Below are 57,671 nucleotides of genomic sequence, written 5' to 3'. Positions count from 1 at the left end.
AATTGTGGGGTTGTACCGCTTGATAAGGATCGTGGCTTTTGAGATATTCAATCGTTAAGTTTTGGATACTGTCACTAGTTTGTTTAACTAGTTTATCATTACCAAACATCGAATAATCTCCACCACCAATCCCGCGATAGTTATTCATTGCAACTAACAAACTTTGGTCGTCGCTAACGGGTTGGTCGTGATAATTGAGTTTCGTGACTCGCTGACCAACTGGTTTGGTTAAATCAAATTCATAGTCAATTCCGCTATAAAAATCGTAATTGAACATTTGCAACTTGGGTTTCTTAAATTCAGAACTAATCTCAATTTCACCGTTTTTTAAGGTAAAAAAACTAGCACAACGTTCTAAGGCTGCTCTTAAATCTTTTCCACTGACTTTTTCTAAGAAAGCTAGATTGGGGTAAGGATAGTTATTGATAATTTCCCGCATGGAAACGTTTCGGCCGTAGCCATTCAAATCATCGTTGAAGAGAGCGGTACTAGCAATGTCAGTGCTTAAAGCATCCATTTGGACCTGATTGATTAATTCCAAATAAGGATGGCCATGTAAACGTGCTTCCATCGGATTAGTAATCCGCATATCAGCGCCAGTAACGGTTCCCATGGGTTGATCAAGCCAGTTTTGAACGGTTGCTTCTAATTCAGGGTTAGGGATTAAATCAGGATCAATTTCGATGGGAGCAGTTTTAATTAATTGACTAGCACTAGCCATGACGTGATTTTCGTCATCAAGTTGGAGGGTAATTTCACCAACGTTGGTGCCGTGCAAGCCAGGTTGGGTAAGTGGTACCCCGTTAATTTTGGTTGCTAATTCCCGATGTTGGTGTCCAGTGACGAGGGCATCAATGCCAGGAACTTCGTTTAATAAACGAGCTCCTTCATTTTCGACCGTATATTTTTCCGTTGGTTCACCTGTCTTAGGATCAGCTTCAATTCCCCCGTGATAACTTACAATGACCACATCCGCTTGTTTACGGAGTTCTGGGATTAATCTTTTAGCCACTGGCAAAATTGAGTTAAACGTTAAACCAGGGATGTTTTTTGCGAGTTCCCAATTCGGAATAAAAGCCGTCGTTAAACCAAGAATTGCAATTTTAACTCCCTTTTTTTCAATGATTTGATATGGTTGATCAGCAATTCCAGCTTCGATGGCACCGTCAAGATTGGCAGCTAAAATTGGATAATTGCGGTTTGCTTCACTATTTTTAATGTAATCAAAGCCATAGTTAAATTCATGATTACCTAAGATTCCAGCATCATAACCGATTTTCCGCGTAATTGAGCTTAAAAAATCTTGATGATCAGCATGATCAGCTAAGTAGCTGGTAAGTGGGGAACCTTGAATCAAGTCACCATTTTCAATGGCCACGACAATTTCGTCGTCTTTAGCATGTGCTTTCGTTTGTTTAATATAACTCCCAGCTTTGAGTAAACCCAATTCGGTCTGATTATTCCGACTACTAAAATCAGTGGGATAAACAAAACCGTGGACATCACTGGTTGATAAAATTTTAATTGTCTTCGACATAACGTGGATGATCCTTCTTTAATTGTTTAATTGACATCATAACGCCAAAACTAATGAGGTAACAGATACTCATAAAGATTACCACAGTTGTGACCGTTGAAACATCCATTATGTATCCGACTAAGACGGGCGAGAATGTTCCAATCGTTTTGGCAACTGACATAATCGTGTTATTAGCAGTAGCACGATCTTTGCTAGGATAAAGGTTGCTGACGATGGCTCCATAGCCACTGTACATTCCATCAGTTAAGAATCCGACAATGGTTCCTGCTAAAATAAATTCTAGTGAATTAGTTGCCATAATTAAGAAGAATACTGAAATAGCTGATCCAATTAGAAAAATTCCATAAGCAAGCCGACTACCATATTTATCTTGTAAGTAACCAAAGACGGTCATTCCGAGAGCCATTCCAAAAATTGTAAATACCATCCAAAGTGAAGAATGTGCCACATTAACGTGCATTCGTTCTTGAGCAATCGTTGGAAGCCAGTTCATTACGGTTCCATAACCAGCAATATGAATTAAGAACATGATTACGATTCTAATTGAAAGAAACGCTTCGGCAGGAGTGGCAAATAATGACCAAACGTCTCCTAGTTTTACTTTTTCGCCATTTTCGGCAGCTTGTTTGTTTTCTGTAAAATCTTTACTTTCTGGAAGTCGGAAACGAATATAAGCTGCTAAAATGACTGGAATAATTCCAATGAAGAAGAGCATGTGCCAATCTGGCAAAATCACGGCCGCCAATAGTGAAGCAATCACAGCACCGACTTGACCAGCTACTCCAGCTGCTGACGAAATTCGACCCATGTATTTTTTTTGAAAGGCTTCGCTAAGCATTGTTAAAGCAATTCCGTATTCACCGCTAGTTCCTAATCCAATAATTACTCGACAGAGCAAAAGGAGTGGAAATGAATTAGTGAAACCCATCCCAGCTGTTCCAATCGCATAAATAAAGATTGACCAACTTAGCGTTTTAACTCGACCAAATTTATCGGCTAAAATTCCAAATCCTACTCCTCCGACTAATGAACCCACTGCTGTAATTGCTGGAATTAACCCACCTTCTGCTTTTGAAATATGTAAAGTTGCAATGATAGAAGCTAAAGCTAAACCCATAAAAGCTGAATCCATCCGCTCTAAAATAAATCCTAATCCAGTTGAAATGGAAACGCCTTTTTGATACTTTGTAAACTTCGAAAAATTCATTAAAAATTCCCCCAAATAAAAAAGTGATTTTGTAATGGCCGGTTCAGGTCACACAAAATCACTCTGGGTGTTTGTCTAGTTTAGGTACAATCCTCGGGGTAAGCTTGTGGTTTCTCTGAACCAGTTAAAGCTAATTTCTTTAAGATTTATCATACCACTCTGACATGAAATTTCAATTTTTATTTAGGAAAAATTTAAGAAATACGGGTTGATATAGCCAAGTTAATCAAAGATTGGTCAAAAAAATAACTGTCTTAGCTTGACATAGTTAACGGTTATTTAACCAAATTAGAAATTTGCTGGAGTCTCTGTTATACCTCAGGAAGTGCACTACTAACAAAATCTTATCAACCTGTAGAACGCCAATCTGCTCGGGGAAAAGGTGAATTATTTCCCGTATTAGGTTTGGCAATTGGTGGGTTATTAGCGGGACCTTTCAGCAAATGGTTGGCTTGGACTGATCAAATGATGATTATCTTAGTTTTAATTTTAATTAGCTTAGCAATGGTGTTGTTTGATTGGAAAAAATTATCATAAATTAGGTTCGTCATAGTTGGCGAACTTTTTTATTGCCTTAAATTAGAGCCAAACAAAAAAGAGCACCCGTTAAGCGGGTACCCTTAAATGTGTGGAAAAGCTTTCCAAAAAAGAGATAAAAATTTGCTTTTGTTTTTATTTGTAGTAATTAATTTCATTTTCGTCATTTGTGCAAGCAAGTACGAAAATAAGGAGTAATTACGTTGAAAGGGGTCATTCATTTGAATGGCCTTTTTTTATTAGTTTTATTGAGCAGTGTAGCCACCGTCTACTACCATTTCAGTACCGGTAGTAAATGCTGATTCGTCCGATGCAAGATAAACACAGGCATAGGCGATATCATCTGGTTTTCCAAGATGACCCATAGGGGTTTTACTTCTTTGTGACATATATTGATCAAGTTCTGCAGGAATCATTGGAGTTTTAATGTATCCAGGATTAACACAATTAACTCGAATTCCATAGTCTTTTAACGCACAATCAAGGGAAGCTGATTTTGACATCATTTTCACTCCACCTTTAGAAGCATTATAAGCACCTAAGATAGGATCACCAACGATTCCTTCAATCGATGAGATATTAATGATTGAAGCACCATTATTTTTATTTTTCATGTGATGAATTCCTTCACGAATCCCATAAAAAGTTCCGGTTAAATCGATTCCAATTACTTTTTCCCATTCTTCGTCGGTTGTATCTTCAATGGATTTACCAATTCCAATTCCCGCGTTATTTACTAGCGTAGTAACAGGTCCAAAATCGGCTTCGGTTTCTTCAAAAATTTCTGTCCAACGTGCTGAATTAGAAACATCTTGTTTTTTGAATTTGGTACTGTTAGGAAATTCTCGATTTATTTCTTCAGCAGCTTTCTTTCCTTCAGTTTCATTTCGAGCAGTAATTACAACTGATGCACCTGCTTGAGCAAAACGGCGAGCGGTTGCAAAACCAATTCCCTTAGAACCTCCGGTAATAATGGCAACCTTTCCTGATAATCTTTGATTCATCTTTAACGATCCTTTCTATTTTTAAAAAGTATATACATTTCTATTGTAGACGCTTCAACGAAAAATGGTATTTTAAAGCTTATAATGCCAATTAAAAACACTTTCGATTTTAATTAATTATCTCAAGAATAATTATCGAAAGTGCTCTTTGTTTTTCAATTCAGTATTATGATTTCAATGCTATTTATTAAATGGTTCAATCACAACCTTGGTGCCCACTTTATCGGGTTGTGAGAAAGTGTTGTAGAAGTAAACGTTATCAGGCAAACTCATTTGGATACAACCATGTGAATTAGGGTGACCAAGTCGACCTTGACGACTCATAATTGGTTGGTTATCTTTGTTCATTACGACTGAGTGGAAGAGGTAAACTCCGTGATCCTTAAAACTGACGAAGTTTCGTGCCCCTTCAGCAACATCTGGGTTGGCATTGTAGAACCAATCTCCATGTTCTGGTTCAATTGCAAAGGTTCCAACTGGAGTAGATGTTTCTTTGGTACGTTTTCCAGTTGAACAAAGGAACTGTTCAATTAATTTATTATTTTTATAAACGTTCACCGTTTGGTGTTTTTGATTAACCACAATTTTTAAATCTTTGGCTGGAACGTTAGTTAAATCAACGTATTTCTTGGCAGTTGGTTTCTTCCAATCAACTACTTTTTTGCCATTCAGTTCCGTATAACTAGGTTTTAATAAGTTAGCTTTTTGACTAGAAAAAAAGAATAATGAAGTTACTGAAATCAGTAACCCAATTAATAAGACAATTTTTGTCTTTTTTATCATGTATAAACTTCTTTTCTTATTTTATTAGTTTACTATAATGTGAAATGTTTTTAATGATTTGTGCAATTCGATTTCGATAGTAAATTTTTTCTGATTCCGCTAATTCTGGAATAAAGTTTCCATCTTCTGCAAAGACTTTTTGGATATTAGCAAGTTGTAAATTGTGGTTTAAGGTAATCATATTGAGAACTTGGAAAACGGGTAATAAAGCCATCATGCCTAGTAATCCACCGACTTTTCCCATTGAATAGCTAATGACTTGAACGGGTTTGCCATCCATGCCTTTGGCTAAATAATCCAAGGACGTTTTTAAAGCACCTGGAATGGAATAGTCATATTCGGGCGCTAAAATTAAAATTCCGTCTGCATCAGAGACATCGTTGACCCATTGCTTGGCATTTTCTGGCAAGTTATTGGGATAATCGGGTGTGGCTAATGGGGGTAGTGGCTGATTATAAGGTTTTAATTGATAATCTCCCACCTTGATAAAGTTTAATTGAATTCCATTTTCAGCTTCCAATTCCAGTTGGTTATTTTTTAAATAAGTAAACAAGCGATTTCCCATAGAAGGTTCACGCACGCTACCTAGAATTACGTTAATTTTAGTCATTATCATGCCATCCTTTAATTAATCTACTTCTAGGATAACACTTTCTTTTAGTAAGCTATTTAAAATTAGTTTAAACTTTTGACCCAAGCTTGATAATGGTTTTCTTCATCAGTTGGTTGATAAGTTCCTGCGGCAAAATGATAGTCAAATAAATCTTTAGCATCAATTGTAAAAGTTCCTAATTCAGTGGCGTTTGCAATTAATTGAAGGTGGAAATCATCTCCCGTTTTTTGGACGTGTACTTTAACCATCCCGCCCGGATTATATACAGTGATTATGCGATCAAAATCACCCTCATAATGATTAAGAGCATAGGCTAAACTGGTTGAAGTCATTCCGGTTCCACATGCGTTTGTGAAACCCACTCCTCGTTCAAAGGTGCGCACAAAGAGCGTATCAGGCGCTAGAATGTTTGCAAAGTTAACGTTAACTCCATCCGTAAAGTAGGGATTTTCTCCATTTAAGTAAGTTCCTAATTTTTCTAGCTTATCGGTCTTTAAAACGGCATCAGGAACAAAACTAATTAAATGCGGATTAGGCACAGCAATGGCAGTGAATTTTAATTGATCATCTAATTGAGGTAACATTTGATCATGAATTTCGTCGGTCCCTAAGTTTTCAAAGGGAAAATCTTTATGGTCAAATCGTACTGGGGAAATTTGGACTCCATAAGCAGGGACATGCCCTGCTAAATCAGGTTCCTTTTCAACATCCAAATCGGCATCTTGCGTTTCCACTTTGAACTTTGTTTTGCCAAATTTTTCGGCTAAATAACGAGTGATGGTTCGTAAACCATTACCACACATTGATGCTAAACTACCATCTGCATTAACAACGGTCATTTTTCCTAAACAATCAGGATGAGCAGATTCCTCAACGACTAAAATCCCATCAATATTGTTTAAGTTGGTGTTATTACTAGCTTTCATTGCGACTGCTAATTTTGAAATTTCCGTATAGTTAGGTTGTTTTTCAAATTGAGTAAGATCAAGAATGTAAAAAGTGTTTTCTGATCCATGGACCTTGAGTAATTTTGTCATAAGATTAGCCTTTCTAATCAAAAATTCGATTATTATCAAAAAAGTGTTGGTAAACTAATTTTACCGCTTGTTCGGCATCAGATTCATTCGTTCCTAACATAATTGCAATTTTGGAAGCTCCTTGATTGATCATGTGAATTTTAATTTTATGATCACTGAGAGGACGAATGATATCTTCAATGGTATGGGGACTTTTTTGCATTCCTTCACCAACAATCATAATAATGGCATAATCATCAATCCATTCCAATTGATCAGGCTCTAAAACGGTTTGAATTTCAGCACAGATTTGGTTGATTAGCTCAGGCGTAAATTGACGTTTATCAAAAATGATAGTTAAATCATCAATTCCAGAAGGCATGTGTTCGTAAGAGATATTGTATTTGTATAAAATTTTCAATAATTTGAGGGTAAAGCCAGTTTCCTTATTTAGCAAGTAACGGTGTAAATAAAGAGCTGCAAAGCGATTTGAACTAGCAACTCCTGTTACTAAGCCGCTGGGTGTGAAGTTTCGTTCAGGGACAATCATTGTTCCTGGTAAATTAGGATGGTTCGTATTGCGGACATTGATGGGGATTTCAGCATCAATTGCTGGTAAAATCGCTTCGTCATGAAAAACGGAAAAGCCAGCATATGATAATTCACGCATTTCACGATATGTCATTACTTTAATACTCTTTGGATTTTTAACCATTTGTGGATCAACGGAATAAATTGCATCAACATCGGTAAAATTTTCGTAGACATCGGCAGCTAATCCTTTCGCCACAATTGATCCAGTAATATCAGAACCACCACGGGAAAAAGTTGCAATTTTACCATTTTTTGTAAAGCCAAAGAAGCCAGGAAAAACTAAGTGTTGTTCGGAATTACGAAACTTAGTTAAGTTTTTATAAGTCTCAGCCAAAACGCTAGCGTCTTGTGCATTATCACTCACCAAAAAACCTACTTTTTGGGGGTCCATAAACTGGGTAGGAATGCCAATTTTGTTTAAAATTGCAGCTAACAAGAAGGCATTTAAATATTCCCCTTGAGCTTTAAAGGCAGCCATTAAGAATTCGTCATCCGCATAAGTTTGGGTTGGGAGCGCTTGGATTGTGGTTGCAATTCGTTCCATTACGTTTTCTGGTAGCTCAAAGTGGTCAGCAATGGCTTGGTAACGTTTAATAATTTCAGTTTGGGTCTTTTCCGAAGGTTCGTGACTTAGTACTTGATCCGCATACCTGATTAATAAATCAGTTACTTTAATATCACCCTTAAACCGAGTTCCAGGAGCAGAGACAACAACGGCTTTTCGTTCGGGGTCACTTTTAATAATTTTAATAATTTGTTCAAAATGGTCTGCATCAGCTAATGAGCTACCACCAAATTTTACAACTTTCATTTTTTCCACCTCGCAAATTTGTTAAACCGAAATTATCACTATTTTAACAGGTCGGCAACCCTTTTAGGGATAAAATACGACAATTATCCGGTTTAATATTATAGAAATAAATAAATTTACGAATGATACATTAAATCGAGGAAAAGTATTGACGAAAGTTGCTGAATTCGTTATGATTTAGTAAATCAAATAGAGGTCGCAAATAATAAGACTAGTTTGGGGAGTTCCCATTGGACTATGAAACAAACGAAAGGGTTATTTGCCGAAGCACTAAGTGAAATGGAGCTTAGTAAGCTGGGACATAGTTGAATAAACTATGGACTGTCGGATTTAATTCCGGGGAGCTATGTATAATCGATTCTGAAAGTGTTTTAAAGGAGTCTATTTTTGCGGAGCTGCCGCAAAATAGACTCTTTTTTTATAATTTCAATTTAATCGAAAAAAATTGGAGGATCCATACATGTTGGATAGCAACGAAGTTCAAGATAATCAATTAATAATCGGTGGAATTCCAGCGACTGATTTAGCCGCACAATATGGGACGGCGCTACAAGTTTATGATATTAGTAAAATCAGAAGTCAGATTCACGCGTTTCAACGCGTTTTTAAGGAAAATGACATTGATTATGCGGTTAGTTATGCCAGCAAAGCTTTTGCTTGTATCGCAATGTATCAAGTTTTAGCCCAAGAGGATGCTCATGCTGATGTGGTGTCTGGAGGCGAACTTTATACTGCGATTAAAGCTGGTTTCCCAATGGATCATGTTAGTTTTCATGGTAATAACAAGTCTCGCGAAGAACTGGAAATGGCCGTTGACCACCACGTCGGAGTGATTATCTTAGATAATTTTTATGAAATTCAATTATTAAGTGATGTGTTAGCTGAAAAAAACGCCACGACGGATGTTATGTTACGGGTTTCACCTGCTGTTTCGGCTCATACGCATGAATTTATTCAAACTGGTCAGCAAGATAGCAAGTTTGGCTTTGATATCTTAACTGGGCAAGCTGATGAAGCTTTACAACAAGTTTTAAAGGAGCCAAACATGAATTTAGTGGGGGTGCATTCTCACATTGGTTCCCAAATCTTTGAAACGGACGGTTTCAAGATTGAAACCGAAAAATTAGTTAAATTAATGCAACATTGGCATGATGATTTTGGTTACATGCCAAAAATTATCAACGTTGGTGGTGGTTTTGGAATTAAGTATACAGATGCTGATCATCCCATTCGTCCCGAAGATTTTGTACAACAAATTTTAACCACCTTACGGTGCGAAACCGAAAACCGAGGGTTACCACTTCCCGCTGTGTGGATTGAGCCAGGTCGTTCGATTGCCGGACCAGCGGGAACGACCCTTTACACGGTTGGATCAAGTAAAGCTATTCCAGAAATTAGAAAGTACGTCGCCGTTGATGGAGGAATGGGAGATAACATTCGTCCCGCTTTATATGGCGCTGATTATGATGCCGTGGTGGCAAATGATGTCCACGATGACAATGTTGAATTAGTAACGGTTGCTGGAAAGTACTGTGAATCTGGTGATATTTTAATCAAAGACATTGAACTTCCCGTTTTACATCCAGGGGATGTGATTGCAGTACTTGCAACCGGTGCGTACGGTTATTCGATGGCTTCCAACTATAACCTCAATCCACGGCCCGCTGTCGTCTTTGTAGAAAATAGTAAATCACAAATTGTAATTGAACGAGAAACTTATGCTGACCTAATTCATTTAGACAAAAACTTAGATATTTAAGAGGAGAAAAACATGACTGAACTAAACGCTCACGAAATTATTCAATACATCGCAAACGCTAAAAAGAAAACCCCGGTTAAAGTTTACTTAAAGGGTGATTTAGCGAAAATTGATTTTCCTGATACCATTACCACTTTTATCAATGGCAACACGGGGGTAATTTTTGGTGATTGGGCCGCAGTTGAACCGATATTAACTAATCACGCTGCACAAATCGAAGCTTCTGAAGTTGAAAGCGACGGCCGGAACTCAGCTGTCCCATTATTGAATACCAAAGACATTGATGCCCGAATTGAACCAGGTGCTGTGATTCGTGATCAAGTTAAGATTGGTAAGGATGCCGTGATTATGATGGGGGCTTTAATTAACATTGGTGCTGAAATTGGTGAAGCATCAATGATTGATATGGGTGCCGTGCTTGGTGGTCGAGCCTTAGTTGGAAAACACTGTCACATTGGGGCTGGAGCTGTGTTAGCGGGAGTAATTGAACCAGCTAGTGCCGAACCGGTTCGGATTGACGATGATGTTTTAGTGGGGGCTAATGCCGTTGTGATTGAAGGGGTTCACGTTGGAAAAGGTGCCGTTGTTGCTGCCGGTGCCGTGGTTACTGAAGATGTTGCTCCTTACACGGTGGTTGCTGGAATGCCCGCTAAAAAAATTAAGGATGTTAACCAACAAACCATCGATAAGACTAAATTAGAAGACGATTTAAGAGGTTAGACACTATGGTAGAGCTTGATCAAGATTTACGTAAAATTTATCAAGATTTACATCAAATTCCCGAATTAGCTTTACACGAATTTGAAACTCATGACTATTTAATGAAACAAATTAAACAGTTTACGGCCAACACTGATTTTACTGAAATTAAAGTACCCGAAAAGTTACCTACAGCAATTCTCGTGTTATTGCATGGCACCAATCCCAAACGTACAATCGGTTATCGGACTGACATTGATGCACTCCCTACTAATGAAGAAACAGGCTTAAGTTTTGCTTCCAAACATGCTGGTAAAATGCATGCCTGTGGGCATGACATTCACATGACAGTCGCATTAGGCACGTTACGTTACTTTGCTGAACATCAACCGCAAGACAATCTCTTGTTTTTCTTCCAACCAGCTGAAGAAAGTGAAAACGGGGGTAAGTTAGCTTACGAAGATGGGGTCTTTACTAATCAATGGCGGCCTGATGAGTTTTATGGGTTACATGATAACCCCCAATTAGCTACTGGAACAATTGGTTGTCGAATGGGAACCTTATTTGCTGGAACGACCGAAGTTGATGTTGATTTTACAGGAGTTCAAGGGCATGCGGCTTATCCTCAGTTTGCCAATGATATGATTGTCGCTGCCAGTCAATTTGTTAATCAAGTACAAACGATTATTTCTCGAAGTGTTGACCCAATCGAAGGCGGCGTTATCACTTTTGGTCAGTTTGAAGCGGGAACAATTCGAAACGTGATTTCTGGATCTGCTCATTTAAAAGGTACGATTCGGGGGTTAACCCAAACCATGATTAAACACATTGATGAGCGGCTGCAATCAGTTGCCAATGGGATTGCCACTAGTTACGATTGCCAAGTTGATTTGAAATTGAATCAAGGCGGCTACTTACCTGTTGAAAACAATCCGAAATTAACCGCTGATTTCATTAACTACATGGAAGAAAATCCTGAGATTAGTTATCAAGAAACTGAGCCAGCCATGACTGGGGAAGACTTTGGTTATTTATTATCAAAGATTCCGGGAACCATGTTTTGGTTAGGAATTGGTGATTCAAATCATCAACTTCATTCTAGTCAATTAGTTCCTAATGTAAATGCTGTTCAACCTGGAATCACAGCCATTACTGGCTTTCTAACTCATCGAATGAACGAAAAGGAGTAAATCATGTTTAATAATGCTGATATTATTACCGCACTTGTCACCCCATTTGATTGTCATGATCAAATTAACTTTGCTGCATTAGCAAAATTAACGGATCGTTTGCTTCAAGAAGGGGGGACTGGTTTCTTAATCGGAGGAACTACTGGGGAAACACCAACTCTTTCTCACGATGAAAAAATCGAGCTTTATCAAAAATTTGTTAAGATTGTTGACGGTCGCGCTCCAATTATTGCGGGCACGGGAAGTAACAGTACGCAAGCTACAATTGATTTCACCAAGGAAGTGGCACAAATTCCTGGAATTGCTGCTGCTTTAGTGGTGGTCCCTTATTACAACAAACCCAATCAAATTGGAATGAAAGCTCATTTTAAAGCCGTGGCAGATGCTTCTGATTTGCCAATTATTATGTACAACATTCCGGGTAGAACTGGCGTTACGATGGACGTTGATACGATTATTGAATTAAGCCATTATCCGAATATTATTGGAGTTAAGCAATGTGGTTCAATGGAAGACTTTGAACGAATTGTAGAAAATACGCCTGCAGAATTTCTTACTTACACGGGAGAAGACCCTCAAGCTTTGTTTGCTAAAACAGTCGGTGGTCAAGGTGTTATCTCAGTGGCCGCGCATCTTTATATGTCAGACTTACGACGCATGTATCAATTAATGAATAGTGATATTCAATTATCTGGACAAGTACAACGAGAATTAACTCCTAAGATGCAAGCTTTATTCATGTTCCCATCACCTTCTCCAGTGAAATTTTTGTTAAACCATGACTGGTTAAACGTGGGAGGGTGTCGGTTACCAATCGTTGATTTAAATGAAGATCAACAAACTGAATTATTAATTGCAGTTGGTGAAAAGGAGGCCGAAAATGATTAAAGTATTAGTAGCAGGCTTTAGAGGTTCTATGGGAACTCAAGCTTGTAAGATGATTGAAGCAGATCCGGAATTGAAATTAGTGGCCGTTTACAGTCCTAATTTAAAAACAACGGATGCGGCTGACTATGGGTTGCTAAATGACTGTCAAGTGTTTAACCGACTAGCTGATATTCAAACGGATGCTGATGTGTGGGTTGATTTTTCCACTCCTACTGGGGCCTTTGAAAATGCTAAATTTGCGTTAGAACACAAGATGGTCCCTGTGATTGGAACGAGTGGAATGACCGAAGCTCAAGTTGCTGAATTAGAAAAGCTTGCTGAACAAACGAATGCCAAAGGCTTAATTGTGCCTAACTTTGGTTTATCAGCTGTGCTCTTAATGCAATTTGCTAAACAAGCAGCAAAGTATTTCCCGGATGCTGAAATTATCGAAATGCACCATGCTGATAAAAAGGATGCACCTTCTGGAACTGCCATTAATACTGCCAAAATGATTGTGGCCGGTCGCGAAACTAAGGGACCTGAATACCCAACGGTTGAAACGCTTCCAGGAGCTCGTGGGGCCGACTACGAAGGCGTTCACATTCACGCCGTTCGTTTACCAGGCTATGTGGCTCATGAAGAAGTGCTTTTTGGCGGACAGGGAGAGGCTTTAACGATTCGTCAAGATTCTTTTGATCGGGCTTCATTTATGCATGGGTTGAATATTGCCATTAAAAACATTCAAAAATTGAATGGCTTTGAAATTGGTTTAGAAAACGTTTTATAAAAAAGAGGATAATTAACTATGAGAGAATATAATGTCGCAATTTTAGGTGCTACTGGGGCTGTTGGAACCCGAATGATTGACCAACTAGAAAAATCATCAATTCCAGTTAAAAATGTTAAATTTTTAGCTTCTAGTCGTTCTGCTGGGAAAGTTTTACAATTTAAAGGACAAAATGTTGTAGTTGAAGAAACTACTCCTGAAGTTTTTGATGATGTTGACATTGTATTGGCCTCTGCTGGTGGTGCTTCTTCAAAGCAATTCTTACCAGAAGCTGTGAAACGTGGAGCGGTAGCGGTTGATAATACTAGCGCTTTTAGAATGGATCCTGAAGTTCCATTAGTAGTTCCCGAAGTAAATGAGCAAGCGATTTACGATCACAAGGGAATCATTGCGAATCCCAACTGTTCTACGATTCAAATGGTAGTTGCTTTGCAACCAATTAAAGAAGTTGCTGGTTTGAAACAAGTGGTTGTTTCTACTTATCAAGCCGGCTCTGGTGCAGGACAAACCGCCATTAACGAGCTTGATCATGAAGCCCAACAGCATTTAGATGGTGAAAAAATGACTGCTGAAATTTTCCCTGTGAAGGGTGAAAAGAAACATTATCCATTAGCTTTTAACCTTCTTCCTCAAATTGATGTTTTTGAAGAAGATGGTTCAACTCATGAAGAATGGAAAATGGTTCATGAAACTAAGAAAATTATGGCTGGCGACATGAATTCTGCCGAAATCAAAGTTAATGCAACTTGTGTTCGGGTTCCGGTTGTGATTGGTCATGGTGAATCAGTCTTTTTTGAAGTTGAAGATCCAAGTAAATTGGATACCAAGAAGGTCCAAGAATTAATCAAAAACGGGGATGGCTTAGTGCTTCAAGACGATCCAGCTAACCAAATTTATCCTCAACCAATTGACGCTGAGGGGCATACAGAAACTTTTGTTGGTCGAGTACGTAAAGATCCTGAAAATCCAGGTAGTTATAACATGTGGGTGGTGGCTGATAACTTGTTAAAAGGTGCAGCTGCTAATACAGTACAAATTGCCGAAAAATTAGTTGAGCATGACTTGGTACATGTTCCTGATGAGTACTACGGAAAATAATTTATAAAGTAGCTTAAATCCCATCATATCAACCAAACAATTGGTTGTAGTGATGGGATTTTTGTTTTCGTAATTATTCAGATAAGTATATAATTAAAAAGGATTTACAATAAAGTTAATTAATCAAATAATATGGGAATGTAGTCTAAATTATGGAAAATAAAAAAGTTAAACATCGATTTGTTACCGGATTTACTGGGTTGAGAGCCTTGGCAGTAATTGGAGTGATTTTGTATCATTTTAACCCACAATTATTTAGTGGAGGTTATTTAGGTGTTCCCATTTTTCTAACTTTGTCAGGATATCTAGTAACTGATCACTTAGTTAGTGAATATCGTTTGACGAACACGTTTGATTACGGTAACTTTTGGTATAAACGAGTCAAGAAACTGTACCCAACTTTGATTGTGATGCTTTTTGCGACGGCTGCTTACATTACTTTCTTCCAACGTAATTTATTAGCCAACTTGTGGCAAAGTATCATTACTAATTTAACTTATACTTATAATTGGTATGAAATTTTAAATGGACAATCTTATTTCCAAAACTTTGCTGGATCCCAGTCGCCCTTTACTCATTTATGGACACTGGCAGTGGAAGGGCAATTTTATTTAATTTGGCCGTTGATAGTATTTTTAATTTTACGACTTTTTAATCGAAATCGATCCGTTACTGATAAATTACAACAAAAGCCAGTTTTATATGCTGCTTTGGGGTTAGCACTGTTATCTATTATTGAAATGGCTTTGTTATATCGCCATGGGATTGATCCTAGTCGGGTTTATTATGGTACTGATACCCGTATGTTTTCGATTTTATTTGGAGCTGCTTTAGCAGTGATATGGCCAAGTGATCGGTTAATGCATAAAGTTGGTAAAGAACAAAATGTTTTTTTTAATTTAATTGGTGGAACTGGCTTAATCGGAATGGCTATTTTAGTTTTTACCGTTGGAGCACAATCGACTTTTCTTTATCATGGAGGAATGGCACTCTTTTCCTTTGCCACGGTTTTAACAATGTGGGCTGTATTAGCAAATGCTGGAAGCTGGAATAAGTGGTTAACGAATCCGATTTTTAATTGGATTGGTTCACGGAGTTATGAAATTTACGTTTATCAACTACCTGTGTTTGTCTTTTTTGGAGATAAATTCAAAGATATTGCTGATCATCAATTTGTGTATGGTGTAATTGAACTGTTATTAATTGGAGTGTTTTCTGAATTATCATATCGATTTATTCAAATACCATTTGGTCGCTACGATTATAAGTCGTTGACACATAAAATTATGCAACAACTTAAAAAATTATCTAAATTACAAATTGTTTTACTAATTGTCTTAGCTTTGGGGATTGTGGGGATGATTCAATCTACATTGGTTAACCCACATCAAGCTAACCATACTCAGTTGGCCAAACGGATTCAGCATAATTCGAAGCAGGAAAAACAGCAAAATAAAAATTTAGCTAAAAAAATTAAAAATAAACAAGCGATTAAACGACCTAAAGCTGATGTTAGAGAATTTGAGAAAGAAGGCTTAACTGGTAGCCAGTTAAATAAAGCTGAGAAATTCTCCGGTTGTGCAATTGGTGATTCAGTGATGTTGGCAGGACGGGATGATTTACAAAAAATCTTTCCACGACTTTACATTGATGCTGCTGTTTCTCGGCAAACTAATGATGGCGTTGCCCGTTTACAAAGTATTGCTAATCAAGGATTAATGGGTAAAAATGTCATAATTGGATTAGGAACTAATGGTGAAATTAAAGATGAAACAATTCAACAAATTATGAAAATTGCCGGATCAAAACGACATGTTTATTGGATAAACGTTCATGTTCCAACTCAATCTTGGCAAAATTCTAATAATGAAGTTTTGAATAATGCTCAAAAGCAATATCATAATTTGTCGGTTATTAATTGGAATGATTACGTTAAAGATCATTCTGATTGGTTGTACAGTGATGCTACTCATCCCAATAAAGAAGGATCAATTAAATATGCTAGCTTTGTTGCGAAGGAAATTTTGAATAGGTAATGTTAAAAAATATCGCATGTGTAACAAAAAAACAACTAAATTCTGATAAAATTCAGAATTTAGTTGTTTTTTATTTTTAATTTTATTACCAGTATAAGTGTTAATAGTTGCTAAATATAGAAATGTTAGTAAACCGCGCCACACTGTAATTTATTACAATAATAAATTTTTTAAATTCCATTTACATCAAGATTATAAATGTTAGAATAAGTGAGAGATTATTACTAAATACCCTTAAAAATTAAATAGTGGGATTAAAACTAAACTTACTAAAATAATTGCTAAGATACTAATCACCACTTTTACCATTATGTCATGTTTATTTAGTTGCTCAGGCTCTGGATGCCCTTTTTCTAATTGGTCAAAGCGTTTTTCCAGATCGCTTTCAAGTAAACTTTTATTATTTTTCATAGTGGGGTCATTATATAATTTATAAAATCTAAAAGCAATCACGTTAAAGAAAGGTGGTGGTAATCATTAGCTTAATGCAAAAGCAAAAGTATCAACAGACTGTTAAGAAAATTCAAACCTTAGCTCCACACTATCAACAGATGAGCGATGAAGATTTACAACAGCAGACACAAGTACTACGGCAGGAAGTTCAAGATAATTCAAAAAAAATGAAACATGTTTTGCCGCAAGCTTATGCGATTGTTTGCGAAGCCTGTGAGCGAGTCTTAGGGATTCGTCCTTTTCCGGTGCAAATATTGGGAGCGGTGGCCATGGAAGACGGTAACATCATCGAAATGAAAACCGGTGAAGGAAAAACGTTGACAGCTACGATGCCAATGTATCTTCATGGATTGTTGGGGTCCGGCAACTTTTTGATTACAGCTAATGAATACTTAGCTGCTCGAGATGCCAAAGAAATGGGTAATTTGTATCGTTGGCTTGGTTTAACGGTTGAAAGTGCAGTTCCAGAAATGGGTCAAAAACCAGAGGATCGGGATTTAGATAAAATTTATGCTGCTGATATCGTGTATACTACGAACAGTACATTGGGTTTTGATTACTTATTTGATAATTTAGCTAAGTCAATTAGTGACCAACATTTGCGAGAATTAAATTTTGCTTTAATTGATGAGGCAGACTCGGTTTTATTAGATACAGCGCAGACTCCGTTAGTGATTTCAGGAGTTCCACGAGTTCAATCAAATTACTATCAAACGGCTGATCAAGTGGTTAAATTACTTTCTGAAGATATTGATTACAAGATTAGTGATGATTTAAAAAATGCTTGGTTTACACCTGAAGGTATTGTTAAAATGGAACAATATTTGGATGTCAATAACTTACTCGCCAAAGAATGGCAAGATTTGTATCGACATTTAGTATTGGCTTTACGAGCAAATTACGTTCAAAGACGAAACCAAAATTACATTGTTAAAGATGGCGAAGTGGTTTTGATTGATGCGGAAAACGGTCGTGAATTACAAGGAATGAAGATGCAAGCCGGGATGCATCAGGCTTTGGAAGCTAAAGAACAAGTTGAGATTTCTGTGGAACAACGAACGATGGCTACAATTACTTATCAAAGTTTATTTCGAATGTTCCATCAATTAGCGGGAATGACTGGAACGGCAGCGACTGACAAAAGGGAATTTCTGGAAGTTTATAATTTGTCCGTCTTTAAAGTTCCCACCAATAAGCCTAACATCCGTAAAGATTTGCCTGATCATCTTTTTATTGGGAATCGAGCTAAATTAATGGCTACTCTAAATGTTGTAAAAAGTGCTCATCAAAAGGGGCGTCCGGTTTTAATTGAAACTGGCTCTTTAGAGCTATCAATCCTTTACTCTAACTTACTATTAAAAGAGCGTATTCCACATAGTTTGTTGAATGCACGGAGCGAGGTTAAAGAAGCAGACATTATTAAACATGCTGGCGAAGTTGGAGCTGTTACCGTTGCCACTTCAATGGCTGGACGTGGAACTGATATTCGGATTGACAAGGAAGTTGAAACTTTAGGCGGATTATTAGTGCTTGGAACTGAACGGATGCAAAACCGTCGAATTGATAACCAGTTGCGGGGACGAGCAGGACGTCAAGGAGCGCCAGGCGAAAGTGTCTTCTACGTTTCTTTAGAGGATAAAGTTGTTACCGAAAACGCGCCTAAACGCGTACGGAAGTTTGCATATCGCAATGCTAAACGAGCAAAACAAACTTTGAGCAATAAGGGAAGATACCGAACCGTAATTAATGCGGCTCAACGGACTTTGACTAACCAAGAACGAAACGCGCGATTTGATACCTTACAATATGGAGAAGTTTCGCGAATTCAACGAGATAGTGTCTACCGAGAACGAAATTTGATTATGCAGTCTGATAATTTACAGCCAGTTATTGATTTCTGTTTTAAGCAAGTCGCTCATCAATTTGTTAATGATAAAGAAAAAATGTATAATCCTGAGAGTTCGCTATTGGAGTTTATTTATCAAAATCTTGATTCTACCTTTCACACGGAACAAAATCTAAATGATTTATCTGATAAGGAACAGGAACAGCTTCTTCTACAGGTAATGCAAAATCGCTTGAAAATAATGCAGCAAAAGTTGCCGCATACTGATCAATGGCGATACTTTGCTCGATTAGCAATTTTAAAGGCGGTTGATCAAGGATGGGTAGAACAAGTTGATCAGCTGGATACGTTAATGCGAGTTACTAAGAGTCGTTCAATTGCTCAAGTTAATCCCATTTTTGAATTTCAAAAAGAGGCGCAAAAAGCTTATCAAAATATGCGGAATACCATTAACTTGCAAGTAGTGAAAAATATTACTAATTCTGATGTAATTCCTCAAGCTGATGGAACCGTTGATATTGAATTTCCATAAAGAAAGGAATTTCCATAAAGAAAGGGAAGTTACTAATTAAAATGAAATTTTTACGAAAACATGATTTGCTAACGCGAACTCTTTGGATGTTTTTTTTCTTAATTGTTCTGTTAATTGGACAAGACATAACCTTACCGGGAATCGATACTGCAGTTGCACAGGCAGCCTTAGAAAAGGAAACTTATTTACAATTCTTTGGAGTGGCAGTGGGGGGACAATTTAGTATTCCCACGCTTTTCTCCCTTGGATTAGGACCTTATATGACCGGATTAATCATTTGGCAAGCAGTTGTTGCTTTAGATTTAGATTCAGTTAAGCGACTTTCAATTAGCCAAGCAGGTTATATTCAAAAGCTAATCACTTTGGGCTTGGCTTTCTTGCAAGCTTATCCGTTACTACAGTACGTTAAGCCAGCGTTGAGACCAGTTTATCTAGATGGCACTCAACTTTCAGCAGATACGATTAATTTCGGGGCAGTTTTTGTGTTAGTTGCCGGAGCGATGTTTACCGTTTTTCTAGGAAATATGAATGATCAAAAAGGTCTAGGTGGAATCTCAATTATGATTTTGCCAGGAATTTTGATGGGAGTTTCCAAAACCTTGCAAGATGGTTGGGGAATTTTAGACTACAAATTAACTACTTCTCATTTGATTGTTGCAGCGATTGTTACGCTAGTAGTAATTATTATTTTAGTTATGCTTCTTCAAATTGAACTTCGAATTCCCCTTCAAAAGCCACTAATGGAAGGAAGCGGCAGTAAATCATACTTACCTTTCAAGCTATTAATTGCCGGAGCCATGCCTTTCATGTTTTCATCAACGTTATTTATGCTCCCACGTGAATTAGTTCAAGATAATTATGATATCAGTCAAAGTAGTTTTGGAAAGTTTGTTTTATTATTAACCAATCATCACTCTATTTTGGGAATCGCTAATTATGGAATTATTATCATGCTCTTGACCTATGCGTTCGGGTTTATTACGGTACAGCCGCTAAGACTTACTGACCAAATGGAAGAAAGTAATGAATATATTTTCCAAGTTTTTCCAGGTCATGAGACGAGTAAGTACTTGTTGAAACGTTTCTTCATAATGGCAACTTTTGGGGGACTATGCTTAGTGATTATGGCTGTAATTCCGTTAATAATTGGATTGCATGATACTAGCATTGCTAATTACACTCCTTATATTGGAGTTATTGCGATTCTAGTCACTTTGATAAAGGTACTGTGGGATCAAATTCGAGCCTTATACAGTAAGAATCGTTATCGTATTTTCTAAGGAGAGTTGTAATTGAGCTTAATTATTCCAAATTTTAAAGACCATCATTATCAAACACTAGCTAATTTACCAGAAGTGGTTTTGGCTAAAATGTTACATCATGCTGAAGAGCCTGTTCAACTAGCTTTTTTACAACAGTCTTACACCTTGAATCGTGATCTACAAACTACCGGGTTACAAGATGTTCCTTATTGGAATGCGTTTGATGATTTGCAGCAAGTCCAAGAACGGTCTGGATTGCCACTTACTATTTATGATTTTTCACTTACTGATGGACTTGAACCATTTTTTAATAATAGTGGAAATCAAGTCTTACTATATCAAGACGATGAATTAAAAATGGAAGTTCGCGTTCATAATCAAGTTGAAATTGAACAAGTTATTCACTTTTTGGCAGACGGTGGTCAACAAATTGATGATTATGATGATCGAGGTTTTCTTAGTACATCGCGATGGCTTACAGCAAATCAAGAATTACAAAAAATGGAATGGTTTACTCCCTTTCACGAAGTAGTTGCTGAAATGGATGTCAATCACCAAGTAGCTATTGCATCACCATTTCGGACAATCTTTTGGCAAAAACAATATCAAAACTTAAACCAGTTAGTTGGCGAGCTTTATAAACGACATTTTAAATTTCCATTGCTGGTGATTGCGGCTTTTCGTTCTGGAGTCGCCCAACAAAATCGCTTTTATCTCGAATTACCAGCTGTACGTAAGATTGCCTTGCTAGACCAAGATGTTTCGGTACCTAAAGTTAGTTATACATCAACCGCTGAGCAAGAAGTTAAATGGGTTTTCCCGAGTCAAATTTTAGAAAAACAGTTTCATACTCAGGAAAGTTCGAAATCAAGCCTTGATACAATTGCGATTGAACCATATCCGACTGCTTTTAACTTAGGGTCTAGTAATGAATTTGAAGCGCAAATGGTTTATTGGCAATTTCAGGAACAAGATAATGACACTATTTCTGCTAGTTTACAACAAGTTTTTCCACTATTATTTAAGCATGAAAAACTAGTTTTATTACTTGATGGAACAAGGGAACAACGGGGACTATTTAATGAATTAGGGAAAAACTGGTTTCAAGGTATCACAAAAACTGATACAAACGTCAATAGTTATCAATATCAACGTTACTTTGAAGTGGGGAAACCTGAGGAATTTAGTACTGAAGCTGAGTGGATTGATTATTTAGATGAGCAAATTGATGATGAGGAAATTAACTTTAATCAAGAACAGCTGCACCAGCTTTATCAAATGGGTAATTTTCTTGCTCGAATTCAAGTTGTTGATGATGAGGCTGACTTACATGAGGTTTTTGCAAAGGCACGCCTGTTTATTGACCAAAGCTGCCAAGCTGATTTACGTAAACAAATTTCAGCAATTTCAGCTGGAGTGCCAATTATTAGCTTTGCACCGACTGATTTGGTAATTCCTAAAGGGAACGGATTTCAGGATACGAAGATTGATAAATTGTCTGAACAAATTAACTATTTTCTTACTGACTTGCATCATTGGAACCAAAGCTTAATTGATAGCGTTGAGCTTATAGAAAAATATGAGTCAGATCAATTATTGCAACGCTGGAAGGAGGTGATGACGGATCGCTAAACCAAAGATTGTAACTCCTGTGCTTCATTTTGGTAAACAAGATTGGTCAAAAGATGCTGAGTATTTAACAGATGATTATCAGTACTATCATTCAGAAGGTGCTGATTTACACCAAGTATTTATTCCCCAAAAGCCATTGTTTAAAACTGGCGGTCAGCTAAATGCAGCTTATCGTAATGCTATTTTCATTTTGGATGGTGAGTTTCCTTGGCTTGATAATTTAGATGTGATCAAACAATTACCTGCCAATGAGCTATTAGTTAAGGAAGGTCTTCCGTTAGACAAAGAAGTTAAACAGATTTTGGAACTCAAAGGGGCTTTCTTCTTTGATGAAAAGACTACGTCTCACCAACTTATGAGTGATATCCAACATTACTTTTATTACGATCCTGATGGTTATCGACTTGATCCACGAAGCTGGCACATTAATCATAAGTCAGTTCAATCCATTTCTCGTTATGGTGAAATTTATCAAAAACTTGAATTACAGCCAAGCAATGATTGGCAATTGTTGATGACGCCTAATGAATCTACTTATTTACCTGCTAAAATGGCCAATAAAGTTTCGCTTGATTATCAAAGTGGTTCTGATAATGAATTGGCAATTAAAATTAGGCAAATTGATGCCCAGACTCATGAGGTAATTCAGACAGTTTTTTTACAGAGTAACCAACTTAATGAAAGTTTTTCTATCTCAAGTGATGAAAAAGCCACTTTTTTCCAAGCTCTAATTTATGGAAAAGGTAAAGGAGCAGTTAAAGTTGGGACTTTGCATATCAGACGATCTCGTGGTCAATATGGAGAAATGATGCCAAATGATATCGTGCTTAGCGATAAAGCTTTACATAGTAATGTAGGAATTTATTTTGATGCAGGTGACTTAAAACCACCACTTAATGTCTACTTTGCTGGGTATCGGACCAAAGAGGGTTACGAAGGTCGTCGAATGATGCAAAATTTCGGAGCACCTTTTTTATTAATTTCGGATTGGAGATTGGAAGGAGGAGCATTTTATCTTGGTGATGAAGCATTTGAAAACCAAATTGTAAAAATTATTCAATCAACTTTGAAAAAGCTTCATTTCAAAGAAAGTGATTTGATTTTAGCTGGAATGTCAATGGGAACATTTGGGGCTATGTACTATGGGGCTAAGTTAAATCCTAAAGGAATTGTGGTTGGAAAGCCGCTAGCTGAAGTTGGGACAATTGCTCAAAATGGTCGAGTTAAACGACCAGATGATTTTAGAACTAGTGAAGATATGCAACTTTACTTTGAAGATGATTTGTCTAAAGCTTCTAGTCATAAATTAAATCAGCGTTTTTGGCATAATTTTGAAAATGGTTCTTTAAGTGATACCACGATGGCAGTTGCTTATATGATGCAAGATGATTATAATCGCGATGCTTATAAGGGGTTACGGCAACGTTTTCCTACTTTGAATCCAACGGGAAAATTATTAGCTAAGGGATTTGAGGGTCGACATAATGATCAAACGGGACCAATTGTAGCATGGTTTCAGCGTAATTATTGGCACTTATTAGAACAATTTGGCCGTAAACGGCCCTTTAAGCTTAAGAAGAAGAGGGGGAAGAAAAAGTAATGGAAACCATCTATATTTTAAAATGGGATTCTGATGATACTAATACTGATACTTATGGATCGCAAATTAGTTATCAAAATGATGGTAGTGTCTACTATCAAAATGAACTGCAACCAGCGGGGAAAAGAATTCACTGGTGGCAAAGTAATTATTTTGGCGATCCTGATCCATTGCAAAATTCACGCTATGGAAGTAAACGGCTTCCCCAACTTCCTAGGAATCAAGCTTTTTCATTAATTTTTGATGGTGATGTAACTCCTAAAGCATCAGTTGGATTAACCATTCGAAGTTTTGATGAAGCTGGGCAATTAATTAACCAAAAAATGACTTTAGCAGATACATTGAGCTTTCAATTAACCAATGAAGAACCAGCTTATGAAGTGGCATTGGTTAAGTTCAATAACAGGAAACTTGATTTTCAAAACTTGCTTATCATTCCAGAGACATTGAAAGAAAAGTATCAAGTTCAACTACACTTAAAGCAAGGCTTCATTGACTTTATCCCACGAAAATCAATGAAACCGGGCAATGGAAATCTTATGGTTCGTCAAGCCCATCGAATAGTTGATGCAATGTCAATTTCTGATCAAATTTCTAACGGTCCACTGAGAGCGATATTTATCAATGATCATTGGAATACCCAATATTTGCAACAACTTGAAGATGATTTCAAAACCCAATTTAAAGTACAGCAGGTTCATTGGTCAGCTAGCGATTTAAAGGCACAAGCATTATTGAATAGAAAGTAGGAATTTTTATGAATTTTTTCATTAATCAAGCAATGGGAATGGGTAATTCAGGGGTTGAACATGCTGAATTTTATCGAGCTCATCGTTTTAAGCAAGCTAAACTTCCATATCGTTTTATCTTTTTAAATCTGGTTCCTGAATTACATCGAGCAATGGATTGTTGGAATCTTAAGGATAACGAAGTGCTAAACCTTTGGGAATATTTTGTACTTGGTGGCGATTATCTTAAGACAGGTTTAGCTAAAAGAGTCAAAGGAGACAAAGGAACGATGGTTGTCGATTCAACCAATACCAATCGAAAACGTGAATTTGTAACTGATTCTGGTATGCGTGTAATTCAACATTTTTATAAAGGACGGGATAAACAACATCCTGATAATTCAGTCCTTCAAGTTGGAACTTCTCGAGTTGAACTTTATAATGCAACAACCGATGAACGAAAAGTGATGTATGAGATTGAAAATGATGAGCATCGTGGTTCAAATGTTGTTAATATTCATCTCTATAATGAAAATGGTAAACATCTCTTTTTTCGTAATTTACACAGTCTTCATCGCTACTTTTTTGAAAAAGTTAATGCAGCCTACGGTGGTAAAAGTAACTTTATTATTGATCGGGGAGAATTTGTGGATGACGTTTTGATGCGTGATCGAATTCCTGACTCTAAATTAGTCTACATTGTGCATGCTGATCAATTATCAAATCGGGATGATAAAAAATACCCACTTTGGAATGATCATTATGAATTTTTATTAGAAGACATTCACAAAGTTGATCAAGTAGTAACTGCTACTAAGTTGCAAAGAAAAGACATGCTAGTTGATGATCCCACTGCTAAAGATTTGATTACTGCCATCCCGGTGGGGGGAGTTAAAGATGATGTTGTGAAACAAAAAGCTCGGAAAGCACACACCCCATTTCGCTTTATTACAGCATCTCGGTTAGCTGCTGAAAAGCATATTGACATAGCAATTAAAGCAGTTGCTAAGCTTCATGATCAAGGAATCGAAGTTTTCTTTGATATTTATGGTCAGGGAGAAGAACAAAAGAAACTAAAAGAGACTATTACAGCCGTACATGCTGAAGATTATATTCATCTCAAAGGACTTTCTCATGATTTGGAACATGTTTACCCTGAATATGATGCCTTTGTGTCAACTTCATTCTCAGAAGGGTTCGGTTTAACTTACATTGAAGCTTTGAATGCTGGCTTACCAGTGATTACCTTTGATGCCCGGTTTGGTGCTCAAGAATTAGTGCACGATGGGGTAAATGGTTATCTTGCCAATCTTCATCGTAGTGATGATGATTACAATATCACTCAAATTGAAGTAGCTATGCAAAAACTATTGAATGGTAATTATAAAAAAATGCAGGCAGCTACAAGTAAATCTGTAGCTGATTTTCAAGATCATATTATCGCTAAGCAATGGAAGGAGTTACTCGATGGATTACGTGCTAGTAAATAATGTTAATTCTGACGACCAGTGGAAAAAAATTAAAGCTGAGTTTAAAGGAAGCCGGACTCCAAATGTAATTTCGTTGGTTTCGGCACCTAAAATTGGGGCTTACTTTGGTGAATCACGTGTCAATGGCTATAATCTTTTAGACCATTTGACGCATCGAAAGTATCATTTTGGGAGCTATCGGTTCTTTAACGATGTTCCCGTGCCAACTTGGTCAAAAGTTTTTGTAAACCGAGATGGCAGTATTTCAATTTTGGATCGTGGCGAAGAAATTGGAAAAGAATACTTATATCCTAATACCAGACGTGCAGTTCAAGACATTCGCTATACCAATGAGGATGGTAGTCTTGACTACATTGAAGAGTATGCGTTTGATGGGACGATTTTTAGTAATCTTTTCTATGCTGAAAACGAGATGTTAGAAATGGTCTTTTATGATCAACAACGACGTCCCGTGGTTCGCTACTATTTATATGAGGGGGTAATTAATTACATTACAATTGAGGATCCAAAAACACATGAGATTCTCAAGCATTATGATAACTTGAATGATTTTTATAATGATCAAGTTAAGCAAAAGGTTACTGCGAAAGATAGGGTTACTATCTATTATATGGGAGTTGAATTAGCCGCTTTACGTGGAACCGAATCACACAATATTCTCAAGCTTAGTGAGAATCCTTTAGATGATAACGGCAAAGTACGAGGAAACCTTGCCGATATTCTCTATAATCGAGTACCAACGATTCAAACTGTGCAAGTCACCCAGGACGATTACGCTATTTTGAAAGAGAAGCAAATGCCACTCGATAAAGTAAAAGTAATTGTAGCCTAATGAATCTAACTAATTAAGAGTTACTTAATTAGTTAGGTACAGTCAATGGAATATAGTAAAGGAGTGATTCCATGAGTAGATTTAACGAAAAAAGACGAGAAACACTTTTTGCAAATAATAAAACAGTTCGTTTTAGAATGTATAAAGCTGGGAAACAGTGGCTAGTTTCCGGAACCGGAACCGTAACGGGAATTGTTGCAAGCCTATTTTTAGGGGCTCCAACGACCCTGGCTGATGCCACCCAACAAATTTCTAAGCAGGCTGATACACAAAATGATTTATTAGTTAATCAGCAACAAGCTACAATTCCGGCTACTTCAGAATCAGCTAGTTCACAGTCTGACAGTAAGACTTCAACTAGTACCGATTCTCATTCTAATTCTGAAGATGATGACTTAGTTTCTAAGAGTACTTCAACCAGTAAATCAACTAGTACCTCATTTTCCCTTTCACAAAGTACTAGTGAACAAGAAGCTCATAAATCAACTTCTACTTCACAAAAAGATGATGCTGTCAAAGACAATACTTCTAACAAAACTGATGGTCAACTAGCTAGTCAGTCACAAAGCAACGTCGACAAGGACGCTAAGCCTAGTGCTAAACAACTACGGCAAGCAACCCGCTTTGCTGCCGTAACTAGTTTATCTGATACTCAAACTAATCCTCAAAGTACGTCTAATTCAGATAGTAACACCTCAACTAATGACAGTAACAATTTCACTAGTCAAAGTGACAGTCAATTAACTGACCCTGAATTGCAAGCTTCACAACAAGCTTCAATGTCAACCCAGACTGAACAAAGTCTCTTTGTACAGCAGTCCACTTCAATTAGAGATGATTCCCAAAATCTAATGAGGGCATCTTTCACTAATTTAGCAGCGACCCAAAACCTTGCTACGGATGATCCTAATTACAATCCAGAAACTGGGGAAACTGTTATTACGGCAGCAGATTTTTTGGATTATTTCCAATTACATGGTACTGCTACTTATGATCCAGAAACAGGAACTTTAGTTCTTACCAATGCTCCCAGTCAAGCTGGGAATGCTTCCTTAAATAATAAGATTAATGTTAATCAAAGTTTTATTTTAAAGGGTGAAGTTTCCCTTGGTAGTCAATTTGGAGCGGACGGAATGGGATTTTCTTTCAGTCCGGGAAACGTTGGGGAACTTGGTGAAAAAGGTCAAGGAATTGGAATAACTGGTCTTTTAAATGCCTTTGGTTTCAAGCTTGATACTTATAATAATGGAGCTCCTAGTGATCCTACTGTTAATAGTAAGGGTGATGCTATTCAACCAAATTCTCGAACTAATCCATATGGTGGATTTATAAAAACTGGAGCTGATGGACAACTTATTACTCAGCCAAGTCCATATAGTAATGTAAATATTGCTCCTACTGACATTCAGTTTCTTCCAGATGGAACAGCATCCACACCTTATAATAAAAGTTTATTTTTGCCATTTACCTTAGATTACAATGTAGCTGATCGGAAAATGACCATTCAGTATGATGGGCTCACTTGGAGTAGACAAGTTGAGACTTCCTATGATGCCCTTTCCTTTGCTATTAGTGCTTCAACTGGTATGGATTGGAATGTTCAACAATTTAAATTTGATAGTTTTAATTATTTTCAAGCTGCAACGGTTAACGTTAAGTGTACCGATAAAAACGGAAATTTGATTCCTAATCCTGAAACCGTTAGTTATCCAAATGGACAATATCGTGGGATGGACTACTCTGCCACAGCGCCTGCCACACTTACAAAAGATGGAGTTACTTACAAATACATTGGTATGGGACCTGGTAGTATTCCTGCGTCTGGGACGCTAGCTCATTGGGGCAATAATGGAGATATTGTCTTCGTTTATGATGTTGATTCAACTACAATTCCTTCACAAAGTGCCTCTGTTAGTGCATCCGTCAGTGGGTCAGCAAGTACTTCTACTGCAAGTGATTCCGCTGCAAGTGTTAGTGACTCAACTAGTACGGCCAATGATTCATTATCAAAAAGTGCAAGTACAAGTACGTCAATGAGTGTTTCAACCAGCACCTTAATTTCAGGTGAATCTAATAATTCCTCAGCTTCAGCATCAACCAGTACTTCAATTAGCATGTCAAATATGAAAAGTACTAGTGAATCGTTTTCAAATCAGCCTTCTACCACAGATTCTGACAGTTATTCGAAGTCAGCTTCAACTAGCGATCATAGTAGTACTAGTTCCTCAGCTTCAACTAGTAAATCACTAAGTGTCTCAGTTTCTGGGATTGCTAGTGCTTCTGATGCAAGTACCTCAGCTTCTGTTTCAAAAAGTACTTCTGATTCTCGAAGTTTCAGCAAGAGTGGTTCAACTGTAAAGAGTGCAGATGACTCAGCAAGTACTTCAACCAGTGCTTCAACTAGTATTTCAAATAGTTATTCCAATACTTACAGTAATTCAGAGTCATACCAAAAATCGTTGTCTGATAGTGTTAAGCGTAGTACTTCCGATAGTACCAGCTCATCAGCAAGTCGTTCAAAATCGGCTAATGACAGTAATGATTCACGGTCAATTAGTGATTCATTTGCTAGCATGAGTGCCGCAGCAAGCACTAGTACTTCAAGTAGTGTCTCAGCAAGTCGCTCAAAATCTACTACTTTAACCAGCGACAGTGCTAGTGCTTCCAAGAGTGATTCATTAAGTACTTCAACCATGAAGAGTGAAAGTATTTCACTTTCAACAAGTGGAACTGGGACTGATGAAAATATTGCTTCCGCGTCAGCTTCAACTAGTTCAGTTGCGAGTGATTCAGCTGCCAAAAGTGCTAGTTTATCCGTTAGTACTTCGGCTTCTAATAAAAGTAGTGCTGATTCATTAAGTACTTCAGCCAGCACTTCAACGATTGCTTCTGATTCAAAAAGTTTTAGTTCAAGTACAAATGATTCAGAAGACAACTCAATTTCAGCTAGTAGTTCAGACTGGAATTCAGCCAGTACTTCCGGATCAAATGATTCGATTAGCGCTAGTGAGTCAGCTTCATCAGCCTCAACGAGTGCTAGTAGCAGTAAATCCTTAAGTGCTTCAGCACTTGATAGTAGAAGTATTTCAGCTTCAATTAGTGGTTCAGGAACCAACATAACAAGTAATGTTGCCTCACTTTCAACTAGTGCTAGTGAAAATAATTCAGCAGTAGATAGTGATATTACTTCACAAATAAACTCAGCAACTTCTGAATCAATTAGTAAACAACCCTCAGTAAGTGCTTCATTAAGTAAATCAACTAGTATTAGTACGGTAACTAGTAAATCTACTTCATCATCTGATAGTGCGATTTCACATTCAACTAGTGCTGCCAATGCAAGTGATAGTGCTGCCAATGCAAGCAAATCAAACTCTGAAAGTGATAGTACTTCCGGTGTAACTAGTGTGTCAGCTAGTGGTTCAGCCTCAACTAGTACTATTCTTTCTGAAGTTAGAAGCGAATCTGCATCAGCTTCAACTAGTACCTCAATTAGTGCTTCATCCCGGACTAGTGAATCTGATAAGCAAGCTAGCATTTCAGACAGTATTTCAGTTAGTCAATCTACTGAAAGTACATCAAGTAGTAAAAAGGCAAGTGAGATTAATTCTGAGTCAGCATCAACTAGTAAGTCTAATGATTCACTTTCTAAATCAGTTTCACAAAGTCAATCAGAATCAGCTTCAAGCAGTGCTACGATGTCTACCTCATTTTCTGATGCTTCAACTAGTGCATCAGTAAGTAGTAGTCAAAGTTTATCTGGAGTTAAATCACAATCAACTTCGGTTAGTGAATCAGCTAGTCAAGAATCTGAAAGTGGATCTTCATTTGGACCAACCAGTGATTCAGTAAGTACCTCAGCTTCAGAAAGTGCTTCTACATCTGATTTATCAAGTAAATCAGCAGTTAAAAGCGGTAGTGAATCAGCAAGTACTTCAGCTTCAACTAGAGATTCGTTAAGTAACGATAGTATCTCAGTTAGTGTAAGTGGGGCTGGAAGTACCTCAACTTCTGCTCAAAGCGATTCTACTATTAAAAGTGATGCTTCTGCTTCAGCAAGTAACTCTCATTCAATTTCATCAGAGTCTACTTTAAATTCTAAACAAACTAGTGAGTCATACACTAATAGTGCCGTGAATAGTACTTCAGTTAGTGAATCAGCATCAACAAGTACTTCTATTTCAGCTAGTGCTAGTGCTTCCAAGAGTAAAACAACTAGTAATGCTTCTGATTCTAATAGCGGATCATTTTCTGATTCAGTAAGTATCAGTATTGTTGATAGCGATTCAGCTATTAATTCTTTGAGCAATTCTGCTGATAAGAGTACTTCAATTAGTGATTCAACGGTTACAAGTAACTTTGAATCAAGTAGTAAGAGTAATTCAACTGTAGATAGTCTTTCTAATTCTCGATCAACTGGTTCAACTAGTGCTTCTAATTCTATTTCAGCTAGTTTGAAGAGTGATTCAGAAACTTCTAATTCGATTTCTAAATCGGATTCAGAAAAATCAACTTCTATTTCAAAATCTAACTCTGACAGCATTACTTTAAGTGGTTCAGCATCAAGTAGTGCTTCAACTAGTTCTTCATTAAGTGCTTCACATGCTAAGAGTGAAAGTACTAGTGTTTCGGATGTGGTTAGTGAAAGTATTTCAAAGAGTACTTCAACCTTTAAGTCATTGAGCAATTCAATTGCTAGTGGTAGTGAGATTACCAGTACTTCAATTGATAGTTCATCGGTTAGTGCCAGTGAATCTACTTCACAGAGTGATCGAGACAGTATTTCTAAATCTCAAGCTTCAACAACTGATAGTGAAAGTACATCAAACAGTACGGTAAATAGCGATTCAGCAGTTAAGAGCCAAAGCGAATCTACTTCAAAAACTAATTCAGGAACTAACTCAATTAGTGCTTCTAACTCGGCTTCCACAAGTAAGAGTTCAAGTGACTCAGCTGATGCCAGTGTTAGTGATTCAGTAAGTACTTCAGCTTCAAGCAAAGATAGTGCTACTTCAGCCAGTGTCTCAGCAAGTATTTCAACGGTGAATTCTGATAAAACTAGTACTTCAACCAGTACTTCAACTGTGAAGAGTGCTTCTGACTCATCAAAGAATTCAACTTCAGAATCAGCTAATGCTTCATTAAGTACTTCACTTTCTGACAGTGTTTCAATTTCTGATGGCAGTGGTTCAACTGGCTCAGCAAGTATTAGTGTTAGTACCAGTGTTTCAGAAGTATCAACTAGTGCTTCAACCAGTTCTTCAATTAGTGAAAAAACTTCTGAAAGTTTGAGTAATTCAGCTTCTGAAAGTTTGAGTAATTCAGCTTCTGAAAGTTTGAGTAACCGTTCTGATAGTAACGCTTCCAATAGTATTAGTGCTTCAAATTCTGCTAATTCAGCTAGCACTAGTGATAGCACTTCAGCAGTAAATAGTGTTTCAACTAGTGTTTCAGTAAGTGCTTCAGTCTCTGATAGTTTGAGTACTTCAAAAGCTAAGTCGACTAGTACGTCAGTTTCTATTACTAGTGATACAGCCAGTGCCTCAACTAGTGCTAAATCAACTACTAACAGTGATAGTACTTCTGAAAGTAAGAAGACTAGTGCCTCAGCCTCAACTAGTGCAGCTAGTGATAGCACCAGTACTTCAAAGAGTATTTCCGATAGTGCCTCGGCCGTTAAGAGCCAAAGTGAATCAGCTTCAATCAGTGGCTCAGGAACTGACTCAGATAGTACAAGTAAGTCAGCTTCAACTAGTGCAAGTAATAGTAAATCAGCTGATGATAGTATTAGTGCTTCAGTAAGTACGTCAGCATCAGAAAAGAGTAACACTGATTCGGCAAGTACAAGTTCCAGTGAGTCAACGAGTGCTTCAGATGCTAAGAGCACCTCGGAAAGTACATCAACTGTAACTAGTGCCACAGACTCAGCTAATGCATCAACATCAGACTCTGCTAGTGCATCATTGAGTAAGTCAGGTTCAGATACACGCTCTGAATCAAACCCAGAAAGTGAAAGTGCTGCTAAGAGTGCCTCAACAAGTACTTCAGAAAGTGAAAGTACTTCGACAAGTTTGAGTAAGTCAGCTTCAACTAGTGCTAGTCTTAGGTCAGAAAGTAATGCTTCTGATAGTACGAGTGCTAAGTCAACGAGTACTTCAACATCAACTAGCGACAGTGTTTCAACCTCAACGAGTGCGTCAGCTAATGCATCAGTAAGTGCCTCAGTATCTGATAGTATGAGTGCTTCAAAGCAAAGATCAGAAAGTGACTCAGTATCAACTGATAGCAACTCAGTAAGTAAGTCAACTTCTGCTAAATCAGATAGTGCAAGTACAAGTAAATCTGATAGTGATTCAACTAGTGCATCTAAGTCAACGTCTTCATCAAATGCCAGTGATAGTGCCTCAACAAGTAACAGTGATAGTACTTCAACTGCACATAGTGAAAGTGACTCAGTTTCAATTAGTGGTTCAGGCACAGATTCAGCAAGTACTTCAAAATCAGCTTCAACGAGTGCGAGTGCCTCTGATTCAGCTGAAAAGAGTACTAGTGAATCAGTAAGTACTTCAACTTCAGAACAAAGCAATACAGATTCTGCAAGTAATTCAGCAAGTGCTTCAAGTTCAGATAGTGCTTCAACTAGCACTAGTATCAGTACCTCAACTGAAAAGAGTGCCAGTGATTCTGCAAGCAAGTCAACCTCAGCATCAGATAGTGCATCAATGAGTAAGTCAAGCTCAGACCCACGGTCTGAATCAAACTCTGATAGCGAAAGTACTTCAACCAGTGCTTCAAAGAGTACGTCAGATAGTGCAAGTACATCAGCAAGCTTGAGCAAATCAGCTTCTACAAGTACGAGTGATTCAGCTTCAGTAAGTGCTTCAAGTTCAGATAGTGCTTCATCAGTAAGTACCTCAACTTCAACGAGTGCTAGTGAATCAGCGTCAGCAAGTACTTCAATTAGTTCAAGTGCCAGTGCTTCAGTATCTGATAGTATGAGTGCTTCAAAGCAAAGATCAGAAAGTGACTCAGTATCAACTGATAGCAACTCAGTAAGTAAGTCAACTTCTGCTAAATCAGATAGTGCAAGTACAAGTAAATCTGATAGTGATTCAACTAGTGCATCTAAGTCAACGTCTTCATCAAATGCCAGTGATAGCGCCTCAACAAGTAACAGTGATAGTACTTCAACTGCACATAGTGAAAGTGACTCAGTTTCAATTAGTGGTTCAGGCACAGATTCAGCAAGTACTTCAAAATCAGCTTCAACGAGTGCGAGTGCCTCTGATTCAGCTGAAAAGAGTACTAGTGAATCAGTAAGTACTTCAACTTCAGAACAAAGCAATACAGATTCTGCAAGTAATTCAGCAAGTGCTTCAAGTTCAGATAGTGCTTCAACTAGCACTAGTATCAGTACCTCAACTGAAAAGAGTGCCAGTGATTCTGCAAGCAAGTCAACCTCAGCATCAGATAGTGCATCAATGAGTAAGTCAAGCTCAGACCCACGGTCTGAATCAAACTCTGATAGCGAAAGTACTTCAACCAGTGCTTCAAAGAGTACGTCAGATAGTGCAAGTACATCAGCAAGCTTGAGCAAATCAGCTTCTACAAGTACGAGTGATTCAGCTTCAGTAAGTGAATCAGCAAGTGATAGTGCTTCATCAGTAAGTACCTCAACTTCAACTAGTGCTAGTGAATCAGCGTCAGCAAGTACTTCAATTAGTTCAAGTGCCAGTGCTTCAGTATCTGATAGTATGAGTGCTTCAAAGCAAAGATCAGAAAGTGACTCAGTATCAACTGATAGCAACTCAGTAAGTAAGTCAACTTCTGCTAAATCAGATAGTGCAAGTACAAGTAAATCTGATAGTGATTCAACTAGTGCATCTAAGTCAACGTCTTCATCAAATGCCAGTGATAGTGCCTCAACAAGTAACAGTGATAGTACTTCAACTGCACATAGTGAAAGTGACTCAGTTTCAATTAGTGGTTCAGGCACAGATTCAGCAAGTACTTCAAAATCAGCTTCAACGAGTGCGAGTGCCTCTGATTCAGCTGAAAAGAGTACTAGTGAATCAGTAAGTACTTCAACTTCAGAACAAAGCAATACAGATTCTGCAAGTAATTCAGCAAGTGCTTCAAGTTCAGATAGTGCTTCAACTAGCACTAGTATCAGTACCTCAACTGAAAAGAGTGCCAGTGATTCTGCAAGCAAGTCAACCTCAGCATCAGATAGTGCATCAATGAGTAAGTCAAGCTCAGACCCACGGTCTGAATCAAACTCTGATAGCGAAAGTACTTCAACCAGTGCTTCAAAGAGTACGTCAGATAGTGCAAGTACATCAGCAAGCTTGAGCAAATCAGCTTCTACAAGTACGAGTGATTCAGCTTCAGTAAGTGAATCAGCAAGTGATAGTGCTTCATCAGTAAGTACCTCAACTTCAACTAGTGCTAGTGAATCAGCGTCAGCAAGTACTTCAATTAGTTCAAGTGCCAGTGCTTCAGTATCTGATAGTATGAGTGCTTCAAAGCAAAGATCAGAAAGTGACTCAGTATCAACTGATAGCAACTCAGTAAGTAAGTCAACTTCTGCTAAATCAGATAGTGCAAGTACAAGTAAATCTGATAGTGATTCAACTAGTGCATCTAAGTCAACGTCTTCATCAAATGCCAGTGATAGTGCCTCAACAAGTAACAGTGATAGTACTTCAACTGCACATAGTGAAAGTGACTCAGTTTCAATTAGTGGTTCAGGCACAGATTCAGCAAGTACTTCAAAATCAGCTTCAACGAGTGCGAGTGCCTCTGATTCAGCTGAAAAGAGTACTAGTGAATCAGTAAGTACTTCAACTTCAGAACAAAGCAATACAGATTCTGCAAGTAATTCAGCAAGTGCTTCAAGTTCAGATAGTGCTTCAACTAGCACTAGTATCAGTACCTCAACTGAAAAGAGTGCCAGTGATTCTGCAAGCAAGTCAACCTCAGCATCAGATAGTGCATCAATGAGTAAGTCAAGCTCAGACCCACGGTCTGAATCAAACTCTGATAGCGAAAGTACTTCAACCAGTGCTTCAAAGAGTACGTCAGATAGTGCAAGTACATCAGCAAGCTTGAGCAAATCAGCTTCTACAAGTACGAGTGATTCAGCTTCAGTAAGTGAATCAGCAAGTGATAGTGCTTCATCAGTAAGTACCTCAACTTCAACTAGTGCTAGTGAATCAGCGTCAGCAAGTACTTCAATTAGTTCAAGTGCCAGTGCTTCAGTATCTGATAGTATGAGTGCTTCAAAGCAAAGATCAGAAAGTGACTCAGTATCAACTGATAGCAACTCAGTAAGTAAGTCAACTTCTGCTAAATCAGATAGTGCAAGTACAAGTAAATCTGATAGTGATTCAACTAGTGCATCTAAGTCAACGTCTTCATCAAATGCCAGTGATAGTGCCTCAACAAGTAACAGTGATAGTACTTCAACTGCACATAGTGAAAGTGACTCAGTTTCAATTAGTGGTTCAGGCACAGATTCAGCAAGTACTTCAAAATCAGCTTCAACGAGTGCGAGTGCCTCTGATTCAGCTGAAAAGAGTACTAGTGAATCAGTAAGTACTTCAACTTCAGAACAAAGCAATACAGATTCTGCAAGTAATTCAGCAAGTGCTTCAAGTTCAGATAGTGCTTCAACTAGCACTAGTATCAGTACCTCAACTGAAAAGAGTGCCAGTGATTCTGCAAGCAAGTCAACCTCAGCATCAGATAGTGCATCAATGAGTAAGTCAAGCTCAGACCCACGGTCTGAATCAAACTCTGATAGCGAAAGTACTTCAACCAGTGCTTCAAAGAGTACGTCAGATAGTGCAAGTACATCAGCAAGCTTGAGCAAATCAGCTTCTACAAGTACGAGTGATTCAGCTTCAGTAAGTGAATCAGCAAGTGATAGTGCTTCATCAGTAAGTACCTCAACTTCAACTAGTGCTAGTGAATCAGCGTCAGCAAGTACTTCAATTAGTTCAAGTGCCAGTGCTTCAGTATCTGATAGTATGAGTGCTTCAAAGCAAAGATCAGAAAGTGACTCAGTATCAACTGATAGCAACTCAGTAAGTAAGTCAACTTCTGCTAAATCAGATAGTGCAAGTACAAGTAAATCTGATAGTGATTCAACTAGTGCATCTAAGTCAACGTCTTCATCAAATGCCAGTGATAGTGCCTCAACAAGTAACAGTGATAGTACTTCAACTGCACATAGTGAAAGTGACTCAGTTTCAATTAGTGGTTCAGGCACAGATTCAGCAAGTACTTCAAAATCAGCTTCAACGAGTGCGAGTGCCTCTGATTCAGCTGAAAAGAGTACTAGTGAATCAGTAAGTACTTCAACTTCAGAACAAAGCAATACAGATTCTGCAAGTAATTCAGCAAGTGCTTCAAGTTCAGATAGTGCTTCAACTAGCACTAGTATCAGTACCTCAACTGAAAAGAGTGCCAGTGATTCTGCAAGCAAGTCAACCTCAGCATCAGATAGTGCATCAATGAGTAAGTCAAGCTCAGACCCACGGTCTGAATCAAATTCTGATAGCGAAAGCACATCAACTAGTGCTTCAAAGAGTACGTCAGATAGTGCAAGTACATCAGCAAGCTTGAGCAAATCAGCTTCTACAAGTACCAGTGATTCAGCTTCAGTAAGTGGATCAGCAAGTGATAGTGCTTCATCAGTAAGTACCTCAACTTCAACTAGTGCTAGTGAATCAGCGTCAGCAAGTACTTCAATTAGTTCAAGTGCCAGTGCTTCAGTATCTGATAGTATGAGTGCTTCAAAGCAAAGATCAGAAAGTGACTCAGTATCAACTGATAGTAACTCAGTAAGTAAGTCAACTTCTGCTAAATCAGATAGTGCAAGTACAAGTAAATCTGATAGTGACTCAACTAGTGCATCTAAGTCAACGTCTTCATCAAATGCCAGTGATAGTGCCTCAACAAGTAACAGTGATAGTACTTCAACTGCACATAGTGAAAGTGACTCAGTTTCAATTAGTGGTTCAGGCACAGATTCAGCAAGTACTTCAAAATCAGCTTCAACGAGTGCGAGTGCCTCTGATTCAGCTGAAAAGAGTACTAGTGAATCAGTAAGTACTTCAACTTCAGAACAAAGCAATACAGATTCTGCAAGTAATTCAGCAAGTGCTTCAAGTTCAGATAGTGCTTCAACTAGCACTAGTATCAGTACTTCAACTGAAAAGAGTGCCAGTGATTCTGCAAGCAAGTCAACCTCAGCATCAGATAGTGCATCAATGAGTAAGTCAAGCTCAGACCCACGGTCTGAATCAAACTCTGATAGCGAAAGTACTTCAACCAGTGCTTCAAAGAGTACGTCAGATAGTGCAAGTACATCAGCAAGCTTGAGCAAATCAGCTTCTACAAGTACGAGTGATTCAGCTTCAGTAAGTGCTTCAAGTTCAGATAGTGCTTCATCAGTAAGTACCTCAACTTCAACTAGTGCTAGTGATTCAGCATCAGCAAGTACTTCAATTAGTTCAAGTGCCAGTGCTTCAGTATCTGATAGTATGAGTGCTTCAAAGCAAAAATCAGAAAGTGACTCAAATTCAACTAGTACATCAAGTAGTGCAAGTATGAGTGCATCCGTTTCAACTAGCACATCAAGTAGCACAAGTACAAGTGGATCAGCCTCAACCAGTACATCAAGCAGTGCAAGTATGAGTGCATCCGTTTCAACCAGTACATCAAGTAGCGCAAGTACAAGTGGATCAGCTTCAACCAGTACATCAAGTAGCGCAAGTATGAGTGGATCAGCCTCAACAAGCACATCAAGTAGCGCAAGTATGAGTGGATCAGCCTCAACAAGCACATCAAGTAGCGCAAGTATGAGTGCTTCGGCCTCTAACACAACTTTGAAATCTGAATCTGTTTCAAACAGTGCTTCAGAAACTCAAAGTGAATCAACAAGTAAATCAGCTAGTGTGACATTGACTTCAGTAAGTGCTAGTCAGTCTGGTAAGAAGCCAGGAGCTGAATTACCACAAACTGGACAAGATAACTCAAATAGTTTGATGGCTTCAATTGGTTCAGCAATTCTTGCTATAATGATCATCTTGGGTCTTGGTAAGAGAAAGAAAAAAGAAGATAATAATTAAATTGTTTACTTTCTTATTTTCATAAGTAAGAATTAGCGACATTAAGCGACTGAATTCGTAAATATTTCAGTCGCTTTTTGTGTTCAATAGAATTCAAAATAAAAAGACAATCACAAATTTATGTGATTGTCTTTTTTAATGGAATGTATTTTTGGTATTATTCAAAAACTATAAAATGGTGATTACTATTAAACTAGCATAATATTACAATTAGAAAATACTTTCTATTGCTACATTTATGTTCTCAACATAAGGTATTAACATAATATTTTATTTAAGAGAAGCTTATGAAATTTTCAAGAATAATTAAAGATAAACGGACTGAATTAGGAATGACACAGAATGATTTAGCCGAACAATTACTAATTTCTAGCAAAACTATTTCAAATTGGGAAACGGGAAAAACAATTCCTGATTTAGACCGATTAGTTCAAGTATCAAAAGTTTTAGGTTTATCATTAGATAATATTTTTATGGAGGATTATAAGATGATTAAAAATATCGAAATAATTCATGAATTGAAAGAAACCAAAAGATTTATAGGTTTTGCTTCAGTCACTAATCTAAGTTTATTAATGATTGAGATTGTGGGATATGAGTTAAATGCAATGAAACCAATTATCATTTATTTAGTTTGTGCTGCGATTTTTTCTAATGCTATAGTTTTAATTTTATTGAACAATAAATATAAGAAGCAGTTAAAATTAGTGAAGGGTAAGTAAATAATTAGATTGTACATAGTACTATTTTACATTAGAAAAAGTTATTTTAAAATCTTTGAAAAATCATAATTTAAAAAGAAGTTGGCTATTAATATATTTTATAGACGATAATGAATTGATTTTAATCTTAACTAGGACAGGAAAACATGATAATTTATTTTAATATTATGTATTAATGATATGTTCTTAACTTTCCGTTGACACGCCTCCCACATTCAAGTAAACTAATAAAAAACACGAAAGGAAATCTCAAATAATGATAAATCACAACTCAAAGACAAACATTTATTATTTTGCGTACTTTTGGCGATTAGCTGACTAGACGCAATCACTTTTGCGAGCTGTCGGCACATTAATTCCGATAGCGAGTTAAGAGTGATTTGAGATTTCAAATAAACTTTTAAAACACATCGGGCTTAATGTCATTGATGTGTTTTTTTATATATAATTTGGAGGAAAAAGATGAATTTATTGAAGCGAATTTTCAAAAAAGAAAGTTTAAACGCTTACTTGGATAATGATAAAGATTTGCAGCGAACCTTAACTGTGAAAGATTTGTTGGGACTAGGAATTGGAGCCGTGATTGGAACTGGAATTTTTATTCTTCCCGGAACAGTGGCTGCGACCACAACTGGACCTGCTGTCGTAATTAGTTTCTTTTTGGCTGCAATTGTATGTGCTTTGGTAGCAATGGCCTATGGGGAAGTCTCATCCACCTTGCCAATTGCTGGGTCGGCTTACTCATACGGAAACGTAATTTTCGGCGAAGTGGTTGGTTGGGTTCTTGGTTGGGCTTTAATTTTGGAATACTTTTTAGCTGTAGCAGCTGTAGCAACTGGATGGTCAGCTTACTTTACGAGTTTGCTGGCTCCTATCGTTAAATTACCAGCGGCCTTTACTGGGGCTTTTGATCCAGCTCATGGAACTTACGGTAATTTAATTGCAGTCTTAATCATTCTTTTGATTGCCTTTTCGCTTCGTAAAGGAATGAAAACTTCAAAAAATTACGAAAATCTATTAGTTTTAATGAAGATTGCCATCATTTTAATTTTCATCGTGGTTGGAATTTTCTTCGTGAAGAGTTCTAATTACCAACCATTTATCCCAGCTCGAGTACATGGAGCTTTTGGATTTCGCGGGATTTTAACCGGAGCTGCCATGGTTTTCTTTGCTTTCTTAGGGTTTGATGCCTTATCAGGTTCGGCTGCTGAAGTTAAAAACCCGAAACGCAATTTGCCACTTGGAATTTTAGGTACCTTGTTAATTGCTGCCGTGCTCTATGCTCTCGTTTCATTTGTATTGACTGGAATGGTTAATTACAAGCAATTAAATGTAGCTGATCCAGTTTCCTTTGCCCTTCAACGAGTAGGACAAAACTTTGTAGCCGTCATTATTTCAATTGGGGCCTTGATTGGAATGTACACAATGATGTACACCATGATTTATGCTTCTTCACGGTTAATTTATGCAATTGGTCGGGATGGATTGTTACCAGGTAAAATGGGAAAAATTAACCAAGATGGAGTTCCTGGTCGAGCTTTATTAGTTTCAACCATCGTGATTGCATTTTTTGCTGGGTTAATTCCTTTAGACAAATTGGTTGATTTGGTTAGTGTCGGAACGTTACTAGCCTTTACAGTTGTTTCCATTGGAATCATTCCTTTGAGAAAACGAAAAGACTTGAATCATGAGGGATTTAAAATGCCAGGGTACCCAGTTATGCCAATTATTGCAGCCTTATTTTCAGTTGGATTGATGTCACAACTCCACGCTGAAACGTTAATTTTTGCCTTAATCTGGTTTGCGATTGGGTTAGTAATTTACTTTGCTTACGGGGTTAAACATTCAAATTTGAATCAAAAATAGAGGTAGGTTTATGAGTCCTAAACAATTTTTCCAGCAAGCTCAAGCTGAACATGTAATTCCGAAAAATGCTGAATTACAAAGTAGTTTTCAATTTGGCGTTGAAGCTGATGAACTAGCAAAGTTAGTTCTAACGGGCCAAAAAACGGCCACAACGAGTCAATATGTTCAAGGTGCGGATGTTTTACCTAAAGAAAAAGCTTATGATGTTGTTTTAGATGGTCAGGATCAGCCAGTTTGTATTATTCAAAATGATCAAGTTTCGGTGGTTAATTATTTAGACGTTGATGAACGACATGCTTTTGCAGAAGGTGAGGGAGACCGAACTTTATCATCTTGGCGCAAAGCACATGATGAATTTTTTACTGAAGAATGTAAAAGTGAAGGAACTAAATTTGATCCAGCTACTGCACAAGTCGTTTTAGAAAAATTTCATGTGGTTTATCCCAAATAATTGAAAAATCGCTCCGATAATTTATTTATCAGAGCGATTTTTTATTTCTATACTAACGTACTATGATTATGTTGAACTTTAGTGCGGGCAAAGAAATCTGTGAAAAGCTTTTCTTGTTTTAAGTCTGCTTTCCAAAGATCTTCTGGATGCCATTGCACTCCCATTACTAGCCCATTGTCGTCTTCTAATGCTTCAATTACCCCATCAGGAGCAGTGGCAACTACGTGTAGGCCATCGCCCAATTTGCGAACCGATTGATGATGACGTGAATTAATTTTTGCCTTTGGACCTAAGGCATTCACTAAGTAACTTTCATTAGAAACGGTCACATTATGAGCAAATAAATCTCCGGTATCACGTTGTTCATGCTCAACATTAGAAGAAAATTGTTCGGGGATGTCTTGAAATAAGTCACCACCTAAGGCCACATTGATTAATTGATGACCACGACAGACTCCTAAAAGTGGTTTTTTGGTTCGAATTGCTTCCTTAATTACGGCTAATTCAAATTCATCATGGGGGATAAAATATTCATCAGCTTTAGCGTGTGCTTCATCATTGAAAAAGCATGATGCAATATCTTGTCCTCCTGGAATAATGACTGCGTCAACCATGGAAACTAGTTCAGGTACCATAGTAACAGGAACTACGGGGAAAATGACTGGGATTTGGTTATGTTTTGTAACCACTTCAATAAAGCTACTAGGAGTTACGTTAGCAAATGGTAAGCAAAATTTGTTGGGTTCACCAAGGTTGACGTTGGCAGTTATTCCAATTTTCATGATTTAATTCCTTTCAGTTAGTGATGTCAGATAAGTTTCAAATTCTTGGTCAGTAGTAAATGTTTTGATTTGATCTCTAAAGTTTATGGTTAATAAATTTTCTGAGATAGAAGATTTAAATCCTAATTGATGAGCTTTTTGGTAGGCTTTTAAAAGTTGTTTTGGCACATCTTTAAACTTACTAAAATCAGGTTCGAGTCTATAATCATTTTTAATCATTTCACCCCGTTGCATTCCAAAGGGAACGAGTGACCCAGCCTGAATAAACGTAGTTAGTTGAGCGCTGGTAGTTTGTTTCGGATTTTCTAAAGCTAAAATTGCAAAGTTTAAAGCCTTGCTAAAATCAATTCTTAAATTAGCTGGGGCACTTTTTACTATTTCAGCTAAACGCTTAAATAAACTAGTAGCTGCCAAGCGAGCTTCCGCTGGAGCAGGTTCATTTGGATGCTGTAAAGCAACCTCATCATTTAATTTTTCTGCGTTATCTATTGTATCACGATTCCAGATTTGGGGATTAATGATGGCATCCATAATTAGTAGATGTAAGAAACTCATTGTATTTTGATTAATACCATCTTGGGTAAATGGATTTAAATCGAAAATTCTAAATTCTAAATATTGAGCACCAATTTCAGTTAGAGCCTCGAAGGTTGGAACGCCTTTTAACCGAATTGGGCCATGAAAATCGCTTGGAGCCACTAGTTTACCAGTTTTAATAAAATGTTCAAGTTGGTCAATAAAGTTTTCAAGGTTTGAATAATCAGTTTCAAAGTTTGCTAAGTTATTAAAACCATATTTACTGGAGCGATATGAACGAACGGGTGCTAGGGCACGTTGTGGTGCGGGAATTGTATCGGCCTGATTTTCGGTTAAGGGAGATGCTCCAAAGAGATAGGTTAAGAGCCAACGATAACCTAAAACTTGTTGCACAATTTGAAATAGCATGTGGTTGTTAGAGGAAACCTGACTTGGATAATCATGCTGATTTTGATACCAAGCTAATAATTCTGGAGTAGGTGCATAGTTAATGTGAATTCCAGCCATTAGTCCATAATAAGGACCGTATTTTTCGACCATTTTTTCCAAATAACTTTGATACCAAGGTCGTTGCTTGAAGCCTTCCGGTAAATAGTCGAGGTCGTCTTGATCGAGTTTGGGGGGCATTGATAAGGGCCAGATTACATCTTCAGAGGCTAAGCTGGCCTGCAACATTGCTTGTAGACTATGGAGATGGTTTAAACAAGCTTTAGTAGAACTGTGGGGAAGAGAAACCAGTTCCTCTTGACTTTCAGCAAAATCAGTTTGAAAGAACGGATGTCCATGTCGTTTACCTAAAGTACTCGGATGAGGAAGTTGTGATAAGCTGCGACGATTAGTACATACCCGATGTTCCTCGACTTCAATTCCAAAAGTACCTTTGTAAAGACAATTTAATAGGTTTGGATCAGTTAGTTTTTGTTTCATGATTTCACTCCTAGATATAAAAAAACAACCTATCCAATTTAGGATAGGTTGTTTAAAAGTTTCAACCTACCGTACGATGTGGTAGGTGTTTTTTCATTAGTTACACAAATAACCAAGGATCATTCACTTACCGATGGGCGAATAATTACTTGGTTAATAATGCGATTATTGATTGAATTATATGCTTTCTGGTTCATGAATGTTCATCTCCTTGCTGTTTTTAATAACTATATCAGATTAATGTTCGTTTATCAATTGCTTTTTTATTTTAAATTTATGCTTGACCAATTGAAATTCATCCAGTAAACTAAGAAGAAATAAAACATAACAAAACGACTAAGCGTAGCTAAGTAGTTTCAGCTGTGATTTTAAGAAAGCCTCAGTTTGCTGTGATGAGGTAATCCCACCGAAACGAAAATCATCTACAAGTTTCAGATATGAACTAATTAATATCTGATGGGATTGCCCATTATAGCAAGCGAGTATCGTCGAAATTTTGGCCGTACTCTGAGAGCCGATTACTAGTAATTGGAAATATGGGTGGTAACACGCGAAAGCGTCCCTAGCTGTTGTTGATTCGACAGTTGGAGGCGTTTTTTTTATTTCTAATGATGCAATTTTGCGCAGGATTGCTAAGGTAATTGGGAACATGGGTGGTAACACGTGTAAAAACGTCCCTAATTGGATTTTATTCCAATTTGTGGGCGTTTTTTTAATACCATCAATTTGCTACCTTTCATAAGGTTATGGATTTTATTTAAAAATTAAACTAAAGGAGTTAGATCATGGATTTAACTAAGCGAACTAGTTTCAAACAGCACTTATTATTATCATCACTTTTATTTGGCCTTTTCTTTGGGGCTGGGAACTTAATTTTTCCCATTCATTTAGGACAAATGTCAGGACAAAATTGGGTACCGGCTACCTTAGGTTTCGTTATCTCAGCTGTATTACTGCCACTATTTTCAATTTTAGCTTTAAGTGTGACTAAGAGTAAAAGTATGTATGATTTAGCGTTACCAGTTGGCGCAACCTTTTCATTAGTATTCTTAATTGCCGCTCATGCTTCAATGGGACTTTTTATTGGTTCACCTCGGTTAGCCACAGTTTCATTTACGATGGGGGTAAAACCATTTTTGCCAAATGAGAGTTGGACACATTCTGCTTTATTCATTTTTTCGGCCTTGTTTTTTGGCCTCATTGTCTACTTGGCCTACAATCAAAATAGTATCGTAAATAGCGTTGGGAAGATTTTGAATCCACTTTTTGTCGGTTTATTATTTTTCCTTTTCTTTGTAGCTTTTATCGTAAATGGTGATTTAACCAACTTACCTTTAATGCCTGCTGCAGGTAAAGGAACTGGTTCATTCGTTAATGGGTTCTTAGAAGGATACAATACGATGGATGCGTTGGCTGGATTAGGCTTTGGAGTAACAATCATCACTGCTTTGAAAGTTTTTGTGAAAGACGAAAAGAAACAGGCTTGGTCAGTGGCTAAGGTTGGGTTCTTTGCCCTTGGTTTTGAAGCAGTCATCTACGTATTACTAATTGCTTTAGGAGTTGCTAGTTTAGCTTATACTAAAATGAGCGCTGATGGGGGAACTGCCTTTACCATCATTATGCGACATTATACGGGCGCCGCTGGAGCAGCAGTTTTGGCAGCTTTGACGTTTCTAGCCTGTGTGACAACTGCTTTAGGAGTTTTACAATCTTTTTCGCAAGATCTAGGAAATCGTTTTCCCAAAATCGGTTATCATAAGTTCTTATTATTCTCTAACTTTGTAGCATTTTGTCTCGCTAACTTTGGGTTAGATCAAATCATCTTGTTTTCACTTCCAGTCTTAGTGTTCCTTTATCCACTAGCCATTACTTTGATCTTACTTGCTTTATTACACCACTTCATTGGAAAAAACGGAGTCGTGTATAAAGTTACGATGGGCTTAGTTTTAGTCCCCTCTGTTTTAGATGCCTTACATGCGTTACCACCTGTTTTACATGGACCATTTGTTGGATTAGATGCTTGGTGTACAGCCCATATTCCACTCTTTAGTATGAGTTTGGATTTCATTCCGTTCATGGTAGTGGGCTTTGTGGTGAGTGTGTTATATGTAAAGCTTTCTGGAAAAAGGGTTACGGGTGAGTGATTAATGATGATATTAAAAAAAGGCCTCAACGTGGTTGGGGTCTTTTTTAGTGGCTATCTTAGTTATTTTTCAATCTTTCGTAGTAGTTAACCATCGTTCCATAGTAGTAAGGAATGAGCCAAATTAATCCGATGCCAGCTGTAAACATCGATAAAATAAACCAACCAATAAAAGAAAGTTTTAGCATAAATAATTCAGCTTTGTGACCATTCATCATTTCGCGACTCTTAGTAATGCAGTCAAGGAAGCTAGGATTGTCAGTCCCCATAGTGACTTCATCTTTGTAAATAAAAATTGCTTGAGAATAGGCCATTGTTTTAATAATTCCGGGAATGATGAATAACAAGCTCCAAAGAGTAGCGAACACTTCGGTCAATAATGCAACTAAAAAGGGACCGAAAGCATTCGGCGTTGCAAAAATTTCTGTTATGGATGATTGTAATGGAGTAGCTGGAATGCGTTCACTGCGAAACCAAATCAAGTACGTGTATGATATTCCCACTAATGTAAAAGTTGATAGAACTAAGTAAGGAATCATGGGTACTGATCCAATGAAGAAAACTAGTAAAGTTGGAAGAGCAATGATAATGGCCTGGGACCAATTTCCGTTAAACTGTTTGAGTGTTTTTTGCTTTAAAATTTGATTCATTTGTTTCTCCAATCTGTCTAATAAATTAACTACGATTCAACTATTAATTTACAGGTAAATTAGATAAAGTTAAAGCTATTAAACATAGACTAGGGTGAAATGGTATCAATTAGGAATGTAACCTAATCGTAGACCACTAAATTTATAAAAATTCCAAGAATAATTTTTAAATAAGGTATAATAATAACAGATTATGAATCTCGATAGGAGAACTTTGGTAATGGATGTTGCAAGTCAATTAAAAAAATTAAGACAAGAAAACGGGTATACTCAAGTACAATTAGCTGAAAAGTTAAATGTTTCTCGAAAAACGGTTTCAAGTTGGGAAAACGGGCGAAATTTACCTGGGATTCCAATTTTAATTGATTTAAGTGATTTATATGATGTTACCATCGATAGCATGGTTAAAGAAAATGAACATGCTTACAAGGCTAAAGCTGAAAAAGAAAAGACGACGGTGCAAAAATTATGGTTGACTCCGGTGTTAATTATTGCAATTATTATTTTCATTATTTCTTGTTATTATTTTGTACAAGATACTGATAGTCAAGCTCGTTCGTGGATTATGTTATTGAATATTTTATTATTTTAATTATATGAGGTGTGAAAATGTTTACGGATTCTGACTTTTTAGTTTTTAATGACCCCACTTTAGACGGACGGATGGATAAAATTAAGTCTATTTTAGATCCAAAATTCGAAAAAATTGCAATTCCAATGATAAAAATGCTAGAAACAGTTACTGGTGAAGCTTGGTATGCACATGTAGCCAAACATCAAATGCGGATCTTAAACGCCCCAGACACCACGTGGGTAGCTTTTTCTACTAACAAACGTGGTTATAAAATGTTGCCTCATTTTGAACTTGGTTTGTGGGATGATAATCTTTACTTATATTTAGCTGTAGAAAGCAATATGAAGCCCAAGCAAACGGATGAAATTTATTCAAAACTTCAGCAATTGTCGGATGAGGTTGCTAATTTGCCTAAGAAATTTGTGCTTAGTCAAGATCACATGAAAAATCAAACTGAACCATTAACTGAATACACTGAAATTGTAGAAAAATTTAAAAAAATAAAAGCCCTTGATGTTTTAATTGGAATTAAAGTTGAACGTGGAGATTCACGGTTTGGGACCAAGACAATCGATGATGACTTGCTACAAGCCTTAAAGACGTTGATCCCACTCTATGAAAAATTAAGTTAACTGAAAGGTGGTTTTACTAATGAGTCAAACAAATCAGATTTTGGTTTTTAAAGCTTTGTCAGATCAAATTCGTATTAAAATTATTAAGTATTTAAAAGAAAATCCAGCCGAAATTACTTGTGGTGAAATTGGTAAGATTATGCACATTAGTAAAACATCTGGATCGTATCATTTTAAAATTTTAGAAGCAGCTAATTTAATTACGACGCGAAAAGAAGCACGGGAAAAGTACATCAAACTAAATCAAGCCACCATTGATGAATATGTGACAAATTTTTATACAAGTCTATAGCAAAAAAATCGATAGCAACTATATTAAGCATACAGGTTGTAATCGATTTTTTTATTATGTTCGAAATTAATTAATCAGTCCAGTACTATGCAAAATTTGAAGCACAGCAATCCAAACTGGCATGATTACTACTGCAATTAAGGTTGAAATAAAGGAAGCGCTTGAAGTTAGCAATGCATAACGATTAAAATTAATAGCATAGGCTGAAACTACTGCAGCAGTAGGTGTAGCCATCATAATTACCATGGTTGCAATTGCCGTAAAACTGAGTGGCAAAATACCGAGGGCTGACATGAGTGAAGTTCCAACTAAGGTAAAAAATGGAACTAAAATAACTTTGTTAAAGCCATAGTACCAGACAATTTTACTGGAAGTCGCTTGTCTAAATGATAATGATCCTAAGGTACAGCCAATTGATAACCAGGCTAATGGGGAAGCTAACTCAGCTAAATAATGAATAGGCGTCCACAACCATAATGCTGTTTGATCAATTCGGAAAAAGGCCACCGAGTGCAAGCCTGCTGTGGGAACAATGGCTCCTTTAACAAAGGTTGGTACTGAAACTTGTGGAACATATGGTTGAATTAACCACATCAACAAACCTAAAAAAGTAGAAAGAATAATTGGATTTAATAACATTTTTTTCAAATTATCGAGTTTCAGTTTAATCCCTGACATTTTAATGTATGCATAGGAATAAATAAAAATATGATAGCCTAAATTAAAAATCGAGCTATAAATAATTCCCTTGGTTCCTAAAACTGCACCAACAATCGGAATTCCGAAGAAAGTAGTTGATCCAAATGTGGTTAAAATTCCTAGAACATTTTGTTCATCTACATTAACTTTAGGATATAAGTGAGGTGCGACCAAGATTAAAATAATGATCACCAAAAATCCCCAAATTAAAACACTTAGACTTTCTAACAAAACTCGATTGTCAATGTTAGTCATAAAAGCATTAAAGTTTAATGCAGGAAGAGCCACCGCCAGTGATACTTTGGATAATGTTTTACCAAATTTATCGGGAAAAATATTTTTCTTTCGAAGATAAAATCCTAGTAAGATAATAAAAATGGTTGATGTAATGGCATTTGTAATACTATAGTTTGTCAGCGTCTTAGTAAAGGCTTCAGTAATATTCATTGGTTTGCCTCAAGTTTTATTTGTTGTTTGGTGTTATCTTTACAAAACTGAAGGCTAACAAACCAAGTAGTAAAATTCCAGCGGCAAAGTAGAAACCAATTGCCATACTTCCCGTTAAATCAATAAAGACTCCGGTTAAGTATGGTGCCATAATGGAAGCAATCATCCCGAAGAAGTTGTAAACTCCTAAAGTAGTTGATAATTGGCCCCTTTTGGCGTTTTTGTTAACTAGATAAATTAAAATTGGATCAATTGACATTTTTCCGGTAAAACCATACACCAAAAGGGAAATTACAAGAATTGCATAGGAATTAATTGTCATTCCAATAATTAGAGCAAGAGCTGAAATGGGAACAACGATATAAAGTAATTTTTTAGGATTTGACATTTTGTCGTTCATTTTGGCAAAAATAATGGAGCTGGGAATTGAAGCAAATGGAATGATTGATGAAATCCAACCAACGCTATTTCCCGTAATTCCACGATTAGTAATTAAGAACTGGGGTAGCCAAGTTAACATGGCAATTTGTCCGTAAATGGCAGCGAATAACATAAAATAAGTAATTACTAGGTTTTTGGTAAATAAAGCACGGACATCAATCTTGGTGCTTGGTTTAACTGATTCAGTAGTTTCATTAGTGTCAGCAGACTGTGATGGAGCTAGCTTAGTCCGCTTAACGAAGAATAAATACATAAATCCTACTACGACTGTTGGAATTGTAATTACGATAAATGGTGATGACCAGTGCATGTGGTATTGTAATACCAAAAAACTTGATAAAAGCGTCCCAGTCATTTGGCCAAAAGCTTGACCACAGTTGATTAAAGCCGTTCCAAATGTTAATTTATCGCTGGGAATGTTTTCGGATGCCAGACTATATGAAGGACCATAAAACATACCTTCACCTAGCCCAGTCATTGCTCGCATGATTAGGAAGAGGCCAAATGTAGTTACAATTCCAGAGAAGAACGTCATAATTCCGAAGAAAATAAATCCGATTCCAATTACCCATTTCTGTCCTATTTTATCAGCCAGAGCAGCAAATGGAATCTGAGCAACAGTATAGGTTAAGAAAAATATGGAAGAAACTAAACCTAACGAGGCGTTATTAATTCCAAAGTAATGTTGAATGTTTGGCATTACTGGATTTAAAATCGTCCGATCAGCGTAAATAAATATCCAACCAATAAAATTTAGTAAAACGATTTTTTTCCATGATTGTTTAAACTGTTTTTGTGTGTTTGTCATTTGAAGCTCCCCTTTACAACGTTTTTCATTAGTATGGGGAGCTTTTTTGATAAATACACTAGACATTTCACACAAAAAATTAATCTGCTTTTGTGACTTTTAACATATAGAGCCGAATTGCGAGCTGGAGTTTTTCGTTGTCGGCAAAGTTATCTAGCTTAAAGCCAAGAATTTTTTCTAACTTACCAAGCCGATATAAAGCAGTGTTACGGTGAATAAAGAGTTGTTTCGATAACAACGAAATTGATTGATTTGAATTGTAGTAAACTTCGATGGTTTTGAGCAACTGTTGTCGTTCATCAGGATTTTTAATTTTCAAAATTGGATTTAAAACAGATTTAATAAATACGTCAATTTCGTGAGCTGGCAATAGTTGTAATAAATCACTCACTTGTTTCGGTTGAAAGCGCACTAGTTTTTTTGTCCGACTATTTAAGGCCATGTTTAATGCTTCATCGGCTTCTAAGATTAACTTTTCGACTTTTACTAACGTCCGATGGTTTTTTGTATAACCAATTTTAAAGGTATTGTTAATTTTCTTTTGATTGATAAATTTTAATAATTTTTTGAGCTCCTGCTCACTGTCATTAGCTGCGGGAATTAAAATGAACAATCTAAAATTCCAAAAAACGGTCATGATATCAATTTTTTGTTTAGAAAAATACCAGCGAGCTAATAATGCCACATCTTGTAATAGGGAATTATGATTGAGGGCATTAATCGCATTTTTATCTTCAATGGCCATGGCAATATATTCATCAGTTCCGTTTAACCGGTTTAATTGGAGATTATTTAAAATCGTTTCTTGTTCTAAATTTTGATTAATGATGGTTACGAATAAGTTGTTTTGACGTTCTATGCGATTATGTTCGTTAATTTGGACTTTCATATTTTCTAGGCTCAATAAATTAACGATGTTTTCCAATAGTAATTTTCGTTCAGAATTATTAATAATTTCATCTTTAATCACTAAAAAGCGCCGATTTAAATATTGATCAATTTTGAGGGGTAAAAATAAAAATTGATGTTCATTAAGAGAAATAATTTGGTTATTTTCCAACTGTAGTAAATCTAACTTTTTTGTATCAGTTTCTAACTCATCCTTAAATTGAAAACCACTATCACTAAAGCTCACAACTTCACCAAAAGAATTGACTAAAAACACATCTTTATCAATTAGGTTGGCAATTTGATTCAAAATTTGATGATCAGTTTTCTCTTTTAAAATTAGTTGGGAAAGAGAACTAGTTTGGTTAATGATTTCAGTTAGTTGGTCAGTTTGTTGCTCTAAAACAACGTGTAACAAATCTCTAACCAGCACAGAAAGTCCGACTTCAGCTGGTAAAAGTAAAATGGGGAAATGAAGTTCATTCGCTTTCACAATTACTTCTGGAGGAATATTAGATAAATAGCGTTTATCACGAATTCCAATAGCTGCGGCTTTTTTATGATGCATTACTTCAATTAATTCGATTAAAGCCGGAATGTTATTTTTAAAATGAAATCCAGTGGTAACTAAGAGTTGTCCTTTCACAACATATTCCGAAATATCGGGTGCTTCCATCATTCCAATTGTAGTAACATTAGTTTTTAAATTAGCCTGTTCATTGATGGTTCTAATTTTTTTAAACTGTGGTTGAGCTAATAACTTGTTTAACTGCATTTTGCCCCTCCTTTGTGAGATTTAACTAAAAATATAAAGATTATTAGGCATAATTACAATGTTTAATGATGCGTTTTCTGACATAATAATTAAAATTACTAAACGGAAAGGAGCTAAAATGAAAAATGAGAATAAGTTATTAACTTTAATTGATCAATTCAAAAAAATTGGTCGGACGCCTGAAAATGGGGTTATACGTCCTGTCTATGATGAAAATTGGACGAAAGCCCAGTTAGAATACGCAACGGAGGCAACTGACTTAGGTTTATTTGTTTCTGTGGATGAGATAGGAAACGTGTACGCAGCTACAACAAATCAGTTAGACCAAACTCCAGTAATCTTAACTGGTTCTCACATTGATACGGTTATTAATGGGGGGACCTTAGATGGAACTTATGGTGATTTGGCTAGTTTAGTTGCTGTTAGTGATTTAAAAAATGAATTGGGAAAACCTAAAACTCCGCTAGTTGCAATTTCTTTTTCCGAAGAAGAAGGTTCGCGTTTTGATGCAACTTTTACGGGTTCTCGTTTTTTAACTAAACAAGCTGAACCGACCACGGAGAGTTTAGTGGATGCAGATCAAATTGACTTTACGACAGCTCGGAAAAAAGCTGTAGCAAAACTACTCAAAGATTATCCTAAACAAGCTTCTCTTAATGTCCAGAAATACTTAGAACTACATATTGAACAAGGACCAGTTTTAGAACATCAAAATTTAGACATTGGCGTGGTAACTGGAATTGTAGGGCAAAAGCGAGCTTTAATTACGGTTCATGGCGAAAGCAATCATGCGGGAACGACACCGATGAATATGCGAAAAGATGCATTACGGTCAGCGATAAAATTAATTACTAGAATTCAGGATTTACTTGATCAGTCTCCTGAAATTCGGTATACGATTGGACAGTTAAATCTTAAGCCCAATATTTCAAATGTGATTCCAGGCAAAGTAGTTTTTTCTTTAGATATGCGTAGTGTTGACCAAGCTAAAGTAGATCAACTTTTTCAAGATGTTGCTGAATTAGTGAAACAAACAAAGGCAGAATTACTTCCTACCACGAACGTACAAGCGACTTTGATGGATGAAAAATTGCAAATGACCATTAGTGAAGTAACTGACAATCTTGATTTATCATCTATTAAGATGGTTTCAGGAGCAGGGCATGATGCCCAAATTATGTCTTATCGAGTTCCGACAGGAATGATTTTTGTTCCAAGCATTAAAGGAATTAGTCATTCCCCACAAGAAGCTTCGACGGATGTTAGTTTGCTAAATGGATTGAAGGTTTTAGAAAAAACGTTAGCTAAATTAAGTTATTAAGGAGAGAGAAGTATGTCATTAAAAATTACTGATCGACAAATCATGACCCCTGGCCCAACGATGGTCGATCCACGCGTTTTACAAGCCGGTAGTAACCACATTTTAGGGCAGTTTGATCCAGCCTTTACCGATATTATGAACGAAAATATGGAATTATTACGGAAATCATTTCAAACGAAAAACAAATGGACCTTCCCAGTTGATGGAGCTTCACGAGCTGGCTTAGAGGCAGTGATTAATTCCATCATCGAACCTGGTGACAAAGTTTTAATTCCTCGTTTAGGTCGTTTTGGTGATTTAGCAGTTGAATTAGCCGTTCGGGCCGGTGGTGAAGTAATCACTATGGATACTGAATGGGGAACGGTATTTGACCAAGATGAAATTATTGCCAAAATGCAAGAAGTTAAACCAAAATTAGTGGCGATTGTACATGGGGAAACTTCTACCGGAAGATTACAACCAGTTGATAAGTTAGGTAAAGCAGCTAAAGCACTTGGTAGTTTCACTTTAGTTGATGCCGTTGCCAGTTATATGGGTGTTAACATTCCAGTTGATGAATGGGAACTGGATGCTGTCGTAGGAGGGGCTCAAAAATCACTTTCGGCTCCTGCTGGAATCACCCCCCTAACTTTTAATGACCGTTTTGCTGAGAAAATTTTGCAACGTAAACGAGTTGAAGCGGGAGTAGTAAGTACAGATTCAGAAATTTCTGAGAACTTTATCAACTCTAACTATCTTGATTTGACTCAACTAATGGATTATTGGGCACCTGCTCGTTTAAATCACCATACTGAATCCACCATTTTGAATTATACGTTGAATGAAGCACTCCAAATTGCAGTTAACGAGGAAGGGTTAGAAAAACGGTTTGCTAGGCAAAAAGATAACCAAATGATTTTGAAAGAAAGTTTAAGAAAATTAGGCTTAGAAATTTTTGGGGATGAAGCTCATGAAATGCCAAATATGGTAGCTGTAAAAATTCCAGCGGGAGTTAACGGTGACGAACTTCGTGCTAAGCTTTTAAATGATTATGGAATTGAAATTTCATCTAGTTTTGGACCAATGGCTGGTAAAATTTGGCGAATCGGTTTAATGGGTTACGTAGCACAAAAAGTTTACGTATTAAGATTTCTTTCCATTTTTGCAAATGTTTTGGCTCAAGCTGGAGTAGACGTAGATATTAAAGCAGCGCTTGACTATGCAACTAATGGGTACCATTAATTAGGATTTAACTAAGTGATTGAATTTTCATAAAATTCAATCACTTTTTTATTTACCTTGTTATTTGAAAAATTGAATGTTATTCTACAATAGTACAAAAGTATTTGAACTATTGTACTTGGCTATTAATTTAAAAATGAGGTGGGGAGGAATAATGAAGAAAGCATATAAATGGATTTTAGTTTTAACATCATTAGGCTTTTTTATGTCGATGATGGATTCAATGATTGTTACAACGGCTTCAACTGCAATTAGAGCGGATTTTAAGATTTCAGTTGATATGTTGCAATGGGCATTAAATGCCTACAATATTACGATTGCAGCAGTTTTGTTAGTAGGAGTTGCTTTAGGCGATAAATTTGGGAGACGTAAAATTTATAATCTTGGAATTTTAATTTTTACGATTGGATCAGTATTTTGCGCTCTTTCACCAAGTATCAGTTTTTTAATTATTTCTCGAATTATTCAAGGAATTGGCGCTTCAGTAATGACTCCTATGTCAATGGCAATTTTGACCAATTCAATTCCAGCTTCTGAACGGGGAAAAGCACTAGGAATTTGGAGTGGAATTGGTGGGTTAGCTTTAATTATTGGACCATCCTTAGGTGGATTAATTGTTGCACAACTAGCTTGGCAATGGATTTTTTGGATTAACGTTCCCATTGGCTTACTTACGATTTATTTTTCTTGGCAACATTTACCAGAAAGCAAAGGAGAAAATCAACCAATTAATCTAATCGATGCAGCTTTAGTCATTCTTGGGTTTACTTCGGTAATTATTGCTTTAACGGAAATTACAACAGTGAAAAAAAGATTAATTCCCATTCTGATTATACTTTTCAGTATTTTAATTGGAATTTGGTTTGTCAAAAGACAACATCGAGAAAATCAACCGATGATTCCCTTAAAGTTATTTAAATCAAAAGTATTTACTGGAGGTAATTTTGCTACATTTTTACTATATGCATCAATGTATGGTGTGGTTTTCTTTTTACCGCAATTTTTACAAGTGGTTGATCATAATAATGCTTTAGAAGCAGGTCTCAAGATGCTCCCTTGGACAGGGACTTTAGTCGTGATTGCTCCATTTGCTGGAAAAGCAGTTGATAAATTTGGTGAAAAAATAATTGCTATTTTAGGTTTACTTTTGCAAGGAATAGGATATATATTATTAGCAATTTTAGTAACTAATGTTAGTAACTATACATTAATGGTGTTTCCTTTAATTATCTCTGGAGCAGGTCTATCTATGGCAGGTCCAGCTTTACAAAAGGCTGTTTTAGATTCAGTAACTAAAAGTTTAATTGGGAAAGCATCTGGAATTTATAATGTTTTTCGTCTTTTAGGTGGGTCTGTTGGTACTACCATTGCAGTTGGTGTTTTTTATAAATTCGGCAGTACTTTGACATCTAATCTTTTTACTAGTGGGTTTAAAGCTGCTATATTCAGTGCTGGATTAATTTCAATAATTGGATGCATTTGTTGTTTGAAATTTAAACGCTAAGATTTATTTTTCAATTAATTTTTTTAACAGGTTTAATAATAATTAAAAAAGGGACCACGCACTAATATTTTAGTGAATGATCCTTTTTTTATAATTTATTGAATTTCTTTTCGATTACCTCTAATTTTTACAAGGTATAGAGCACTAATCCACACAATTGATCCGATTAAGGCAATTAGAGAAGTTGTTTGGAAAAGTAATACGACTGCAACGAATGCTAAAAATGCTAAAACTAGGTAACTTGAAAAGGGATACCATGGCATCTTAAACTTCAATTGGTTCTCTTTACCTGCTTGATCCACTTGTTTCCGATATTTAATTTGGGCCAAAATGATTAAAGTCCACATAAATAAGAAAAGCGTAGTTGAAATACTAGCGATGAAAACAAAGACACCTTTTGGAATTAACAAGTTTAGTAGTGTAGCAGTAGCAACCACTAAAATGGAGAAAGTAATTGCATTTTGCGGAATTTTTCGCTTTGATAAAGTCCCTAATTTTTTAGTGAATTTTCCCTTGCTGTTGTTAGTCATGGAAAACATCATTCTACCAGTAGTGTAAATTGAAGAATTACAGGCAGATGTGGCTGCTGTTAAAACTACAAAGTTAATAATTCCTGCTGCTCCTGGAATTCCAATATTTTTGAATACTTCAACAAAAGGGCTGGCATTTGGAGAAATATTTTGCCATGGAAGGACACACATGATGGCTGTTAAAGCTCCAATATAAAAAAGAATAATCCGAAAAGGAACTGCGTCAATTGCTTTTGGAATGACGTGAGCAGGATCTTTAGTTTCTCCAGCAGTCATTCCAACCATTTCAACACCAGTTAAAGAAAAGACGACCATTTGGAACGAAAGCATAAATCTTTGCCAACCATGACCAAAAAATTTATGACTATATAAATTACTAATTGATACATGTCCAGCTGGTGTTTT

General features: G+C 36.8%; 45 protein-coding genes, 1 pseudogene, 1 riboswitch and 1 other annotated feature (2 of these 48 running past the window's edge). Of the genes and pseudogenes, 26 read left to right on the top strand and 20 right to left on the bottom strand.

The features are described 5' to 3' along the window. The 7 genes from AC0GLY_RS07275 to AC0GLY_RS07245 all read right to left on the bottom strand — a co-directional run. Positions 1-1,537, bottom strand: the 5' portion of a protein-coding gene (locus AC0GLY_RS07275; RefSeq protein ID WP_496611503.1) for a bifunctional metallophosphatase/5'-nucleotidase. It extends 17 nt beyond the left edge of the window; the window shows 1,537 of its 1,554 coding nt (coding positions 1-1,537); it begins with the start codon at positions 1,535-1,537; its stop codon lies off the left edge, out of view. Continuing rightward, positions 1,521-2,747, bottom strand: coding sequence for an MFS transporter (locus AC0GLY_RS07270; protein ID WP_496611502.1), 1,227 nt, complete (start codon positions 2,745-2,747; stop codon positions 1,521-1,523). Before AC0GLY_RS07270 ends, AC0GLY_RS07275 begins: the two co-directional genes overlap by 17 nt. 782 nt (positions 2,748-3,529) lie before the next feature. Continuing rightward, on the bottom strand, positions 3,530-4,288 hold the full coding sequence (locus AC0GLY_RS07265) for an NADP-dependent (R)-specific alcohol dehydrogenase (RefSeq protein WP_496611501.1): 759 nt from the start codon (positions 4,286-4,288) through the stop codon (positions 3,530-3,532). 180 nt (positions 4,289-4,468) lie between these two features. Then, complete coding sequence (locus tag AC0GLY_RS07260) at positions 4,469-5,071, bottom strand: L,D-transpeptidase (protein WP_496611500.1); 603 nt, start codon at positions 5,069-5,071, stop codon at positions 4,469-4,471. Positions 5,072-5,087: 16 nt separating this feature from the next. Then, positions 5,088-5,681, bottom strand: coding sequence for an NADPH-dependent FMN reductase (locus AC0GLY_RS07255; protein WP_496611499.1), 594 nt, complete (start codon positions 5,679-5,681; stop codon positions 5,088-5,090). Positions 5,682-5,746: 65 nt separating this feature from the next. Then, positions 5,747-6,721 (bottom strand): diaminopimelate epimerase, encoded by a 975-nt coding sequence (dapF, locus tag AC0GLY_RS07250; protein ID WP_496611498.1) that lies wholly within the window; start codon positions 6,719-6,721, stop codon positions 5,747-5,749. 13 nt (positions 6,722-6,734) lie between these two features. Then, positions 6,735-8,105: an aspartate kinase gene (locus AC0GLY_RS07245; protein WP_496611497.1), complete on the bottom strand. Its 1,371-nt coding sequence runs from the start codon at positions 8,103-8,105 to the stop codon at positions 6,735-6,737. A 182-nt stretch (positions 8,106-8,287) separates the two neighbouring features. Next, positions 8,288-8,460: riboswitch (Lysine riboswitch) on the top strand. Between the two features lie 105 nt (positions 8,461-8,565). On the opposite strand from AC0GLY_RS07245, the gene lysA reads away from it, so the two are divergent. The 7 genes from lysA to AC0GLY_RS07210 all read left to right on the top strand — a co-directional run bounded on the left by lysA (position 8,566) and on the right by AC0GLY_RS07210 (position 16,544). Beyond that, a complete protein-coding gene (gene lysA, locus AC0GLY_RS07240) occupies positions 8,566-9,864 on the top strand; it encodes a diaminopimelate decarboxylase (protein WP_496611496.1) in 1,299 nt (432 codons plus the stop codon). Positions 9,865-9,876: 12 nt separating this feature from the next. Next, the gene (gene dapD, locus AC0GLY_RS07235; RefSeq protein ID WP_496611495.1) at positions 9,877-10,584 is read left to right on the top strand and encodes a 2,3,4,5-tetrahydropyridine-2,6-dicarboxylate N-acetyltransferase; all 708 of its coding nucleotides are present in this window, start codon (positions 9,877-9,879) and stop codon (positions 10,582-10,584) included. A 5-nt stretch (positions 10,585-10,589) separates the two neighbouring features. After that, positions 10,590-11,753 (top strand): N-acetyldiaminopimelate deacetylase, encoded by a 1,164-nt coding sequence (locus AC0GLY_RS07230; RefSeq protein WP_496611494.1) that lies wholly within the window; start codon positions 10,590-10,592, stop codon positions 11,751-11,753. 3 nt (positions 11,754-11,756) lie between these two features. Next, positions 11,757-12,641: a 4-hydroxy-tetrahydrodipicolinate synthase gene (dapA, locus tag AC0GLY_RS07225; RefSeq protein WP_496611493.1), complete on the top strand. Its 885-nt coding sequence runs from the start codon at positions 11,757-11,759 to the stop codon at positions 12,639-12,641. After that, positions 12,634-13,410: a 4-hydroxy-tetrahydrodipicolinate reductase gene (gene dapB / locus AC0GLY_RS07220; protein ID WP_496611492.1), complete on the top strand. Its 777-nt coding sequence runs from the start codon at positions 12,634-12,636 to the stop codon at positions 13,408-13,410. Before dapA ends, dapB begins: the two co-directional genes overlap by 8 nt. Before the next feature lie 18 nt (positions 13,411-13,428). Continuing rightward, the gene (locus tag AC0GLY_RS07215) at positions 13,429-14,508 is read left to right on the top strand and encodes an aspartate-semialdehyde dehydrogenase (protein ID WP_496611491.1); all 1,080 of its coding nucleotides are present in this window, start codon (positions 13,429-13,431) and stop codon (positions 14,506-14,508) included. A 152-nt stretch (positions 14,509-14,660) separates the two neighbouring features. Then, entirely contained in the window at positions 14,661-16,544 is a 1,884-nt protein-coding gene (locus tag AC0GLY_RS07210) for an acyltransferase family protein (protein ID WP_496611490.1), read from the top strand. Positions 16,545-16,778: 234 nt separating this feature from the next. On the opposite strand, the gene AC0GLY_RS07205 is transcribed toward AC0GLY_RS07210, so the two are convergent. Then, complete coding sequence (locus AC0GLY_RS07205; protein ID WP_496611489.1) at positions 16,779-16,955, bottom strand: hypothetical protein; 177 nt, start codon at positions 16,953-16,955, stop codon at positions 16,779-16,781. A gap of 74 nt (positions 16,956-17,029) precedes the next feature. On the opposite strand from AC0GLY_RS07205, the gene secA2 reads away from it, so the two are divergent. The 8 genes and pseudogenes from secA2 to AC0GLY_RS07165 all read left to right on the top strand — a co-directional run. Next, positions 17,030-19,375 (top strand): accessory Sec system translocase SecA2, encoded by a 2,346-nt coding sequence (gene secA2, locus AC0GLY_RS07200; RefSeq protein ID WP_496611488.1) that lies wholly within the window; start codon positions 17,030-17,032, stop codon positions 19,373-19,375. A 41-nt stretch (positions 19,376-19,416) separates the two neighbouring features. Continuing rightward, positions 19,417-20,655 (top strand): hypothetical protein, encoded by a 1,239-nt coding sequence (locus AC0GLY_RS07195; RefSeq protein WP_496611487.1) that lies wholly within the window; start codon positions 19,417-19,419, stop codon positions 20,653-20,655. Between the two features lie 12 nt (positions 20,656-20,667). Beyond that, entirely contained in the window at positions 20,668-22,269 is a 1,602-nt protein-coding gene (asp1, locus tag AC0GLY_RS07190) for an accessory Sec system protein Asp1 (RefSeq protein WP_496611486.1), read from the top strand. A gap of 19 nt (positions 22,270-22,288) precedes the next feature. Next, positions 22,289-23,869, top strand: a complete 1,581-nt coding sequence (gene asp2, locus AC0GLY_RS07185; RefSeq protein WP_496611485.1) for an accessory Sec system protein Asp2 — start codon at positions 22,289-22,291, stop codon at positions 23,867-23,869. Next, entirely contained in the window at positions 23,869-24,618 is a 750-nt protein-coding gene (gene asp3, locus AC0GLY_RS07180; RefSeq protein ID WP_496611484.1) for an accessory Sec system protein Asp3, read from the top strand. Before asp2 ends, asp3 begins: the two co-directional genes overlap by 1 nt. 8 nt (positions 24,619-24,626) lie before the next feature. Next, positions 24,627-26,087: a glycosyltransferase gene (locus AC0GLY_RS07175; RefSeq protein WP_496611483.1), complete on the top strand. Its 1,461-nt coding sequence runs from the start codon at positions 24,627-24,629 to the stop codon at positions 26,085-26,087. Further along, on the top strand, positions 26,065-26,919 hold the full coding sequence (locus AC0GLY_RS07170) for a hypothetical protein (protein ID WP_496611482.1): 855 nt from the start codon (positions 26,065-26,067) through the stop codon (positions 26,917-26,919). Before AC0GLY_RS07175 ends, AC0GLY_RS07170 begins: the two co-directional genes overlap by 23 nt. Positions 26,920-26,990: 71 nt before the next feature. Beyond that, positions 26,991-27,131, top strand: a pseudogene (locus AC0GLY_RS07165) (KxYKxGKxW signal peptide domain-containing protein); the annotation flags it as partial. A 1,655-nt stretch (positions 27,132-28,786) separates the two neighbouring features. Here AC0GLY_RS07165 and AC0GLY_RS07160 read toward each other — a convergent pair. From AC0GLY_RS07160 to AC0GLY_RS07140, 5 genes are all read right to left on the bottom strand, one after another. Further along, positions 28,787-29,035 (bottom strand): hypothetical protein, encoded by a 249-nt coding sequence (locus tag AC0GLY_RS07160; RefSeq protein ID WP_496611481.1) that lies wholly within the window; start codon positions 29,033-29,035, stop codon positions 28,787-28,789. Positions 29,036-29,125: 90 nt separating this feature from the next. Then, on the bottom strand, positions 29,126-29,260 hold the full coding sequence (locus AC0GLY_RS07155; protein ID WP_496611480.1) for a hypothetical protein: 135 nt from the start codon (positions 29,258-29,260) through the stop codon (positions 29,126-29,128). An 87-nt stretch (positions 29,261-29,347) separates the two neighbouring features. Beyond that, entirely contained in the window at positions 29,348-30,457 is a 1,110-nt protein-coding gene (locus AC0GLY_RS07150; RefSeq protein ID WP_496611479.1) for a hypothetical protein, read from the bottom strand. Positions 30,458-30,985: 528 nt separating this feature from the next. Continuing rightward, complete coding sequence (locus AC0GLY_RS07145) at positions 30,986-31,606, bottom strand: hypothetical protein (protein ID WP_496611478.1); 621 nt, start codon at positions 31,604-31,606, stop codon at positions 30,986-30,988. A 105-nt stretch (positions 31,607-31,711) separates the two neighbouring features. Then, the gene (locus AC0GLY_RS07140; protein ID WP_496611477.1) at positions 31,712-38,809 is read right to left on the bottom strand and encodes a hypothetical protein; all 7,098 of its coding nucleotides are present in this window, start codon (positions 38,807-38,809) and stop codon (positions 31,712-31,714) included. Between AC0GLY_RS07140 and AC0GLY_RS07135 the strand changes: the two genes are divergently transcribed. From AC0GLY_RS07135 to AC0GLY_RS07120, 4 genes are all read left to right on the top strand, one after another. After that, a complete protein-coding gene (locus AC0GLY_RS07135) occupies positions 38,787-39,056 on the top strand; it encodes an LPXTG cell wall anchor domain-containing protein (RefSeq protein WP_496612274.1) in 270 nt (89 codons plus the stop codon). The genes AC0GLY_RS07140 and AC0GLY_RS07135 overlap by 23 nt on opposite strands. 287 nt (positions 39,057-39,343) lie before the next feature. Next, positions 39,344-39,778 carry a helix-turn-helix transcriptional regulator gene (locus AC0GLY_RS07130; RefSeq protein WP_496611476.1) on the top strand — a complete coding sequence of 145 codons (435 nt, stop codon included), beginning with the start codon at positions 39,344-39,346 and terminating at the stop codon, positions 39,776-39,778. 462 nt (positions 39,779-40,240) lie between these two features. Further along, positions 40,241-41,644, top strand: coding sequence for an APC family permease (locus AC0GLY_RS07125; protein ID WP_496611475.1), 1,404 nt, complete (start codon positions 40,241-40,243; stop codon positions 41,642-41,644). A gap of 10 nt (positions 41,645-41,654) precedes the next feature. Next, positions 41,655-42,095 (top strand): ASCH domain-containing protein, encoded by a 441-nt coding sequence (locus tag AC0GLY_RS07120; RefSeq protein WP_496611474.1) that lies wholly within the window; start codon positions 41,655-41,657, stop codon positions 42,093-42,095. Between the two features lie 47 nt (positions 42,096-42,142). Here the strand turns inward: AC0GLY_RS07120 and AC0GLY_RS07115 are convergent, their stop codons facing one another. Both AC0GLY_RS07115 and AC0GLY_RS07110 read right to left on the bottom strand, forming a co-directional pair. After that, positions 42,143-42,877 (bottom strand): gamma-glutamyl-gamma-aminobutyrate hydrolase family protein, encoded by a 735-nt coding sequence (locus AC0GLY_RS07115; RefSeq protein ID WP_496611473.1) that lies wholly within the window; start codon positions 42,875-42,877, stop codon positions 42,143-42,145. 3 nt (positions 42,878-42,880) lie between these two features. Then, positions 42,881-44,341, bottom strand: coding sequence for a glutamate--cysteine ligase (locus AC0GLY_RS07110; protein WP_496611472.1), 1,461 nt, complete (start codon positions 44,339-44,341; stop codon positions 42,881-42,883). A gap of 329 nt (positions 44,342-44,670) precedes the next feature. Next, positions 44,671-44,908 (top strand) — a binding site (T-box leader). Positions 44,909-45,126: 218 nt separating this feature from the next. Between AC0GLY_RS07110 and brnQ the strand changes: the two genes are divergently transcribed. Then, entirely contained in the window at positions 45,127-46,485 is a 1,359-nt protein-coding gene (gene brnQ / locus AC0GLY_RS07105; RefSeq protein WP_496611471.1) for a branched-chain amino acid transport system II carrier protein, read from the top strand. A 58-nt stretch (positions 46,486-46,543) separates the two neighbouring features. Here brnQ and AC0GLY_RS07100 read toward each other — a convergent pair whose 3' ends face one another. Beyond that, positions 46,544-47,134 carry a DUF975 family protein gene (locus AC0GLY_RS07100; protein ID WP_496611470.1) on the bottom strand — a complete coding sequence of 197 codons (591 nt, stop codon included), beginning with the start codon at positions 47,132-47,134 and terminating at the stop codon, positions 46,544-46,546. 220 nt (positions 47,135-47,354) lie between these two features. On the opposite strand from AC0GLY_RS07100, the gene AC0GLY_RS07095 reads away from it, so the two are divergent. Genes AC0GLY_RS07095 through AC0GLY_RS07085 form a run of 3 tightly spaced genes read left to right on the top strand, consistent with a single transcriptional unit; the run spans position 47,355 to position 48,632 of the window. Continuing rightward, on the top strand, positions 47,355-47,726 hold the full coding sequence (locus AC0GLY_RS07095; protein WP_496611469.1) for a helix-turn-helix transcriptional regulator: 372 nt from the start codon (positions 47,355-47,357) through the stop codon (positions 47,724-47,726). Between the two features lie 17 nt (positions 47,727-47,743). After that, the gene (locus AC0GLY_RS07090; protein WP_496611468.1) at positions 47,744-48,340 is read left to right on the top strand and encodes a DUF1054 family protein; all 597 of its coding nucleotides are present in this window, start codon (positions 47,744-47,746) and stop codon (positions 48,338-48,340) included. A 19-nt stretch (positions 48,341-48,359) separates the two neighbouring features. Then, positions 48,360-48,632: an ArsR/SmtB family transcription factor gene (locus AC0GLY_RS07085; protein ID WP_496611467.1), complete on the top strand. Its 273-nt coding sequence runs from the start codon at positions 48,360-48,362 to the stop codon at positions 48,630-48,632. Positions 48,633-48,698: 66 nt separating this feature from the next. Here the strand turns inward: AC0GLY_RS07085 and AC0GLY_RS07080 are convergent, their stop codons facing one another. The 3 genes from AC0GLY_RS07080 to AC0GLY_RS07070 form a co-directional block, all read right to left on the bottom strand. Then, positions 48,699-49,778, bottom strand: a complete 1,080-nt coding sequence (locus tag AC0GLY_RS07080; protein ID WP_496611466.1) for an AEC family transporter — start codon at positions 49,776-49,778, stop codon at positions 48,699-48,701. A gap of 16 nt (positions 49,779-49,794) precedes the next feature. After that, a complete protein-coding gene (locus AC0GLY_RS07075; RefSeq protein ID WP_496611465.1) occupies positions 49,795-51,027 on the bottom strand; it encodes an MFS transporter in 1,233 nt (410 codons plus the stop codon). A 79-nt stretch (positions 51,028-51,106) separates the two neighbouring features. Beyond that, positions 51,107-52,690, bottom strand: coding sequence for a PucR family transcriptional regulator (locus tag AC0GLY_RS07070; RefSeq protein WP_496611464.1), 1,584 nt, complete (start codon positions 52,688-52,690; stop codon positions 51,107-51,109). Positions 52,691-52,808: 118 nt separating this feature from the next. Here AC0GLY_RS07070 and AC0GLY_RS07065 point away from each other — a divergent pair, with 118 nt between their 5' ends. The 3 genes from AC0GLY_RS07065 to AC0GLY_RS07055 all read left to right on the top strand — a co-directional run bounded on the left by AC0GLY_RS07065 (position 52,809) and on the right by AC0GLY_RS07055 (position 56,736). Next, on the top strand, positions 52,809-54,011 hold the full coding sequence (locus AC0GLY_RS07065; RefSeq protein WP_496611463.1) for a Zn-dependent hydrolase: 1,203 nt from the start codon (positions 52,809-52,811) through the stop codon (positions 54,009-54,011). A 12-nt stretch (positions 54,012-54,023) separates the two neighbouring features. Further along, a complete protein-coding gene (locus AC0GLY_RS07060; RefSeq protein WP_496611462.1) occupies positions 54,024-55,232 on the top strand; it encodes a pyridoxal-phosphate-dependent aminotransferase family protein in 1,209 nt (402 codons plus the stop codon). A 154-nt stretch (positions 55,233-55,386) separates the two neighbouring features. Further along, positions 55,387-56,736, top strand: a complete 1,350-nt coding sequence (locus AC0GLY_RS07055; RefSeq protein WP_496611461.1) for an MFS transporter — start codon at positions 55,387-55,389, stop codon at positions 56,734-56,736. A 95-nt stretch (positions 56,737-56,831) separates the two neighbouring features. Here the strand turns inward: AC0GLY_RS07055 and AC0GLY_RS07050 are convergent, their stop codons facing one another. Then, positions 56,832-57,671, bottom strand: the 3' portion of a protein-coding gene (locus AC0GLY_RS07050; RefSeq protein WP_496611460.1) for an amino acid permease. It continues 543 nt past the right edge of the window; the window shows 840 of its 1,383 coding nt (coding positions 544-1,383); the start codon falls outside the window, past its right edge; the stop codon is at positions 56,832-56,834.

This window comes from Fructilactobacillus sp. YLN 2507 (assembly GCF_059614085.1).
Note: the sequence above shows the minus strand (reverse complement) of the source record. Positions and strands in the feature narration are given on the sequence as shown.

Excerpts from the sequence above, each read along its gene's own strand:
- AC0GLY_RS07270 (WP_496611502.1), bottom strand. The coding sequence starts at position 2,747 with ATGAATTTTTCGAAGTTTACAAAGTATCAAAAAGGCGTTTCCATTTCA.
- AC0GLY_RS07265 (WP_496611501.1), bottom strand. The coding sequence starts at position 4,288 with ATGAATCAAAGATTATCAGGAAAGGTTGCCATTATTACCGGAGGTTCT.
- AC0GLY_RS07260 (WP_496611500.1), bottom strand. The coding sequence starts at position 5,071 with ATGATAAAAAAGACAAAAATTGTCTTATTAATTGGGTTACTGATTTCA.
- AC0GLY_RS07255 (WP_496611499.1), bottom strand. The coding sequence starts at position 5,681 with ATGACTAAAATTAACGTAATTCTAGGTAGCGTGCGTGAACCTTCTATG.
- dapF (WP_496611498.1), bottom strand. The coding sequence starts at position 6,721 with ATGACAAAATTACTCAAGGTCCATGGATCAGAAAACACTTTTTACATT.
- AC0GLY_RS07245 (WP_496611497.1), bottom strand. The coding sequence starts at position 8,105 with ATGAAAGTTGTAAAATTTGGTGGTAGCTCATTAGCTGATGCAGACCAT.
- lysA (WP_496611496.1), top strand. The coding sequence starts at position 8,566 with ATGTTGGATAGCAACGAAGTTCAAGATAATCAATTAATAATCGGTGGA.
- dapD (WP_496611495.1), top strand. The coding sequence starts at position 9,877 with ATGACTGAACTAAACGCTCACGAAATTATTCAATACATCGCAAACGCT.
- AC0GLY_RS07230 (WP_496611494.1), top strand. The coding sequence starts at position 10,590 with ATGGTAGAGCTTGATCAAGATTTACGTAAAATTTATCAAGATTTACAT.
- dapA (WP_496611493.1), top strand. The coding sequence starts at position 11,757 with ATGTTTAATAATGCTGATATTATTACCGCACTTGTCACCCCATTTGAT.
- dapB (WP_496611492.1), top strand. The coding sequence starts at position 12,634 with ATGATTAAAGTATTAGTAGCAGGCTTTAGAGGTTCTATGGGAACTCAA.
- AC0GLY_RS07215 (WP_496611491.1), top strand. The coding sequence starts at position 13,429 with ATGAGAGAATATAATGTCGCAATTTTAGGTGCTACTGGGGCTGTTGGA.
- AC0GLY_RS07210 (WP_496611490.1), top strand. The coding sequence starts at position 14,661 with ATGGAAAATAAAAAAGTTAAACATCGATTTGTTACCGGATTTACTGGG.
- AC0GLY_RS07205 (WP_496611489.1), bottom strand. The coding sequence starts at position 16,955 with ATGAAAAATAATAAAAGTTTACTTGAAAGCGATCTGGAAAAACGCTTT.
- secA2 (WP_496611488.1), top strand. The coding sequence starts at position 17,030 with ATGCAAAAGCAAAAGTATCAACAGACTGTTAAGAAAATTCAAACCTTA.
- AC0GLY_RS07195 (WP_496611487.1), top strand. The coding sequence starts at position 19,417 with ATGAAATTTTTACGAAAACATGATTTGCTAACGCGAACTCTTTGGATG.
- asp3 (WP_496611484.1), top strand. The coding sequence starts at position 23,869 with ATGGAAACCATCTATATTTTAAAATGGGATTCTGATGATACTAATACT.
- AC0GLY_RS07175 (WP_496611483.1), top strand. The coding sequence starts at position 24,627 with ATGAATTTTTTCATTAATCAAGCAATGGGAATGGGTAATTCAGGGGTT.
- AC0GLY_RS07170 (WP_496611482.1), top strand. The coding sequence starts at position 26,065 with ATGGATTACGTGCTAGTAAATAATGTTAATTCTGACGACCAGTGGAAA.
- AC0GLY_RS07160 (WP_496611481.1), bottom strand. The coding sequence starts at position 29,035 with ATGCTAATTGAAGTACTGGTTGATGCTGAAGCTGAGGAATTATTAGAT.
- AC0GLY_RS07150 (WP_496611479.1), bottom strand. The coding sequence starts at position 30,457 with ATGCTAGCTTGCTTATCAGATTCACTAGTCCGGGATGAAGCACTAATT.
- AC0GLY_RS07135 (WP_496612274.1), top strand. The coding sequence starts at position 38,787 with ATGAGTGCTTCGGCCTCTAACACAACTTTGAAATCTGAATCTGTTTCA.
- AC0GLY_RS07130 (WP_496611476.1), top strand. The coding sequence starts at position 39,344 with ATGAAATTTTCAAGAATAATTAAAGATAAACGGACTGAATTAGGAATG.
- AC0GLY_RS07125 (WP_496611475.1), top strand. The coding sequence starts at position 40,241 with ATGAATTTATTGAAGCGAATTTTCAAAAAAGAAAGTTTAAACGCTTAC.
- AC0GLY_RS07120 (WP_496611474.1), top strand. The coding sequence starts at position 41,655 with ATGAGTCCTAAACAATTTTTCCAGCAAGCTCAAGCTGAACATGTAATT.
- AC0GLY_RS07115 (WP_496611473.1), bottom strand. The coding sequence starts at position 42,877 with ATGAAAATTGGAATAACTGCCAACGTCAACCTTGGTGAACCCAACAAA.
- AC0GLY_RS07110 (WP_496611472.1), bottom strand. The coding sequence starts at position 44,341 with ATGAAACAAAAACTAACTGATCCAAACCTATTAAATTGTCTTTACAAA.
- brnQ (WP_496611471.1), top strand. The coding sequence starts at position 45,127 with ATGGATTTAACTAAGCGAACTAGTTTCAAACAGCACTTATTATTATCA.
- AC0GLY_RS07100 (WP_496611470.1), bottom strand. The coding sequence starts at position 47,134 with ATGAATCAAATTTTAAAGCAAAAAACACTCAAACAGTTTAACGGAAAT.
- AC0GLY_RS07095 (WP_496611469.1), top strand. The coding sequence starts at position 47,355 with ATGGATGTTGCAAGTCAATTAAAAAAATTAAGACAAGAAAACGGGTAT.
- AC0GLY_RS07090 (WP_496611468.1), top strand. The coding sequence starts at position 47,744 with ATGTTTACGGATTCTGACTTTTTAGTTTTTAATGACCCCACTTTAGAC.
- AC0GLY_RS07085 (WP_496611467.1), top strand. The coding sequence starts at position 48,360 with ATGAGTCAAACAAATCAGATTTTGGTTTTTAAAGCTTTGTCAGATCAA.
- AC0GLY_RS07080 (WP_496611466.1), bottom strand. The coding sequence starts at position 49,778 with ATGAATATTACTGAAGCCTTTACTAAGACGCTGACAAACTATAGTATT.
- AC0GLY_RS07075 (WP_496611465.1), bottom strand. The coding sequence starts at position 51,027 with ATGACAAACACACAAAAACAGTTTAAACAATCATGGAAAAAAATCGTT.
- AC0GLY_RS07070 (WP_496611464.1), bottom strand. The coding sequence starts at position 52,690 with ATGCAGTTAAACAAGTTATTAGCTCAACCACAGTTTAAAAAAATTAGA.
- AC0GLY_RS07065 (WP_496611463.1), top strand. The coding sequence starts at position 52,809 with ATGAAAAATGAGAATAAGTTATTAACTTTAATTGATCAATTCAAAAAA.
- AC0GLY_RS07060 (WP_496611462.1), top strand. The coding sequence starts at position 54,024 with ATGTCATTAAAAATTACTGATCGACAAATCATGACCCCTGGCCCAACG.
- AC0GLY_RS07055 (WP_496611461.1), top strand. The coding sequence starts at position 55,387 with ATGAAGAAAGCATATAAATGGATTTTAGTTTTAACATCATTAGGCTTT.